General features: G+C 54.9%; 51 protein-coding genes and 1 other RNA gene (2 of these 52 only partly in view). 22 read left to right on the top strand and 30 right to left on the bottom strand.

Annotated elements, in window-relative coordinates; translation table 11 throughout:
- From DZE2538_RS01860 to DZE2538_RS01845, 4 genes are all read left to right on the top strand, one after another.
- Positions 1 to 1,378, top strand: partial view of a carbohydrate porin gene (locus tag DZE2538_RS01860; protein ID WP_023638745.1) — the 3' portion only. 239 nt of this gene lie to the left of the window's left edge; the window shows 1,378 of its 1,617 coding nt (coding positions 240-1,617); the start codon falls outside the window, past its left edge; it ends in the stop codon at positions 1,376 to 1,378.
- Positions 1,379 to 1,462: 84 nt separating this feature from the next.
- Positions 1,463 to 2,833: a sucrose-specific PTS transporter subunit IIBC gene (locus DZE2538_RS01855; protein WP_023638744.1), complete on the top strand. Its 1,371-nt coding sequence runs from the start codon at positions 1,463 to 1,465 to the stop codon at positions 2,831 to 2,833.
- On the top strand, positions 2,833 to 4,245 hold the full coding sequence (locus DZE2538_RS01850; RefSeq protein ID WP_023638743.1) for a glycoside hydrolase family 32 protein: 1,413 nt from the start codon (positions 2,833 to 2,835) through the stop codon (positions 4,243 to 4,245). Before DZE2538_RS01855 ends, DZE2538_RS01850 begins: the two co-directional genes overlap by 1 nt.
- A gap of 48 nt (positions 4,246 to 4,293) precedes the next feature.
- Complete coding sequence (locus DZE2538_RS01845) at positions 4,294 to 5,313, top strand: substrate-binding domain-containing protein (protein WP_038917085.1); 1,020 nt, start codon at positions 4,294 to 4,296, stop codon at positions 5,311 to 5,313.
- Positions 5,314 to 5,437: 124 nt separating this feature from the next.
- Here DZE2538_RS01845 and exbD read toward each other — a convergent pair whose 3' ends face one another.
- Positions 5,438 to 5,857 carry a TonB system transport protein ExbD gene (exbD, locus tag DZE2538_RS01840; RefSeq protein ID WP_012883090.1) on the bottom strand — a complete coding sequence of 140 codons (420 nt, stop codon included), beginning with the start codon at positions 5,855 to 5,857 and terminating at the stop codon, positions 5,438 to 5,440.
- 4 nt (positions 5,858 to 5,861) lie between these two features.
- The gene (exbB, locus tag DZE2538_RS01835; protein WP_026357778.1) at positions 5,862 to 6,581 is read right to left on the bottom strand and encodes a tol-pal system-associated acyl-CoA thioesterase; all 720 of its coding nucleotides are present in this window, start codon (positions 6,579 to 6,581) and stop codon (positions 5,862 to 5,864) included.
- A 468-nt stretch (positions 6,582 to 7,049) separates the two neighbouring features.
- Between exbB and metC the strand changes: the two genes are divergently transcribed.
- On the top strand, positions 7,050 to 8,243 hold the full coding sequence (gene metC, locus DZE2538_RS01830; RefSeq protein ID WP_019843602.1) for a cystathionine beta-lyase: 1,194 nt from the start codon (positions 7,050 to 7,052) through the stop codon (positions 8,241 to 8,243).
- A gap of 184 nt (positions 8,244 to 8,427) precedes the next feature.
- Positions 8,428 to 9,087 carry a DedA family protein gene (locus tag DZE2538_RS01825; protein ID WP_019843600.1) on the top strand — a complete coding sequence of 220 codons (660 nt, stop codon included), beginning with the start codon at positions 8,428 to 8,430 and terminating at the stop codon, positions 9,085 to 9,087.
- 65 nt (positions 9,088 to 9,152) lie between these two features.
- On the opposite strand, the gene DZE2538_RS01820 is transcribed toward DZE2538_RS01825, so the two are convergent.
- Complete coding sequence (locus tag DZE2538_RS01820; RefSeq protein WP_038915435.1) at positions 9,153 to 10,067, bottom strand: AraC family transcriptional regulator; 915 nt, start codon at positions 10,065 to 10,067, stop codon at positions 9,153 to 9,155.
- 218 nt (positions 10,068 to 10,285) lie between these two features.
- Between DZE2538_RS01820 and DZE2538_RS01815 the strand changes: the two genes are divergently transcribed.
- The 3 genes from DZE2538_RS01815 (at position 10,286) to dkgA (ending at position 13,315) form a co-directional block, all read left to right on the top strand.
- The gene (locus tag DZE2538_RS01815) at positions 10,286 to 11,026 is read left to right on the top strand and encodes an NADPH-dependent oxidoreductase (RefSeq protein ID WP_038915434.1); all 741 of its coding nucleotides are present in this window, start codon (positions 10,286 to 10,288) and stop codon (positions 11,024 to 11,026) included.
- A 72-nt stretch (positions 11,027 to 11,098) separates the two neighbouring features.
- On the top strand, positions 11,099 to 12,262 hold the full coding sequence (yqhD, locus tag DZE2538_RS01810; protein WP_038915433.1) for an alcohol dehydrogenase: 1,164 nt from the start codon (positions 11,099 to 11,101) through the stop codon (positions 12,260 to 12,262).
- A gap of 207 nt (positions 12,263 to 12,469) precedes the next feature.
- Positions 12,470 to 13,315, top strand: coding sequence for a 2,5-didehydrogluconate reductase DkgA (gene dkgA, locus DZE2538_RS01805; RefSeq protein ID WP_023638736.1), 846 nt, complete (start codon positions 12,470 to 12,472; stop codon positions 13,313 to 13,315).
- Positions 13,316 to 13,355: 40 nt separating this feature from the next.
- On the opposite strand, the gene ftsP is transcribed toward dkgA, so the two are convergent.
- The 3 genes from ftsP to parC form a co-directional block, all read right to left on the bottom strand.
- The gene (gene ftsP, locus DZE2538_RS01800) at positions 13,356 to 14,765 is read right to left on the bottom strand and encodes a cell division protein FtsP (RefSeq protein WP_023638735.1); all 1,410 of its coding nucleotides are present in this window, start codon (positions 14,763 to 14,765) and stop codon (positions 13,356 to 13,358) included.
- Between the two features lie 86 nt (positions 14,766 to 14,851).
- Positions 14,852 to 15,589, bottom strand: a complete 738-nt coding sequence (locus DZE2538_RS01795; protein ID WP_019843595.1) for a 1-acylglycerol-3-phosphate O-acyltransferase — start codon at positions 15,587 to 15,589, stop codon at positions 14,852 to 14,854.
- Positions 15,590 to 15,855: 266 nt separating this feature from the next.
- Positions 15,856 to 18,132: a DNA topoisomerase IV subunit A gene (gene parC, locus DZE2538_RS01790; protein ID WP_038915431.1), complete on the bottom strand. Its 2,277-nt coding sequence runs from the start codon at positions 18,130 to 18,132 to the stop codon at positions 15,856 to 15,858.
- 283 nt (positions 18,133 to 18,415) lie between these two features.
- Here parC and DZE2538_RS01785 point away from each other — a divergent pair, with 283 nt between their 5' ends.
- The gene (locus tag DZE2538_RS01785) at positions 18,416 to 18,997 is read left to right on the top strand and encodes an NAD(P)H-dependent oxidoreductase (RefSeq protein ID WP_038915430.1); all 582 of its coding nucleotides are present in this window, start codon (positions 18,416 to 18,418) and stop codon (positions 18,995 to 18,997) included.
- A 45-nt stretch (positions 18,998 to 19,042) separates the two neighbouring features.
- On the opposite strand, the gene DZE2538_RS01780 is transcribed toward DZE2538_RS01785, so the two are convergent.
- The 6 genes from DZE2538_RS01780 to nudF all read right to left on the bottom strand — a co-directional run bounded on the left by DZE2538_RS01780 (position 19,043) and on the right by nudF (position 24,623).
- Positions 19,043 to 19,939, bottom strand: a complete 897-nt coding sequence (locus DZE2538_RS01780; RefSeq protein WP_019843592.1) for a LysR family transcriptional regulator — start codon at positions 19,937 to 19,939, stop codon at positions 19,043 to 19,045.
- Between the two features lie 12 nt (positions 19,940 to 19,951).
- A complete protein-coding gene (gene parE, locus DZE2538_RS01775) occupies positions 19,952 to 21,847 on the bottom strand; it encodes a DNA topoisomerase IV subunit B (protein ID WP_016943068.1) in 1,896 nt (631 codons plus the stop codon).
- A 201-nt stretch (positions 21,848 to 22,048) separates the two neighbouring features.
- On the bottom strand, positions 22,049 to 22,630 hold the full coding sequence (gene yqiA / locus DZE2538_RS01765; protein ID WP_012883076.1) for an esterase YqiA: 582 nt from the start codon (positions 22,628 to 22,630) through the stop codon (positions 22,049 to 22,051).
- On the bottom strand, positions 22,630 to 23,457 hold the full coding sequence (gene cpdA, locus DZE2538_RS01760) for a 3',5'-cyclic-AMP phosphodiesterase (protein WP_038915429.1): 828 nt from the start codon (positions 23,455 to 23,457) through the stop codon (positions 22,630 to 22,632). Before cpdA ends, yqiA begins: the two co-directional genes overlap by 1 nt.
- A 108-nt stretch (positions 23,458 to 23,565) precedes the next feature.
- Positions 23,566 to 23,988 (bottom strand): DUF1249 family protein, encoded by a 423-nt coding sequence (locus DZE2538_RS01755; protein ID WP_019843590.1) that lies wholly within the window; start codon positions 23,986 to 23,988, stop codon positions 23,566 to 23,568.
- The gene (nudF, locus tag DZE2538_RS01750; protein WP_019843589.1) at positions 23,985 to 24,623 is read right to left on the bottom strand and encodes an ADP-ribose diphosphatase; all 639 of its coding nucleotides are present in this window, start codon (positions 24,621 to 24,623) and stop codon (positions 23,985 to 23,987) included. The genes DZE2538_RS01755 and nudF overlap by 4 nt, the downstream gene beginning before the upstream one ends.
- 402 nt (positions 24,624 to 25,025) lie before the next feature.
- Here nudF and tolC point away from each other — a divergent pair, with 402 nt between their 5' ends.
- The 3 genes from tolC (at position 25,026) to DZE2538_RS01735 (ending at position 28,512) form a co-directional block, all read left to right on the top strand.
- Positions 25,026 to 26,438 (top strand): outer membrane channel protein TolC, encoded by a 1,413-nt coding sequence (gene tolC / locus DZE2538_RS01745; protein WP_038912932.1) that lies wholly within the window; start codon positions 25,026 to 25,028, stop codon positions 26,436 to 26,438.
- A gap of 173 nt (positions 26,439 to 26,611) precedes the next feature.
- Positions 26,612 to 27,340, top strand: a complete 729-nt coding sequence (locus tag DZE2538_RS01740; RefSeq protein ID WP_038915428.1) for a DUF1190 family protein — start codon at positions 26,612 to 26,614, stop codon at positions 27,338 to 27,340.
- Positions 27,341 to 27,351: 11 nt separating this feature from the next.
- On the top strand, positions 27,352 to 28,512 hold the full coding sequence (locus tag DZE2538_RS01735; RefSeq protein WP_038912929.1) for a glutathionylspermidine synthase family protein: 1,161 nt from the start codon (positions 27,352 to 27,354) through the stop codon (positions 28,510 to 28,512).
- Between the two features lie 67 nt (positions 28,513 to 28,579).
- On the opposite strand, the gene ygiD is transcribed toward DZE2538_RS01735, so the two are convergent.
- From ygiD to rsmI, 3 genes are all read right to left on the bottom strand, one after another.
- A complete protein-coding gene (ygiD, locus tag DZE2538_RS01730; protein WP_019843585.1) occupies positions 28,580 to 29,368 on the bottom strand; it encodes a 4,5-DOPA-extradiol-dioxygenase in 789 nt (262 codons plus the stop codon).
- A gap of 176 nt (positions 29,369 to 29,544) precedes the next feature.
- Positions 29,545 to 29,923, bottom strand: an RNA gene (gene rnpB / locus DZE2538_RS20050) — RNase P RNA component class A.
- Between the two features lie 25 nt (positions 29,924 to 29,948).
- Positions 29,949 to 30,836 carry a 16S rRNA (cytidine(1402)-2'-O)-methyltransferase gene (gene rsmI / locus DZE2538_RS01725; RefSeq protein ID WP_038915427.1) on the bottom strand — a complete coding sequence of 296 codons (888 nt, stop codon included), beginning with the start codon at positions 30,834 to 30,836 and terminating at the stop codon, positions 29,949 to 29,951.
- Positions 30,837 to 30,895: 59 nt separating this feature from the next.
- On the opposite strand from rsmI, the gene DZE2538_RS01720 reads away from it, so the two are divergent.
- From DZE2538_RS01720 to dolP, 4 genes are all read left to right on the top strand, one after another.
- A complete protein-coding gene (locus DZE2538_RS01720) occupies positions 30,896 to 32,962 on the top strand; it encodes a penicillin-binding protein activator (protein WP_038915425.1) in 2,067 nt (688 codons plus the stop codon).
- Positions 32,959 to 33,315, top strand: a complete 357-nt coding sequence (locus DZE2538_RS01715; protein ID WP_023638728.1) for a YraN family protein — start codon at positions 32,959 to 32,961, stop codon at positions 33,313 to 33,315. The genes DZE2538_RS01720 and DZE2538_RS01715 overlap by 4 nt, the downstream gene beginning before the upstream one ends.
- A gap of 95 nt (positions 33,316 to 33,410) precedes the next feature.
- Positions 33,411 to 34,001 (top strand): DnaA initiator-associating protein DiaA, encoded by a 591-nt coding sequence (gene diaA / locus DZE2538_RS01710; RefSeq protein WP_013316039.1) that lies wholly within the window; start codon positions 33,411 to 33,413, stop codon positions 33,999 to 34,001.
- A gap of 10 nt (positions 34,002 to 34,011) precedes the next feature.
- A complete protein-coding gene (gene dolP / locus DZE2538_RS01705; RefSeq protein ID WP_012883064.1) occupies positions 34,012 to 34,587 on the top strand; it encodes a division/outer membrane stress-associated lipid-binding lipoprotein in 576 nt (191 codons plus the stop codon).
- A gap of 114 nt (positions 34,588 to 34,701) precedes the next feature.
- On the opposite strand, the gene DZE2538_RS01700 is transcribed toward dolP, so the two are convergent.
- From DZE2538_RS01700 to mnmL, 5 genes are all read right to left on the bottom strand, one after another.
- Positions 34,702 to 36,021 (bottom strand): alginate lyase family protein, encoded by a 1,320-nt coding sequence (locus DZE2538_RS01700; protein WP_038915423.1) that lies wholly within the window; start codon positions 36,019 to 36,021, stop codon positions 34,702 to 34,704.
- Positions 36,022 to 36,113: 92 nt separating this feature from the next.
- Positions 36,114 to 36,821: a monofunctional biosynthetic peptidoglycan transglycosylase gene (gene mtgA, locus DZE2538_RS01695; protein ID WP_413444872.1), complete on the bottom strand. Its 708-nt coding sequence runs from the start codon at positions 36,819 to 36,821 to the stop codon at positions 36,114 to 36,116.
- A 38-nt stretch (positions 36,822 to 36,859) separates the two neighbouring features.
- Positions 36,860 to 37,513: an isoprenoid biosynthesis glyoxalase ElbB gene (gene elbB, locus DZE2538_RS01690; RefSeq protein WP_019843579.1), complete on the bottom strand. Its 654-nt coding sequence runs from the start codon at positions 37,511 to 37,513 to the stop codon at positions 36,860 to 36,862.
- Between the two features lie 236 nt (positions 37,514 to 37,749).
- On the bottom strand, positions 37,750 to 40,089 hold the full coding sequence (gene arcB / locus DZE2538_RS01685) for an aerobic respiration two-component sensor histidine kinase ArcB (protein ID WP_019843578.1): 2,340 nt from the start codon (positions 40,087 to 40,089) through the stop codon (positions 37,750 to 37,752).
- A gap of 138 nt (positions 40,090 to 40,227) precedes the next feature.
- A complete protein-coding gene (gene mnmL, locus DZE2538_RS01680; protein ID WP_023638722.1) occupies positions 40,228 to 41,157 on the bottom strand; it encodes a tRNA modification radical SAM protein MnmL/YtqA in 930 nt (309 codons plus the stop codon).
- A gap of 715 nt (positions 41,158 to 41,872) precedes the next feature.
- Between mnmL and gltB the strand changes: the two genes are divergently transcribed.
- Positions 41,873 to 46,333 carry a glutamate synthase large subunit gene (gene gltB, locus DZE2538_RS01675; protein ID WP_019843576.1) on the top strand — a complete coding sequence of 1,487 codons (4,461 nt, stop codon included), beginning with the start codon at positions 41,873 to 41,875 and terminating at the stop codon, positions 46,331 to 46,333.
- A 9-nt stretch (positions 46,334 to 46,342) separates the two neighbouring features.
- Positions 46,343 to 47,761 carry a glutamate synthase small subunit gene (locus tag DZE2538_RS01670; protein ID WP_038915421.1) on the top strand — a complete coding sequence of 473 codons (1,419 nt, stop codon included), beginning with the start codon at positions 46,343 to 46,345 and terminating at the stop codon, positions 47,759 to 47,761.
- Positions 47,762 to 47,843: 82 nt separating this feature from the next.
- Here the strand turns inward: DZE2538_RS01670 and DZE2538_RS01665 are convergent, their stop codons facing one another.
- The 6 genes from DZE2538_RS01665 to zapE all read right to left on the bottom strand — a co-directional run bounded on the left by DZE2538_RS01665 (position 47,844) and on the right by zapE (position 52,098).
- Positions 47,844 to 48,254, bottom strand: a complete 411-nt coding sequence (locus DZE2538_RS01665; protein ID WP_038915419.1) for a GFA family protein — start codon at positions 48,252 to 48,254, stop codon at positions 47,844 to 47,846.
- Between the two features lie 145 nt (positions 48,255 to 48,399).
- The gene (sspB, locus tag DZE2538_RS01660) at positions 48,400 to 48,906 is read right to left on the bottom strand and encodes a ClpXP protease specificity-enhancing factor (RefSeq protein ID WP_012883055.1); all 507 of its coding nucleotides are present in this window, start codon (positions 48,904 to 48,906) and stop codon (positions 48,400 to 48,402) included.
- Between the two features lie 4 nt (positions 48,907 to 48,910).
- Positions 48,911 to 49,552 (bottom strand): stringent starvation protein SspA, encoded by a 642-nt coding sequence (gene sspA / locus DZE2538_RS01655; RefSeq protein WP_012883054.1) that lies wholly within the window; start codon positions 49,550 to 49,552, stop codon positions 48,911 to 48,913.
- 322 nt (positions 49,553 to 49,874) lie between these two features.
- A complete protein-coding gene (gene rpsI / locus DZE2538_RS01650) occupies positions 49,875 to 50,267 on the bottom strand; it encodes a 30S ribosomal protein S9 (RefSeq protein ID WP_012883053.1) in 393 nt (130 codons plus the stop codon).
- A 15-nt stretch (positions 50,268 to 50,282) separates the two neighbouring features.
- Positions 50,283 to 50,711, bottom strand: a complete 429-nt coding sequence (gene rplM / locus DZE2538_RS01645; protein WP_012883052.1) for a 50S ribosomal protein L13 — start codon at positions 50,709 to 50,711, stop codon at positions 50,283 to 50,285.
- A gap of 256 nt (positions 50,712 to 50,967) precedes the next feature.
- Positions 50,968 to 52,098 (bottom strand): cell division protein ZapE, encoded by a 1,131-nt coding sequence (gene zapE / locus DZE2538_RS01640; protein ID WP_038915418.1) that lies wholly within the window; start codon positions 52,096 to 52,098, stop codon positions 50,968 to 50,970.
- A 213-nt stretch (positions 52,099 to 52,311) separates the two neighbouring features.
- Between zapE and zapG the strand changes: the two genes are divergently transcribed.
- The 3 genes from zapG (at position 52,312) to degS (ending at position 55,487) form a co-directional block, all read left to right on the top strand.
- Positions 52,312 to 52,716 carry a Z-ring associated protein ZapG gene (gene zapG / locus DZE2538_RS01635; protein ID WP_012883050.1) on the top strand — a complete coding sequence of 135 codons (405 nt, stop codon included), beginning with the start codon at positions 52,312 to 52,314 and terminating at the stop codon, positions 52,714 to 52,716.
- Between the two features lie 245 nt (positions 52,717 to 52,961).
- A complete protein-coding gene (gene degQ / locus DZE2538_RS01630) occupies positions 52,962 to 54,332 on the top strand; it encodes a serine endoprotease DegQ (RefSeq protein ID WP_012883049.1) in 1,371 nt (456 codons plus the stop codon).
- An 87-nt stretch (positions 54,333 to 54,419) separates the two neighbouring features.
- Complete coding sequence (gene degS, locus DZE2538_RS01625; protein ID WP_023638716.1) at positions 54,420 to 55,487, top strand: outer membrane-stress sensor serine endopeptidase DegS; 1,068 nt, start codon at positions 54,420 to 54,422, stop codon at positions 55,485 to 55,487.
- An 80-nt stretch (positions 55,488 to 55,567) separates the two neighbouring features.
- Here degS and murA read toward each other — a convergent pair whose 3' ends face one another.
- The 4 genes from murA to mlaC all read right to left on the bottom strand — a co-directional run.
- Positions 55,568 to 56,830, bottom strand: a complete 1,263-nt coding sequence (murA, locus tag DZE2538_RS01620; protein ID WP_023638715.1) for a UDP-N-acetylglucosamine 1-carboxyvinyltransferase — start codon at positions 56,828 to 56,830, stop codon at positions 55,568 to 55,570.
- A 53-nt stretch (positions 56,831 to 56,883) separates the two neighbouring features.
- Positions 56,884 to 57,138 (bottom strand): BolA family iron metabolism protein IbaG, encoded by a 255-nt coding sequence (gene ibaG / locus DZE2538_RS01615; protein ID WP_012883046.1) that lies wholly within the window; start codon positions 57,136 to 57,138, stop codon positions 56,884 to 56,886.
- Positions 57,139 to 57,281: 143 nt separating this feature from the next.
- Positions 57,282 to 57,575, bottom strand: a complete 294-nt coding sequence (gene mlaB / locus DZE2538_RS01610) for a lipid asymmetry maintenance protein MlaB (RefSeq protein ID WP_038915417.1) — start codon at positions 57,573 to 57,575, stop codon at positions 57,282 to 57,284.
- A protein-coding gene (gene mlaC, locus DZE2538_RS01605; RefSeq protein WP_012883044.1) for a phospholipid-binding protein MlaC crosses the window boundary here: on the bottom strand, positions 57,568 to 57,671 show its final stretch. The gene runs 529 nt beyond the window's last position; the window shows 104 of its 633 coding nt (coding positions 530-633); its start codon lies beyond the right edge, outside the window — the gene reads right to left on this strand; the stop codon is at positions 57,568 to 57,570. The genes mlaB and mlaC overlap by 8 nt, the downstream gene beginning before the upstream one ends.

Here is a 57,671-nt window from a genome sequence, read left to right as displayed (position 1 = left end):
CACCCAGCAGGTCGCTCAGCAGACTCAACAGGTGGCGGCACGTGCCACTCAAAATGAGCAGCAGACCCAGCAGGTGGTGCAAAAAACCGATGCGCTGGCGAATAAACGCAGTGTTGCCGATGGGTTTGAATTCCACGCTTATGCCCGTTCCGGTCTGGCCATCCATAACTCCACCACCAGTTCGAAAGCCGATATCGGGCCGAGCATGACGCCCGCGGGTGAAACCGGCGGGAACGTTGGTCGTCTGGGTAACGAAGATGACACCTATCTGGAGCTAAAACTGGAGCATCGAACCAAGCTGGACAACGGTGCCACCACCCGCTTCAAAGTGATGATGGCAGACGGTCAGCGTAGCTATAACGACTGGACCGCCGCCACCAGCCAGTTCAATGTGCGTGAGGCCTTTGTGGAACTGGGGTCGTTGCCAACGTTCACCGGCGCGTTCAAAGACACCACGTTGTGGGCGGGTAAACGCTTCGACCGCGATAATTTCGATATCCACTGGATCGATTCTGACGTGGTATTTCTGGCAGGTACCGGTGGTGGTATCTACGATGTAAAACCGGTCGACGGCTGGAAAACCAATCTCTCTTTGTATGGCCGCAGCCTCGGCGAAATCACCGCGCTGGATAACGAAATTCAGAACTATATCGTCACCAGCAATAACTTTGTCGGCCCGTTCCAGTTCATGCTAAGCGGCCTGCGCGCACGCAACAACGACGTGAAGGAAAATACCGGGCTCAATAACAGCAACCATGTCACCAATACCAACGCCGGTGACAGTGGCTATCACGCGCTGGCCGCCTGGCACGGCGATAGCTTCTATGGCTTGCGTGACGGCACATCCAAAGTGGCGCTGCTCTACGGTCACGGCCTCGGCGGTGAAGTGAAAGCCATCGGCTCCGACGGCAACCTGACCCAAAACGCCAATACCTGGCGTCTGGCAACCTACGGCACCACCGCGCTGAATCACACCTGGAGCTTCGCGCCGTCGATTTTGGCACAAAGCAGTAAAGATCGTTACGTTCAGGGCGATGACTACCGTTGGGTGACCTTTAATGCGCGCTTCATTCAGGAAATCACCGAAAATTTCGCGTTGGCGTATGAAGGAAGCTATCAATATATGAATCTGGATCCTCAGGGATACTTATCGCGTAATCAGGTAAGCGGCGGATTTTACAAGCTGACGTTCGCCCCGACGTTCAAAGTGGGTGATATCGCCAATTTATTAAGCCGTCCGGAACTGCGCGTCTACGCCAGTTACATGGACTGGGATAAACGACTGGATCGTTACAGTAGCGACGATGCGTTCGGCTCCACCGGTTTCAAAGCCGGTGGCGAATGGACCTTCGGCGTTCAGATGGAAACCTGGTTCTGACAGTGAAGGCTACCGTCACTGACATGATGCATGAAAGTCGGTGACGGTCAGACGCCTGCCTGTTATTGATAAATGAGGAATATTATGGATATTCGTGCCATTGCGGTATCACTACTCCCTTTGCTGGGCGGCAGGGAAAATATCGCCAGCGCCGCGCACTGCGCTACCCGCCTGCGGCTGGTGCTTAACGACGACAGTCTGGCGGATAAAGCGGCCATTGAACGCGTCGAGGGTGTTAAAGGCTGCTTTCAAAACGCCGGTCAGATGCAGGTCATCTTTGGCTCCGGGCTGGTGAACAAGGTTTACGCCGAATTCATCACTGTCGCCGGTATCAGCGAAGCCAGCACCAGCGAAGCGGCCACGCTGGCGGCGCAAAAACTCAATCCACTGCAACGTCTGGCCCGGTTGCTGTCGAATATTTTCGTCCCGATTATCCCGGCGATTGTCGCCTCCGGCCTGCTGATGGGCCTGCTCGGTATGATCAAGACCTATGGCTGGGTGGATGCCGGTAGCGCCATTTTCGTGATGCTGGACATGTTCAGTTCCGCCGCGTTCATCATTCTGCCAATCCTGATCGGCTTTACCGCCGCACGCGAATTCGGCGGCAATCCTTATCTGGGCGCGACGCTGGGCGGTATTCTCACCCACCCGGCACTGACCAACGCCTGGGGTGTGGCAGGCGGCTTCAAGACCATGCATTTGTTCGGTCTGGAATTCGCGATGATCGGCTATCAGGGCACCGTATTCCCGGTGTTGCTGGCGGTATGGTTCATGAGCCTGGTGGAAAAGCGCCTGCGTAAAGTGGTGCCAAACGCGCTGGATATCATCGTCACGCCGTTCCTGACCGTGATCATCTCTGGTTTCGTCGCCATGCTGATTATCGGCCCGGCGGGCCGCATGTTAGGTGACGGCATTTCCTTCGTGCTGAGTACGCTGATTACCCATGCAGGCTGGCTAGCCGGGCTGCTGTTCGGCGGGCTTTATTCCGCCATCGTCATTACCGGCGTTCACCACAGCTTCCACGCTATCGAAGCCGGGTTGTTGGGCAACCCTGCCATTGGCGTCAATTTCCTGTTGCCTATCTGGGCAATGGCGAACGTGGCGCAGGGGGGGGCCTGTCTGGCGGTGTATTTCAAAACCCGCGACGCCAAAATTCGGGCCATCGCCGTACCGTCGGCGTTGTCCTGCCTGCTCGGTATTACCGAAGCGGCGATCTTCGGGATTAACCTGCGCTTCATCAAACCGTTTCTGGCCGGACTGTCGGGTGGCGCGTTAGGAGGAGCCTGGGTCGTCGCCAATCACGTCAACATGACGGCCGTCGGGCTGACTGGTATCCCAGGACTGGCTATCGTGCAGGCAGGATCTATCCTGAACTATTTGATCGGTATGGTGATAGCCTTTGGCGCCGCCTTCCTCATTTCCCTGTTGCTGAAATACAAAACGGATAACGCATAATGAAGGAAATCCATCTGGTAAAACGCATGGCTTGCGCACTGATGTCTGCCTCTGCCAAACAGACTTATGATCCGCACCGACCGCAGTGGCATCTGTCGCCTTCCGTAGGCTTGCTGAATGACCCCAATGGGTTCATCCAGCATAAAGGGCGTTACCATTTGTTTTATCAGTGGAATCCACTTGCCTGTGCTCACGGTGCCAAATTCTGGGGGCACTGGAGCTCGGCGGACCTGGTGCACTGGCGTCATGAGCCGGTGGCGCTGGTACCGGCTGAAAGCTATGAAAGTCATGGCTGTTACTCCGGCTCTGCCGTGGCAGACAACGATACCCTGACGCTTATCTACACTGGCAATGTGAAATACGATAACGGCACACGCACGGCGTACCAATGTCTGGCGCGCGCTAACGAAGAGGGCGAATTCGACAAACTCGGCCCGGTGCTGACATTACCGGACGGGTACACCGGCCATGTGCGCGACCCGAAGGTCTGGCGCTATCAGGACAGCTGGTACATGGTGCTGGGCGCGCAGGATCTGGACTTGCAAGGCAAAGTGCTGTTGTACCGGTCGCCTGACCTGCTGCAATGGCAGGCGCTGGGCGAAATCGCCGGTTCTCGCCTCAACGGGCTGGGCGACTTCGGTTACATGTGGGAATGCCCGGATCTGTTCACGCTGGAAAACCGTGAGGTGTTGATCTGCTGTCCGCAGGGGCTGCCTGCCGAAGAAGAGCGCTATCTGAACACCTATCAGTCTGGCTATGTCGTCGGCTCGCTCGATTATGACAACGCCCGTTTCCCTCATCAGGCGTTCCATGAGCTGGATCTGGGCTTCGAGTTTTACGCGCCGCAGACCACGCAAAGCGAAGATGGTCGCCGGTTGCTGTTCGGCTGGATGGGCGTACCGGATCAGAACGAGTTTTTCCAGCCAACACTCACCCACGGCTGGATCCACACCATGACCTGTCCGCGTGAACTGACGCTCTGCGATGACCGGGTGTATCAACAACCCGCACGTGAGCTGCAAAGCCTGCGTCATCTGGAACACCTGTGGCAGGGCGTCGCCGACTATGCCCCCGCCTTACCCGCCAGTAGCGCAGAGCTGATGCTGGACACACAAGGCGAATTTCAGATCAATTTCGCCGACATCTTAGTGCTATGTTGGGACGGCGAACGCCTGACCTTAAGCCGCCGTAATCGTCGCACCAACGAGCCAGAACACCGTTACTGGCATGAAGGCAAGCTGCACCACCTGCAAATTCTGTGCGACCGCTCCAGCGTGGAAATCTTTATCAACCACGGTCAGGCGGTGATGTCATCACGCTACTTCCCCACCAGCGACGCCATGGTACGTTTTAGTGGCTCCGGGCGCATCACGTTGCGGCACTGGTTGTTGGCGACGTGCGTGATAGAATGAGTTTCCTTTTCATGCCGTTAGCGGCCATTGCGTTCTAAAGATATTACGGTGAAACCAACCAAACGCGTCACAATCAGCGACATCGCGCGACTGGCAGGGGTATCAAAATCCACTGCCAGTCTGGTTCTCAATGGCCGCAGCAAAGAGTTCCGTGTTTCGGACGAAACCCGTGATCGGGTGCTGGCGCTGGCGCAACAGCAGCGCTATCAACCGAGCATTCATGCTCGCTCGTTACGCTCGAGCCGCAGCAACACGCTGGGGTTGGTGGTGCCGGAAATGACCAACTACGGTTTCGCGGTGATTTCCCGCGAGCTGGAGTGCCTGTGCCGGGAAGCCGGGTTGCAGCTTCTGATCGCCTGTACCGATGAAAACGCCAGTCAGGAAATGATGGCGGTCAACAGCCTGATTCAGCGTCAGGTGGATGGCCTCATCGTCGCGTCCAGTATGCTGAGCGACGCCGAATACCAGAAGATTAACCAACAGTTACCGGTATTGCAGTTCGACCGGGTGATTGGTGATTCCACCCTGCCGATGGTGGTGTCTGAAGCGGTGGAATCCACTGCTGCGCTAGTGGAAAACATCGCCCGTCAGCATCAGGATGAGTTCTACTTTATTGGTGGCCAGCCGCGCATATCACCGACCCGCGATCGGCTGGCCGGTTTCCAGCTTGGGCTGGAGCGCGCTGGTGTGACGTGCAACCCAGAGTGGATTATCCACGGTCATTACCATTCCAGCTCAGGTTACGAAATGTTCGCACAATTGTGCGCCCGTCTGGGTCGCCCCCCACGGGCTTTATTTACTGCGGCCTGTGGCCTGCTGGAAGGGGTGCTACGTTACCTGAATCAACACAACCTGATGGACTGCGATATGCGGTTGTGCAGCTTTGACGATCACTACCTGTTCGACTGCCTGCCGATGAAAATCGATACCGTGGCGCAGGATTGCGAAACGCTGGCGCGCAACAGCTTTGAGATGATCAACGCGCTGATTGAAGGGCAACCGCTCGCGGAAAGCCGCGTGTATGTGCCGACCCGGCTACACTGGCGTCATCCCGACTCTCGCACCTGAATACGGCATCGACCATCACGCCCTGTGAGGTATTTCGCCACTAAAAAACCTTTCACCAATAAAAAACCACCGTTTACGCGGTGGTTCTTTTACTGGTGGTTCGATGCTGTCAGTACCCCGTTTATCAGCGTACTTTCTCCGCACCCACCAAGCCGATTTTGAGATATCCCGCGTCACGGAGCGAGTCCATCACCCGCATCAGGGTTTCATAATCCACGCTCTTATCTGCCTGGAAAAAGACAGTGGTGTCTTTATTACCCTGTGTTTTGATTTCCAGCGCCTGCGCCAGCGTCGCTTCGGTTACCGCATCATCACCCAAATACAGCTGTTTATCCGCCTTCACCGTCAAAAATACCGGCTTTTGCGGGCGCGGCTGCGGCGTAGCGCTGGACGCAGGCAGGTTGACGCGCACGTCTACTGTCGCCAGCGGTGCCGCCACCATAAAGATGATTAACAACACCAACATGACATCGATAAACGGCGTCACGTTGATGTCATGCATTTCACCGTTTTCACTCTGCCCGTCGTTCAGATGCATCGCCATTGACTTACCCTACCCGCAGTTGGTGCGCCGGTGAAGGAGAAGGCTTGCCGACGCTGGCGGCAATATCCAGATCGCGGCTTTGAAGCAACAGAATCTGCGCGGCCACATCGCCAACCATCGCCTTGTAGCTGGCTGTCCAGCGTGCAAACACGTTGTAAATCACCACCGCAGGGATCGCCGCCACCAACCCGATAGCGGTCGCCAGCAGTGCTTCGGCGATACCGGGTGCCACGACTGCCAGATTGGTCGTCTGCGATTGGGCAATACCAATAAAGCTATTCATGATGCCCCATACCGTACCAAACAGACCGATAAACGGTGCGATAGCCCCGACCGTCGCCAGATAACCGGTTCCGCGTCCCATTTGACGCCCGGTTGCGGCAACTCGGCGTTCAAAGCGAAACGCGGTACGTTCCTTGATGCCACCGTTGTCGTCAGAGCGTTCAGACAGCACCTGCTCATTGCGGGCATCCGTCAGCAGTTGCAGCGACACGCTACCCGGTTTGAACACCGCCGCGATATCCGCCGCATCATCCAGAGTGCGGGCGTCTTCCAGTGCTTGATACTCACCACGGATGCGCTTTTTCGCTCCCATCAGGCTCGCGCTCTTACTGAAAAAAATCGCCCAGGTGACCACGGATGCCAGTAACAAGCCAATCATTACCGTTTTTACCACGACATCAGCGTGCTGATACATGCCCAGAACGGACAAGTCAGTATTCATCAGGCCACTGGCAGCACCCGTCGGCGGCAGTACCGACGGCGTAGCGGCAACCGGTGCCGGTGCTGCCAGCGCGCGCCCCGTCATTCCCAACAACGCAAACGCCATCAGGCGATACATCACGCCCCCGCACACCCCGACGGACTTATGCCAGACCGATGACGCCCGTAGGTCACTTTTATTCTCAGCCGTATACACGCTGTGCCTCCACCCTCATTCTCATACCACTGTAATCTGGCGAAAATGATACCAAACCTAAAATTAATTGATAGTCGTTCTCATTATTATTTGCGTGTTACAGGCCATCACTGTTCGAGGTATCCCTTATCCTGACCCGCTGCTGTGCCATGTTTTCCCCGAGTCATCCTGAGACATCTTCATCCAGATAAGAAAAGCCGCCCCCCTGTCCCCCCAGCCGTGATAACGTACATGGATAGACGCAAGGAATGTTTGAGCTACAGGTAACGCCGAATGACGAGTAAAAAAATCGCCACCACGCTGGTGGCCGCCGGACGCAGCAAACGCGTCACCCAGGGTGCGGTAAACCCGGTCATCCAACGTGCTTCTTCATTGATATTCGATAGCGTGCAAGAGAAACATCATGCCGCCGTTAACCGGGCCAAAGGCGCCTTGTTTTATGGCCGCCGCGGCACGCTGACCCATTTCGCGTTGCAGGATGCGATGACCGAACTCGAAGGCGGCGCAGGTTGCGCGCTCTACCCCTGTGGTGCGGCTGCGATAGCCAACGCCATTACCTCGTTTGTCTCAGCAGGCGATCACCTCCTGGTGACCGGCTCAGCCTATGAACCAACGCAGGATTTTTGTAACAAAGTGCTGAGTCGAATGAACATCAGTACGACCTTTTTTGATCCCATGGTGGGCAGTGATATCGCCAGCCTGATCCAACCCAACACCCGTGTGGTCTTTCTGGAATCGCCCGGCTCCATCACCATGGAAGTGCATGACGTGCCAGCGATTGTCGCGGCGGTTCGTCGCGTTAACCCGGATATTGTCATCATGATCGACAACACCTGGGCTGCCGGAGTGTTGTTCCGTCCGCTTGAGCTTGGTGTGGATATTTCGATTCAGTCCGGCACCAAATATATCGTCGGCCATTCCGATGCCATGATCGGTACCGCCGTTGCCAATGCACGTTGCTGGGATCAATTGCGCGAACAATCCTACCTGATGGGACAGATGGCCGACGCAGACAGTGCTTATCTGGCCAGTCGTGGTCTGCGCACACTCGGCGTCAGATTGCAGCAACATCAGGAAAATGGCCTGCGCGTGGCGCGCTGGCTGGCGCAACGCCCGGAAGTCGCAACAGTCAATCACCCTGCGCTGCCCAGCTGTAAAGGACATGAATTTTTCGTGCGGGATTTTAGCGGCAGTAACGGCCTGTTTTCGTTTGTGTTAAAAGACACTCTCAGCCGCGAACAGCTGGCCCATTATCTTGATCATTTCAGCCACTTCCGTATGGCTTATTCCTGGGGTGGCTTTGAATCGCTGATTCTGGCGAACCAACCGCAAGAACTGGCGGCGATTCGTCCGGCAGGCGGCGTCGATGTGACCGGTACGCTGGTTCGATTGCACATCGGTCTGGAAGATTGCGATGACCTGGAAGCTGATTTGGATGCCGGCTTTAGGAGATTGCAGGAAATGTGACGCCATTATCCCTCTGGCCCCTTGAAGCTGCTGTGGTAAGTCAGGCAAAGCGTATATGATGAGCAGTTACAACGATGACAAAACGTTTACCTTTTTTACCCTATCCTGATGCTCTTATTTTGAAGCTCAGCGCAGTGTATTTACGCGGCCACGGGGTTTATAGCAAAACCAGACAGGATGCAATATGAGTGTTGTTCATGAAATAATACGGGCGCTGTGGCAGCAGGACTTCAGCGTCCTGTCCGATCCACAGGTGATATGGCTGATTTATGGCATGCTGTTTACCACTCTGTTTCTGGAAAATGGCCTGCTCCCCGCATCCTTTCTGCCAGGTGATAGCCTGTTATTGCTGACTGGCGCACTGGTCGCCAGAGGCGTGATGAACTTCCTTCCTGCCGCGGTGTTATTGACGATAGCGGCAAGCCTTGGCTGCTGGTTAAGCTACCTGCAAGGGCGTTGGCTGGGCGACACCCAGTTGGTGAAGAAATGGCTGCATCAGTTACCCGCTCACTACCATCAGCGCACTCACAATTTGTTCCACCAGCATGGGCTGTCCGCACTGCTGGTAGGCCGTTTTCTGGCGTTTGTCCGCACCCTGCTACCCACCATCGCTGGGATTTCCGGGTTCAGCAGCACCCGCTTTCAGATTTTCAACTGGCTCAGCGGTTTTCTGTGGGTCTCCGGTATCATCGCAATGGGTTACGCGCTCAACCAGATTCCGCTGGTCAAACGTTATGAAGATCAGTTCATGGCCGTATTGTGTATCCTGCCGCTGGTGCTGCTGGTGAGTGGGTTGGTAGGAATGCTGTTGGTATTGTGGCGTAAAAGACGGGCTATGGCCTGAAACTCACCAGAAATCTTATCTATCCCATCAATTCCCTGAGTAGGCGGGCAGACCGCCCACTCGGTTTAATTGCTCTCAACCACCTCAGCCCCTGAACGCAAGCGAGCCACCTCATCACCCGGTGTCGTACCAAAGAAACGCTTAAATTCCCGACTGAACTGAGAAGGGCTTTCGTACCCGACCCGCATTGATGCTACATTCGCTTTCAACCCATCATGCACCATCAGCAAACGCGCCTTATGCAACCGATAAGACTTCAGATACTGTACCGGTGACGTATTGGTGACAGTTTTGAAGTTATGGTGAAACGCCGATACGCTCATGTTCACTTCCATGGCCAGCCGCTCTACGCTCAGATTATCCGCGTAATGGTTTTCGATATAGCGCAGCGCACGGGCAATCTGGCTGAAATGACTATAGCGATTCATCAATGCCTGTAGAGAATCACCGCGCGGCCCGCACAGCACGTGATAAAGAATTTCGCGTACAATCCACGGCCCCAATACCCTCGCGTCGCGGGCATTCGCCATCGTTTCCAGCAACCGCTCCGTCGCACACAGGATGGCCTCGTTGAGCGGTACGCTGTTAATACCCGCGGCTTCAGGCCGCCGTTTATCGCCAGCATTGTCATCGCCCATCTCAATCAGCAGATCTTGCAGCATTGGGATATCCACCCGAATGGAAATCCCCACCAACGGGTTTTCCGGGCTGGCAAAATTTTCGCACTCGAACGGCATCGGCACCGTCATCAGCAGGTAATTGTCCGGGTCATACTGGAAGACTTTGTCCCCCACATACCCCACTTTATGCCCCTGAAAAATGATAACGATACAAGGGTCGTACAACACCGGAGCCCGCGCCGTATGGCGATCGGCATAAATCACCCTCACCTGCGCAATCGGCGTCTGACTGACGCCGCTGCCGCGGGTGTGTGGCATCGCCAGTTTGACCAGACGCTGGCGTGAATCGAGATTCTGCATAATATTTATCTCTTACTGACAACGGAAATAAAGTGACATAGATAGGCAGCAGAATCACCCTTTTCTCCTGACTTTTGCAGAAACAGGCAATACACAGCGAGAAATGAGCATTGCTGGAGTACCGGGAGAAGCCGAGAATGACAGCCATCGCCACACCATCGTAGTCAACCCATGACTGTCCTGCTGCAATGGGCAATCATGGGCAATAAGGAATCCGCATGAATCACACTATTGAGCTACTTAAACAACACCGTAGCGAGCGCAGTTACCTGGATAAACCTATCCCGGAAGAGGTGCTATCCGCCATTATCGACAGTGCACATCTGGCACCTACCTCAGTGAATTCACAGCAGGTTTCCATCGTCGTCGTCCGCGATCCGGCACGCCGCGCTCGCATCGCTGAACTGGCGGGTGGGCAGTCCTGGATTGCGCAGGCACCGGTATTCCTCACGCTGGTGCTGGATATGCACAAGAGCGCAACAGGCATTGCCATGAGCGGCAATACCCAACATGCACACGAAAGTGTTGAAAGCATTATTTCCGGCGCGACCGATGTAGGCATCGCGCTGGGTACGTTGATCGCCGCGGCGCATTCCTTTGGTCTGGGCATCGTGCCGATAGGCGGTGTACGCCGTAACCCGCAGGCGATGATCGACCTGCTGGAACTGCCAGCGCTGACGTTTCCAGTAGCAGGGCTGGTCTTGGGTTATGTCGACCGGCCTGCGCACCAGAAACCACGCCTGCCGCTGGAAACTTTCCGCCATGAAGAGTTTTACCACACCGAACCGCTGGCGGCTGCGATCGAACAATACAACTACACTCTGATTAACCACTGGAAGCAAACGGGACGCAGCGATGGTGAGGCCTGGGGGAGTAATACCGCCAGCTACTATCAACACGTCTATTTCCCCCATGTCCTGCCTGCGCTGTTACAGCAAGGTTTTAAACTGGATCAGTAACATGTATCCGGGTCCGTTATCCGTGCTAGTGACACCACGGCGACCCGGCAACCCTCTATCAAGGAACGCACCATGCAGAACTTTACGCTTCACACCCCGACTAAAATCCTGTTCGGCGAAGGGCAAATCGCTGCTCTGGCCGACCAGATCCCGGCTGACGCCCGCATTCTTATCACTTACGGCGGCGGCAGCATCAAGAAAAACGGCGTATTCGACCAGGTCATCAACGCGCTGAAAGGCCGCAACGTTGTGGAGTTCTCGGGCATTGAGCCTAACCCCACCTACGAAACGCTCATGAAAGCGGTTGAGATCGTACGCAAGGAAAACATCGACTTTCTGCTGGCGGTCGGCGGTGGTTCGGTTGCCGATGGCACCAAATTCATCGCGGCAGCGGTGAACTACAAGGCAGCCGAAGACCCGTGGCATATTCTGCAAACCTGGGGAGCACACGTAGAAAGCGCCATCCCGCTGGGTGTGGTGCTGACGCTGCCAGCGACCGGTTCCGAATCCAACAGCGGCGCAGTGATTACCCGCAAGAGCACCGGCGACAAACAGGCGTTCATGAACCCATTGGTATGCCCGCGTTTTGCCGTGCTTGACCCGGTCGTAACCTATACGCTGCCTGAACGTCAGATTGCCAACGGCGTGGTCGATGCCTTCGTCCATACCGTCGAGCAGTATCTGACCTACCCGGTTGACGCCAAAGTGCAGGACCGCTTCGCCGAAGGGCTGTTACTGACGTTGATCGAAGAAGGCCCGCGCGCCCTCAAAGAGCAGCATAACTACAATGTTCGTGCCAACGTGATGTGGAGTGCCACCATGGCGCTCAATGGCCTGATTGGCGCAGGGGTGCCGCAAGACTGGTCAACCCATATGCTGGGCCACGAAATCACGGCAATGCACGGACTGGACCATGCGCAGACACTGGCTATCGTACTCCCGGCGATGCTCAACGAACGTCGTGTTCAGAAACGTGAGAAACTGCTGCAATACGCCGAACGCGTCTGGAATCTGCGTGACGGTTCAGACGACCAACGCATTGATGGTGCGATCGCCGCCACCCGCGCTTTCTTCGAACAAATGGGCGTACCGACCCGCCTGTCAGACTACCAGTTGGACGGCAGTTCTATTCCGGCGCTGGTCGCGAAGCTCGAAGAGCACGGTATGACAGCGTTGGGCGAAAACAAAGACATCACGCTGGACATCAGCAAACGCGTGTACGAAGCAGCCCGCTAATCCCGCCAGACTGACTTTTCGACTACACTAAAGACAGTGCCGCGACAGGCGTGCAGGCACTGTCTGAGGTGAAAGATCATTTTGGTGTGAAAAACAGTTCCGATACGCCGCCATTCTGGCGGCGTTGTCGTCTCATCGCCACCTTGCCGCCATGCCGCCAGAACCCTCCACGGCCGGGCGCTAAAGGCGTACAACAAGGAGAATGACATGACGATGCAACCTCTGGTCAAACTGGCTGACGGCACTATCATGCCCCAACTGGGGCTTGGCGTCTGGCAGGCCAGTAATGAACAAGCCACCGCCGCAGTAACCGAAGCGCTCAATGTCGGCTACCGCTCCATTGATACTGCCGCTATCTACAAAAACGAAGTGGGCGTCGGCAAAGCCTTGCAGGAAACCGCCATCCCGCGTAGTGATATCTTCATCACCACCAAGCTATGGAACAGCGATCAGGCGCATCCACGTCAGGCGCTGGAAGAAAGCCTGCGAAAGCTGCAACTGGAGTACGTTGACCTGTATCTGATCCATTGGCCGCTGCCGGAACAGAATACCTACGTTGAAGCCTGGCGTGGGTTACTCAATCTCAGGGAGCAGGGGCTGGCGAAAAGCGTCGGTGTGTGCAACTTCAACCCACACCATCTGCAACGCCTGAAAGAAGAAACCGGGGTAATGCCGGTCATCAATCAGGTGGAATTACACCCGCTTTTCCAGCAGCGCATGCTGCAAACCTGGAATACCACCCATCATATCCAGACCGAATCCTGGAGCCCGCTGGCACAAGGGGGCGAAGGCGTCTTCGACCACCCGGTTATTCATGCACTGGCGAAAAAATACGGCAAGACACCGGCACAGATCGTGATTCGCTGGCATCTGGACAGTGGTTTGGTGGTGATCCCCAAATCCGTTACGCCAGCGCGTATTCGGGAAAATTTTGCGGTGTTTGATTTTAGGCTGGAAAAAGAGGAACTGAGCGACATCGCCACGCTGGATTGCGGCAAGCGGCTGGGGCCAGACCCTGACCAACCGCGTACCGACGCGCCGCGCAAAGACTAACCCTTACCGCACTCGACTCCCCGCGCTCTCGGCGCGGGGGTCAGGGCTGCACCACCAATTGGGCGGTAGAACCGCGATCCGCCATTTCCAGCGTCTGACTGTAATACAGGAACGGAAATTGTGGCGTGGAGAACTGGCCGAAATACACCAGCAGTTCCACATCATTTTCCACCCACACCGTGTCTTTCCAGCCGCTGTCCTCCGGCGGCGTCAGGCCACCGTTCACGCTGCGCACCAGAAATGCCGCCCCTTGAATATGAAAGGGCTGCGCTTGATCGGCATGCACTATCCAGCGCTCATAGCGCCCGACCTGCGTTTGCACATCCACACGGTTCATATCCCACATGGCGCCATTGATACCGGGCAAGCTATCACCGAGGCGGAATTCACGCGTCCGGCTGACCGCGCCGTCAATAAGATTGTCGCTTAAAAGTCGCATTGGCAGGGTATTGGTCACCAGCGGCAACAAACCGGTGGGGCGCAGGGTTAACACTGCCGATGACACCAAAATCGTCGACGGCTCGAACAAGCCGCGCAACCGCTGCATAAGCGTCGCAGACTCCCCTGCGGTTAGCGTCGCTTCGTTGCCCTGCGACATATCAACCAGCACCTCACGGCGTTCGCCGGGTGCCAGTGAAAGCTGATTCAATGCCATCGGCGCAGGCAGGAAACCCTGATCGTTGGCGATAAGATGCAACGGGCGACCATCACTCATGCGCATGACGTAGCGACGGGCGTTGGACGCGTTAAGCAGACGCAAACGCACCCAACCGCGCGACACTTCCACATACGGGTTTTGTGCACCATTCACCAGCAACGTATCCCCGACGAACCCCCCGCTGCTCGGTGGGCTGTACAGCGGCGCGCCGAAGCTATCCAGCCGTTTATCCTGAATAATCAGCGGGAAATCATCCACACCATAATGGTTAGGGATCGGCAGCGATTTGCTGAGGCTATCTTCTATCAGCCACATGCCAGCCAACCCATTATAGACGTGCGGTGCCATACGATTGGGCGTATTGGCGTGGTACCAACAGGTCGCTGCCGCCTGCCGCATCGGCAACACCGGCGACCAGTCCATATTCGGCTGAATCATGCGGCCCGCGCCGCCCATCAGCGACCCTGGCACCTGCAAGCCGCTCACGGTCATCGACACCGGCTCACTAAGACGGTTGCTGTAGACCAGCTTCACGTCATCATCACTGAACACCCGCACAGTCGGGCCAAGATAACGGCCATTAAATCCCCAGACCGGGTTTTTACGCTCACCAGAAAACGCCCAGTGCGCCCGCTGCATGGTCAGAAAAACCGGCTGTCCACGACGAGACTCCAACAGCGGCGGCACAGGCAGCGGGGTTTTCCCACTATCGGCTCTGGCCGTCAATGGCATTGCACCCGCACAGAGCGCAACCCCCGAGGCCTGAAGAAACTGACGCCGACTCAATGACATAACGACTCCGAAAACCGATTCAATCCTTTACTCCCTCGGGTCGTATCGCCACCCGGAAGGTCACACAGCGCATCCTGGCGCTGACGTTAGCGCTTTTCCGCCGCTTCGCGTTGTGCAACTTCGGCATCCAGTTGGGCGATTTTCTCCGCCATCAGGTCATGGCAATAGGTAGCCAGTTCACGCACCTGATCCTTGCCATAACCGCTGCAGTCGATCGGCGGCAACACTTCAACAATCACATGACCATTGTTCCAGCGGTTCAGCTTCACTTTATTATGCGTGCTGGAGACACAGATCGGGACGACTGGCACCCCAGCAGCAATCGCGGCATGGAACGCACCGGTTTTGAACGGCAACAGACCGCGCCCGCGGCTGCGCGTCCCTTCCGGAAACATCCACACCGAAATGTTGCGTTTTTTAATGTGATCCACCACCTGTGAGATGGTGCTATGGGCCTTCGCTTTATTATCCCGGTCAATCAACAGATTCCCCGCCAGCCAGTACAGCGGGCCGAAAAACGGGATCCACACCAGACTCTTCTTGCCGACCGTGACAGTACCCGGCATCACCACTTTAGCCGCCGTCACCATATCGTAGTTGTTCTGATGGTTGGCGATATAGATACAGTTGCCCTCAAAATGGGACGCCTGGGGATAGCGAATGTCCACCTTAAGACCAAACACCACCGATAAACGGCCAAACAGACGACCGAACCGGGCAACATGGCGAGGGTCTTTCGGGCTAAACAGGCAGTACACGAAGCCAACCAGAGACACCACGACAGAAAAGATGATCACCACCAAAAAGCGGAGAATGAATAACATAGCAACCTCATTAGCCAACAGCCGCCGCTAGTATAGCGGCTTCGCGTTAAAACACACGGCGAACCTTGCCGCAGCAAACCGTACAGCCCCACCCAAAAGCGGCCATCGGACGTACAGGAAAAAATGACGAAAGAGAATCGTGTCGGGGATGACGCTTATCCGCCCCATCCCCGACAAGGCAGGGACCGCGTTGACGACCCGCACCACACAACGGCGGGCCGTCAGCCTTCACTAAAGGCACTCTTCTTCGCAACGCTTCTTCACGACTACTCTTCGCTGCTACCAACGTTTGCGATACCGGCAGGCACATCCACCTCAATGCGATCGACCCGTTGCAAACCGCGCGGCAACGATGTGCCTTTACAGCCACGGCTGGCCTGATACTTCTGCAGTTCTTCCGGACGCAAGGAGTACTTGCGCTTACCGGCATATAGCGTGACGGAAGATTGCGGCGCAATCGCCATCAGCCACAGTATCCGATCGTCGCCGCTAGCCAGTTGCGCCGCCGGAATCGAGACTATCTTATTGCCCTTGCCTTTCGACAAGGCTGGCAGGTCAGCAACCGGGAACAACAACATGCGTCCTGCTGCGGTGATTGTGAGCAACAAGTCATCGTCACGCTGCAACTCCAGCGGAGGCAACACACGCGCGTTATCTGGCAGGGTTAGCACTGCTTTCCCCACCCGGTTACGGGCAACCAAATCGGCAAAGGTACAGATAAAACCGTAACCGGCGTCAGAGGCCAGTAGTAGCCGCTGGTTATCTGACGCCATCAACACCTGTTCAATGGAAGCCCCTGGCGGCAAGGTCAATTTACCGGTCAACGGTTCACCTTGCCCACGCGCCGACGGCAGCGTGAGTGGATCGAGCGCATAGCTGCGCCCGGTAGAATCCATGAACACCACCGGCTGGTTGCTCTTACCACGGGCAGCGGCGCGATACGCATCACCTGCCTTGTAACTCAGGCCAGACGGGTCAATGTCGTGCCCTTTGGCACTACGTACCCAGCCCATTTCCGACAGCACGATGGTCACGGGTTCAGACGGCGACAGATCATGCTCGCTCATGGCTTTCGCTTCACCGCGTTCATGCAGCGGCGAACGGCGATCATCGCCATAGGCTTTGGCGTCTTCCTGAATCTCTTTCTTCAGCAGGGTGTTCATCTTGCGCTCTGAGGCCAGCAACGCCTGAATCTGATCGCGCTCTTTGGCCAGATCGTCCTGCTCGCCACGGATCTTCATCTCTTCCAGCTTGGCCAGATGACGCAGTTTCAGTTCCAGAATGGCTTCAGCCTGGGTATCGCTCAGGCCGAACTTCGCCATCAGTACCGGCTTCGGTTCATCTTCGTTGCGGATGATGTGGATGACTTCATCAATATTCAGGAACGCAATCAGCAAGCCTTCCAGAATATGCAGGCGCTTGAGGACCTTATCCAGCCGGAAGTTCAACCGACGGCGCACCGTGTCGCGGCGAAACGCCAGCCATTCGGTCAGGATTTCCCGTAGCCCTTTTACCGCAGGGCGACCATCCAGACCGATCATGTTCATGTTGATGCGGTAGCTCTTTTCCAGATCGGTGGTGGCGAACAAATGGTTCATCACCTGATCCAGATCGATACGGTTGGAACGCGGCACCAGTACCAGCCGGGTCGGGTTCTCATGGTCAGACTCATCACGCAGGTCGTCGATCATCGGTAACTTTTTAGCCCGCATCTGGCTGGCAATCTGCTCCAGCACGCGCGCCCCCGAGACCTGATGCGGCAATGCGGTGATCACCACGCTGCCATCTTCTTTCTTCCACACCGCGCGCATACGCACCGAGCCACGACCGCTTTCGTACATTTTGCGGATCTCATCACGCGGGGTGATGATCTCGGCTTCGGTCGGGAAATCCGGCCCCTGCACGTAACGCAGCAATGCTTCCAGCGGCGTGTCCGGCTCATCGATCAACGCCATGGCCGCTGTGGCCACTTCCCGCACGTTGTGCGGCGGAATATCCGTCGCCATACCGACTGCGATGCCGGTGGTGCCGTTAAGCAGGATGTTAGGCAGGCGGGCAGGCAGCATCTTCGGCTCCTGCAATGTGCCGTCAAAGTTCGGCACATAATCCACCGTGCCTTGCCCCAGTTCGCCCAGCAGCACTTCGGCATACTTCGACAAACGGGACTCGGTATAACGCATGGCGGCGAACGATTTGGGATCATCCGGTGCCCCCCAGTTCCCCTGACCGTCTACCAACGGGTAGCGGTAGGAGAAAGGCTGCGCCATCAGTACCATTGCCTCGTAGCAGGCGCTGTCACCGTGCGGATGATATTTACCCAGCACGTCACCCACCGTACGGGCGGATTTTTTGAATTTGGCGCTGGCGCTCAGCCCCAGTTCGGACATCGCATACACGATACGACGCTGAACCGGCTTGAGGCCATCGCCAATAAAGGGAAGCGCCCGGTCCATGATGACGTACATGGAATAGTTGAGGTAGGCGTTCTCAGTAAATGTGTGCAGCGCAAGACGCTCTGCGCCGTCATGAGTCATGTCACTCATTGATAATCCTTAAACCGTGGCGTATCGCCATGTTCAAAAAACTCGCTTATTGTTGCGCGATGAACCACAACGTGGCAAACCGACCGGACAACACTGACCGGATAGTAACGCAAGTTGTGTCTCTCTTCACGGCATCCTGCTAGCGCAGTGCATTGTTCGATCCTAAACCCGCGATTATTGACTACTCAGCAACAGTGTTGTGCGTCACAGCACGTTTTTCCCCATCGCGCTATCAGCTAGACTGACTTTCAACGCCTGTTTATACCATTTGAGGTCATCAGCCATGCAAAACGTACTCATCATCAATGCTGGAAAAGCCTTCGGCCATTCCAAAGGGGAACTCAACCGTACCCTGACGGATGTCGCCGCCACATTCCTGCGTGACAAAGGCCGCCAGGTCCGCGTCACCACTGTCGATGAGGGTTATGACATCGAACAGGAAGTGCAGAATATCCTGTGGGCCGACACCATCATCTACCAAATGCCAGGCTGGTGGATGGGTGCCCCCTGGACCCTGAAAAAATACATCGACGACGTCTTCACCGCCGGACACGGCTCTCTGTACGACAGCGATGGCCGCACCCGCGCGGACGCCAGCAAGAAATACGGTTCTGGCGGCTTATTACAGGGCAAACACTACCTGCTGTCGCTGACCTGGAACGCCCCGCTGGAGGCCTTCACCGACCCGGACCAGTTCTTCCATGGTGTCGGCGTAGACGGCGTTTACCTGCCGTTTCACAAGGCCAACCAGTTCATCGGTCTGTCACCGCTGCCAACCTTCATCTGCAACGATGTCATCAAACAACCGGACGTAGAGCGGGACATTGCCCGCTACCGCGCTCATCTTGATCAGGTTTTCGCCTGATTCACGGTTTATTACCCTCGGCGCAGCATTCCATGCACTTCACCACTACAGTGGATGCTGCGCTACTTTCTCGCTAAGAAAATCCAGAAAACAGACAATCCGGCTGGCCAGTTCCGTATTGCGGTAGTACACCGCGTTCACTGGCAGACGCCGGTCTAACGTCTCTTCTGCGAGCACCTGCACCAACCGACCCGCCGCCACATCGTCCCGGGTCATAAAATCCGACAGCCGGACAATCCCCTCCCCACTCAACGCCAACTGGCGCAGCATTTCACCATTGGATGCCGCGATCGTCGGCGAAATAGGGTAATCATCGCCAAATGCACTACGCAGCGGCCAGAGATTTAACGACTCGGACTGGGTAAACCCCAGCAAAGTGTGGCCCGCCAGCGCGTCCACACTCAGTGGCGTGCCGTGACGGTTCAGGTAGGCAGGACTTGCCAGAAGACGCAGCCGGGTGGCCCCCAGCGGCCGGGCATGGATGCTGGAGTCACGCAATTCACCGATACGAATCGCGATATCGGTTTGCTGTTCCAGCAAATCGATAATCAGATCATCGCTATTTAATTCCAGCAAAATGCAGGGATAACGGCGGCGAAACTCCGGAATTATCGGCACGATCACATGCTGCATAAACGAGGCGGCGGCGTTAATGCGTAGCCGGCCACAGGGTTTACTGCGACGCAGCGCCATTTGTTCTTCCGCCAGCTCGACGGCATACAACGCGTCCCGCGCATGTTGCAAAAAGATCTGCCCTTCTTCCGACAACGCCAGCCGACGGGTAGTACGGTGCATCAGCGTCATGCCGAGCTTATTTTCCAGACGACTCAACGCCCGGCTGATCCCCGAGGTGGTTTGCCCCAGTTGCCCAGCCGCAGCGGTGACAGACCCACAGTCCACCACCACCACGAATGCCTGCATCTCTTCCAGCGTGACTTTCATCGTACCCAGGCGTCAGACGTCAAGCTCAGCCTTGTCGCCCTTCTCCTGCAACCAGTTGCGGCGATCTTCGGAACGTTTCTTCGCCAGCAACATATCCATGGTCGCCATAGTCTGCTCAATGTCCTGCTCACTCACCGTAAGCTGTACCAGACGGCGGGTATTGGGATCCAACGTGGTTTCACGCAGTTGCATCGGGTTCATTTCACCCAATCCTTTGAAACGCTGCACGTTAGGCTTGCCTTTCTTACGTTTTAACTGTTCGAGGATACCGGCTTTCTCTTCTTCATCCAGTGCGTAGTACACCTCTTTTCCGAGGTCGATGCGGTATAGCGGCGGCATGGCGACATACACATGACCACCCTGCACCAGTGCGCGGAAATGACGCACAAACAGCGCACACAACAGCGTGGCAATGTGCAACCCGTCGGAATCCGCATCCGCCAGAATACAGATCTTGCCGTAACGCAACTGGCTCAGGTCGTCACTGTCCGGATCGATACCGATCGCCACCGAAATATCGTGGACTTCCTGCGATGCCAGCACTTCGTCCGAGGAGACTTCCCAGGTGTTGAGGATCTTACCCTTGAGCGGCATGATCGCCTGATACTCACGATCGCGCGCCTGTTTAGCCGAGCCGCCCGCCGAATCCCCTTCCACCAGGAACAGTTCGGTTTTGCTCAAATCTTGCGAGGTACAGTCCGCCAGCTTACCGGGCAGCGCCGGACCACTGGTCAGTTTCTTGCGCACCACTTTCTTGGCCGCGCGCATACGACGCTGGGCGCTGGAGATAGCCATCTCCGCCAGTTGCTCCGCCGCCTGTACGTTCTGATTCAGCCACAAGCTGAACGCATCTTTGACCACACCGGAAACGAATGCCGCCGACTGACGTGACGACAGCCGCTCCTTCGTCTGACCAGCAAATTGGGGGTCCTGCATCTTCAGCGATAACACATAAGCGCAACGCTCCCAGATGTCTTCGGCACTGAGCTTAACGCCACGCGGCAATATATTGCGGAATTCGCAGAATTCGCGCATCGCATCCAGCAACCCTTGCCGCAAGCCGTTGACGTGAGTACCGCCTTGCATGGTCGGGATCAGGTTAACGTAACTTTCGGTCAGCAGTTCGCCGCCTTCCGGCAACCACAGCAGCGCCCACTCCACCGCTTCGGTATCGCCGGGAATAGCGCCAACGAACGGTTTTTCCGGCAATGTTGGCAGGCCGTTGACCGCTTCGCACAGGTAATCGCTCAGACCGCCCTGATAACACCAGCGCTGCTCGGTATCGTTCACGCCGTCTTTAAAGACAATTTCCACGCCGGGGCACAACACGGCCTTGGCTTTCAGCAGGTGCGTCAGGGATAACACGGAAAAACGCGGGCTGTCGAAGAACGTCACATCAGGCCAGAAGCGTACCCGGGTGCCGGTGTTACGGCGACCACAAGTACCGGTCACCGTCAAATCCTGTACTTTATCGCCGTTTTCAAACGCGATGTCGTAGACCTGGCCGTCGCGGCGTACCGTCACTTCCACCCTTGTTGACAGCGCGTTTACTACGGAAATACCCACGCCATGCAAACCGCCGGAAAACTGGTAATTCTTGTTGGAAAATTTCCCCCCGGCATGCAGACGGCAGAGGATCAGCTCGACAGCGGGAACCCCCTCTTCCGGGTGGATATCCACCGGCATCCCACGCCCATCGTCAATCACCTCTAGCGACTGATCAGGATGCAGGATCACATCGATACGACGGGCGTGGCCAGCCAACGCTTCATCGACGCTGTTGTCTATCACCTCTTGTCCCAGATGGTTGGGACGGGTGGTATCGGTGTACATCCCCGGACGGCGGCGCACCGGCTCCAGCCCGCTGAGGACTTCAATCGCATCAGCGTTATAACTTGATTGCGTCATGGTTAGAATGCATGTTGTCGTTGTTTGAAAGTCAGAGTTTGAAAGTCAGACGGTATCCCGCGATTATACGTGGCGCAGGCACCACGCCAAGCGTTGATTATCAGGATGAAAAGCCCCGTCAACACGGGTTTGACCAACCTGACAAACGGGATAGGGGTGATGAGGGGCGCCAGCCGTTCATCGCGGCGACGCCAGGATGAGTCAGTCCACCGTTAATCCAAGAAAATCGATCATCGGCGCAAAATAGTGCTCAAACCCTACAAACGCATGATTACCGCCGGACTCCACCGTCTGGCGACAGGCCGTGTAGTAAGCGACGGCCTGGCGGTAATCCAGCACCTCATCCCCGGTCTGCAGCAGGCACCACAGTAAATCCGGAGACTCCAGCGGTTCGACCTGCATCACCTTGAGATCGTAAATGTGCCGAGACTCTAACACATATTGCTCGCCGGTGTAGGGGTTCTGCTGTTCACCCAGGAAATCGAGCAGCAATTCGTAGGGCCGTACCGCGGGGTTGACCACCACCGCAGGCAGGCGAAAACACTGTGACAGCCAGGTTGCGTAATAGCCGCCCAGCGATGAACCAACCAGACCGAGCGGGCGTCCGGCACGATCCATGACCAGTTGTTCTATCATTTCCGCCGCTTGTGCCGGGTAAGGCGGCAATTGCGGCACCAGCATATCAATCTGGGGATGGTGCTGCGCCAGCCACTGCTGCAACGCCGTGGCTTTCGCCGACAACGGCGAACTATTGAAACCGTGAAGATAAAGCAGGGTGGGCATCAGTAACCTTCCGAATCCATATCTGGCAGGAATTCATTTCCTTCAAGGCGACAGACCCGGGTTTCCACTCCGCCATCCGGCAACAGTTCCAGATAGCGCCAGCCGGGCGCGACATTATCAATGGTAAAATTAGTGCAGTGCGGCTTGAATTGCACGCAGGTCGATGGCGTCGCCAGCAGGCGGCGGCCGTTCCAGTCCAGATCCATTTCCTGATGGATATGGCCGCATAATACGGTACGCACTCGCGGGAAACGGGACAACAAGGCATCCAAACTGTGGGCATTACGCAGGCTATGTTGGTCCAACCAGGTACAACCCGACGATAACGGATGATGATGCAACATCAATAATGTATGACGTTCCGGCTGGCTTTGCAGGCTGCGATCCAGCCACTCCAGTTGGTATTCGCTCAGTTCGCCATGCGGTACGCCAAATACCTGACTATCCAGCAAAATAACCTGCCAGTGCTCGCCCAGCAGCACATGTTTGGATGGTGCAATACCCGAACGGGCCAGCACATCGACCATCGCGGGCTGAAAGTCATGGTTGCCGGGTAACCAGACGCAAGGTGCGCCAAGACGACGAATACCCGTGGCAAAATGCATGTACGCGTCCTGCGTATGGTCCTGCGCCAAATCTCCGGTAGCGGTAATCAGATCGACATTCATTTGCTGAGCTGCGATAGCATTCAGCACCGCCTGATAGCTGCGGTTAGTATTCACGCCGAGCAGGGTCCCCTGCTCGTCGGCAAAAAGGTGGGTATCTGTTATTTGTAAAATCCTGACTCTGGCCCCACTCGCCACAGGAAGTGTCAACAGGCTTTCCAAATAGTGTCCTTGGGTCTTTGCAATCTGCCTAACTAATCGATCCACACCCTTAAATAGCCCGGGTTGCAGCAAGGCGGCTCACGCCCTGCAATCTAAAGGTGGATATGTCTAACACACGGGAACCGACATTGAACCACACGCCAGGCAATATCTTAGCCAGTCGGCAAGAAACTGATTAATCTGATGCTTTTCGTCACGTTGATGTAACTTCTTGTTCGGATAATCATAACGTGCCTTAAAGCGGAAGATCTGCTGACTGGAACACACTTCCGCAACCATCGCATCGTAGTAGAGCCGTACCGCCAGCGTCGGCAGGCTCCAGTAGCTGACCGACGGAGCAATCTGCTGGATCTCCACCAGCGCCGTATACCGCGTAGACTCCAGAATAGTTAAACGGTAACTGGCGTTATGAACCTGATACACCACCGCCGCGCCCACTTCTTCATTGCGAGGCAGCAGACGGCGTAACTGTGCGAAGTTCATTTCGTTAAGCCGCATCATTTCCGGGAAATCCGGGGTATAGCGCTTCATTGTCCGTCCACCCAGGCTTTTTTTAATGTCTCATGGTGCAATGCCAACCATTGCAAGGCAATGACAGAAGCGGCGTTATCAATAATCCCTTGTTCTACCCACTGGTAACTCTGTTCACGGCTGACGACATGCACGCGGATATCTTCGTTTTCTTCCGCTAAGCCATGAATACCGCTGGCGGCGCTGGCATCCACCTCGCCAACCCAAATCGCCAGACGCTCACTGGTGCCGCCGGGGCTTGCCAGATAACTGAGCGCCGGAATACAGCGCTGTACAACCAGCCCAGCTTCTTCCTCCGCTTCCCGGCGCGCGACCTCTTCCTGACTTTCACCGGGTTCGATCATGCCGGCTACCAGTTCGAACAACCACGGTGACGGGCTGGTGTCATAAGCGGCGATGCGAATTTGTTCTATCAACACCACTTCGTCGCGTACCGGGTCATAAGGCAGCAACACAACGGCATGGCCACGTTCCAGAATCTCCCGGCTCACTTCATCACTCATACCGCCATTAAACAGGCGATGGCGGAAGCGGTAGCGTTGCAGTGAAAAAAAACCCTTGTAGAGCGTTTCACGTGCAATAATTTCTACATCATCTTTGGCAAAAGTACCGGGATGTGTATCTGAGGACGCCATAAACTCAACTCCTGTGGACAACACGGCGGGTCAGCCATTTTTGTGTGGCGAAAACGTGGACAGGCGCTCACCGTTTTGTGCAATATTCATCGTGCAATCGTGCCAACCCGATACGGATAATCAGGTGCGGAAAGTCTACCAGCAAGAATGAGGCGTTCCAGGTCTTAGCGCAATGTCTTTGCGCCCCCTGAAACGGCAATCCTGCCGGGGCAGTCTCTGACACGCTGCCGGGCATTGTGCCCAAACCCAAACTGCTAAGTAAAATAGGCTTTTGGGATAACCGCAAGGAAAAGATGGCACATTCAGCCACCTAATTCGATTAGCCGATTCTGATAGAATCGACAGGTATATCGTCTCAAGATGGCGCAACCAAAAAACTTTGCTGCACAACAAGGAATGCAAATGAAGAAACTGCTACCACTTCTCGTCAGTCTGGGTCTGATTGGCTTTAGTGCCGCAAGCCAGGCCGAAGACCTGTTACAGGTTTATCAGCAGGCTAAAACAACCAATCCGGATTTACGCAGCGCTGCCGCCAACCGAGACGCGGCTTTCGAGAAAATTAATGAAGCTCGTTCGTCCTTGCTGCCCCAGTTGGGTTTAGGCGCGGACTATACCTACAGCAGCGGATATCGCGACCGCAGAAACATCAATAGCAATGCGACCAGCGGGTCGCTGCAGTTAACCCAGTCCATCTTCAATATGTCGCTGTGGCGTGCACTGACTCTGCAGGAAAAACAAGCCGGTATTCAGGATGTGAGCTACCAGACGTCCCAGCAAACCTTGCTGCTCAATACCGCCACCGCCTACTTCAACGTACTGCGCGCCATTGACTCGCTGTCTTACGTTAGCGCCCAGAAACAGGCTATCTACCGCGAACTGGACCAGACCACTCAGCGTTTCAATGTCGGCCTGGTTGCCATCACCGACGTGCAAAACGCCCGCGCTCAATACGACAGCGTACTGGCGAGCGAAGTGACCGCACGCAACAATCTGGATAACGCGATGGAAACCCTGCGTCAGGTGACCGGGCAATTCTATCCGCAGCTCGCCGGGCTGAATATCGATCGCTTCGCGCCACAGCAGCCTGGTGCCGTGAACGGCCTGCTGAAAGAAGCGGAAAACCGCAACCTCAGTTTGTTGTCTGCCCGTTTGAGCCAGGATCTGGCCCGTGAGCAGATCCGCTCTGCGGAAAGCGGCCACCTGCCTACGCTTAGTCTGACCGCCTCCACCGGCGTCACCAATACCAACTATTCTGGTTCTAATGCGGTTGGAAGTAACTTCACCGACACCTATGTGGGGCAGAATCAGGTTGGCCTGAGCTTCTCGTTGCCGATTTACAGCGGCGGCGGTACCTCATCCAAAGTGAAACAGGCGCAATATAGCTTTGTGGCGTCCAGTGAGAGCATGGAAAGCGCACACCGTTCGGTCATCCAGACGCTGCGCTCCGCCTATAACAATATTTCCGCCTCGATCAGTAGCGTCAACGCTTACAAACAAGCGGTGGTATCAGCGCAAAGCTCGTTGGATGCCATGGAAGCCGGTTATCAGGTGGGTACCCGTACCATCGTTGATGTGTTGAGCGCCACCAGTACCCTGTACAGCGCTAAACAGCAGTTGTCCGGTGCACGTTATGATTACCTGGTCAACCAGCTGAACCTCAAGCAAGCGCTCGGTACGTTAAATGAAGACGACCTGCGCACACTGAACGCCATGTTGGGCAAACCGGTCTCCACCTCAGCGAACGTCAGCGAAGACATTCCGCCTGCGGTTTCCACGCCGGTAGCCGCTAAAACCACCACCAAAGCCAGACCGTAATCACATCACCAGGGGAACCAGAACGGCTCCCCTGGTTTTACTCCTTAGGGCACGTACCCGCCCCTGATGCTTTACAAGCCATTCCCCCTTCTCCTATGCTTAAGCGCGTCTTATATCTGCATACTTATTATTAACATGATGGGCATGATGCCCTGTTCCTCTGGGATTAACCGATGAAAAGAACGTCAGACATTAACCACGCGCGTTTTCGTAAACGCTGGGGTTACCGTATTGCTCCAATCGCACTGGCTGTCAGCGCCACATTTATTCTTTCTGGTTGCGAGAAAACCGACGAAACCGTTTCGCTCTACCAGAACGCAGATGATTGCTCTCGTGCCAACCCGTCCATGAAAGACCAGTGCACCACCACTTATAACAATGCGCTGAAAGAGGCGGAAAGAACCGCGCCCAAATTCGCGACCCGTGAAGAATGCGTGGCGGCGTTCGGCGAAAGCCAGTGCGCTCAGTCAAGCACAGGGACAACGACGGCCAGCGCAGCGCCACAGCAAAGCGGCAGTTTCTGGATGCCGCTCATGGCGGGATTCATGATGGGTAAGCTGATGGGCGGCAATAGTTTTGCTCAACAGCCGGTGTTTCGCCCGAATACCCCCAATAATCCGGCCAACGGCAGCTATGTGGATGCCAACGGTAAGAATTACGGGTCCACCGCCGGGCGCACCATCACCGTTCCGAAAGACGCCATGACGCCCAAACCGACGTCCAGCATCACCACCACCCGTGGCGGCTTTGGCGATACCGTGAACCGACTCAACAACGCACCGGCGGCTAACATGACGGACAACCGTGATAAATCCAGTAGCACGGCGGGCTATGCGACAGGTACCGGTACACGCTCAAGTGGCGGCAGTGAAACCCCGATTCGCCGCTCCTTCGGGGGATAAGGTCGCCAGCCATGAAACGTATTGCGATTAACGAACGCCCGAACTGGCGGGAAAAAGCGGCCGAATATGGTTTTCAGTTCCATACCCTGTATGGCGAACCCTACTGGTGTGAAGATGCTTACTACCAGTTTACGCTGGCGCAAATTGAAGAGCTGGAAGAGACCACCGCCGAGCTAAACCAGATGTGTTTGCAGGTCGTCGATAAAGTAGTCAACAGTGAGGCGCTGTTGACCAAATTTCGAATTCCCCGCCATACCTGGGACTTCGTGCGCAGTTCATGGCTATCGCGTCAGCCAGCGCTCTATGCGCGTCTCGATCTGGCTTACGACGGCAAAAGCCCCGCCCGGTTGCTGGAAAACAATGCGGATACCCCGACGTCATTGTACGAATCCGCCTTCTTTCAGTGGATCTGGCTGGAAGATCAGATCCAGGCCGGCCTGCTGCCACCGCACGCGGACCAGTACAATAGCTTGCAGGAAAAGCTGATCGAACGTTTTGAATACCTGCGAACCCACCACGGTTTCGGTGCACTGTATTTCACCTGCTGCCGGGATACGGAAGAAGATCGGGGAACGGTGCAGTATTTGCAGGATTGTGCACAGGAAGCGGGGATCCCGAATCAATTCCTGTATATCGATGAGATCGGTTTAGGGGATCGTGGGCAATTTACCGATTTGCAGGACAACACCATCGGTAACCTGTTCAAACTCTATCCGTGGGAGTTCATGCTACGCGAAACCTTCTCCACCAAACTGGCGGATGCGGGGGTACGCTGGCTGGAACCGGGCTGGAAAAGCGTGCTTTCCAACAAGGCGCTGTTGCCGATGTTATGGCACATGTTTCCTAACCATCCCAATCTGCTGCCAGCCTATTTCACTGAAGACAATCCACCGGCTATGAGTGACTATGTGGTCAAGCCGCTGTTTTCGCGCGAAGGTGCCAACATCCAGATTTACCGGCAGGGTCAGCAAGTCGCTGCCGTAGATGGCCCCTATGGCGAAGAAGGCTCTATCGTGCAGCAATTCCACCCACTACCGCGATTCAATGATAGCTATACGCTTATCGGCAGTTGGCTGGTGGGCGATAGTCCTTGCGGCATCGGGCTACGGGAAGACCGGGAACTGATCACTCAGGATTTATCCCGCTTCTATCCGCATATCATTCTGGATTAACGCCAGAGCGCTGCTGCACAACCACAGGTATCGCGCTGACACGCGATACCTGTTTTCGGCCGGTGACTCACCCTACCTGCACGGACATCATGCTGAGCGAGCCCATCACAATGCCGTCCGTCGGTGTCGATATCGGCTCCTGACCATTCCAACTGCCCAGAACATACAGCAATGGCAGAAAATGATCCGGCGTCGGGTTAGATAGCGCGGCGTCATTGTGTTGCATGAAATTCACCAGTGGGTGTTCCGCGCCATCCCCCTGCCAGCTCAGGTTACTGCGAACAAAATCGTTAAACGAGGTAGCCCAGCTATAAGGAGAACCGTCACCGCTCCACTTGATCATCCGCAGATTGTGCACCACGTTGCCGCTGGCGACGATCATGATGCCTTCATCACGCAACGCGGCCAGTTTACGACCCAACTCATAGTGGTAAGCCGGTGGCTTAGTACCATCGACGCTGAGCTGTACAACCGGGATATCCGCTTGTGGATACACCTTAATCAGTACCCCCCAGGTGCCATGGTCCAAACCCCACTCCTGATGATCCGCGTAAACCTCAACGGGCGACAGGACCTCCTGCACCCGTTTAGCCACGTCAGGGGCTCCGGGAGCAGGGTAGCGGGTATCGAACAATGCCTGCGGGAAGCCACCGAAATCATGAATCGTTCGCGGCTGGCTCATTGCCGTCACCGCGGTGACGCGGGTATACCAGTGTGCGGATACCGCTACAATTGCTTTCGGACGTGGCAGGGTTTCGCCCAGTTTACGCCAGGCCCGTGTGTATTCATTGTCTTCCAGCGCATTCATCGGGCTCCCGTGGCCCAGAAACAGTGCCGGCATCCGGGAAATGCTCATAACGATATCCTTAGTAATAGTGTGGGTAGCGAGTACCGATAGTGACTACTTTACCCCTCCTGTTTCGTCGATACAGTCGGATAACCATGATGATGATTGTCAATAAATTTGACGATTTAGTCGTATCACCGGAGAAAGACATAAAAAAAACCCCGCCGATTGGCGGGGTTCTGAAAGAGTGAAGTTGACCGATAAGCCGGGTTCTGTCGTGGACAGTCATTCATCTAGGCCAGAGCTCGCGCGCTGGCTCAAGCAGCCTACCCGGGTTCAGTACGGGCCGTACCATGTGAACCCCTATTTGGCCTTGCTCCGGGTGGAGTTTACCGTGCCACGGACTGTTACCAGCCGCGCGGTGCGCTCTTACCGCACCCTTTCACCCTTACCTGATCCCGCTTGCGCGGGCCATCGGCGGTTTGCTCTCTGTTGCACTGGTCGTGGGTTTCCCCCCCAGGCGTTACCTGGCACCCTGCCCTATGGAGCCCGGACTTTCCTCCCCTCCGCCCGTCTCCCCCTAACGGAGGACGACGACGAAGCGGCGACTGTCTGGTCAACTTCGGCGCGGATAATAGGACAAATTGTCCTACTTGTCATCTTCCGATGCACCTTCACCGTTTTCTTGTTCCAACCCATAACGGTAAAGTGCGTTCTTTTTCACACCGTGAATCTCTGCCGCCAGCGCCGCCGCTTTTTTCAGCGGCAATTCTGCCCGCAACAATTGCAGGGTGCGCAACACCGCCGCAGGCAACGCGTCTTCATCAGGCTGATGCCCTTCCACAATCAAGACCATCTCGCCTTTACGGCGGTTCTCATCTTCCCGTACCCAGGCCAGCAATTCCCCCACCGGCGCGCCGTACAGCGATTCCCAGGTTTTGGTCAGTTCCCGAGCCAGTACCACGTAGCGATCCGCCCCCCACACCTCAACCATATCCTGCAGGCTATCCAGCAGCCGGTGGGTTGATTCGTAGAAAATCAGCGTACGCGCCTCTTCCTGCAAATCACGCAAAGTGTCTTTACGCGCTTTAGTTTTTGCTGGCAGGAAACCTTCATAACAAAAACGGTCCGATGGCAAACCAGCGGCAGACAACGCCGTGATCGCTGCACACGGCCCCGGCAACGGCACGACACGCACGCCAGCCTCACGGCATCGACGAACCAAGTGGTAACCGGGGTCGTTAATCAACGGTGTACCCGCATCCGACACCAGTGCGATACTCATGCCTTGCTGCAGTCTGTCCAGCAATTGTTCTGCCTTTTGCTGCTCATTGTGGTCATGGAGTGCGAACAAGCGCGCATTAATGGCGAAATGTTGTAACAATAAACCAGTATGCCGGGTATCTTCTGCTGCAATAAGATCAACCTGTTGCAGTACCGTCAACGCTCGCTGCGTGATATCCGCCAGATTGCCGATAGGCGTGGGAACAATGTACAGCGTGGAGGCGGAAATCTGAGCTTGTTGGTCTTGATTCATTGTTTCATCCGGTTTGCCGATTTAATATTGAGCATCGTTAAAACATCACTGGATACAGTATGCTTCCGTTAAATTCTGTCCGTACCCATGCAGGTCGTCTGGTTCCTGTTATGCTGGCGGCTCTGTTTCTCGCTGGCTGTCCCAGCCAGGCCCCACAAGGCACCGCGCCCCAACAACGCGTGGAGAGCAAAGCCGGCGCATCTTCCGACTACTACCTGCAGCAGATGCAGCAAAGTGGTGATGATAGCAAGGCTGACTGGCAATTACTTGCGATTCATGCCCTGATTCAGGAAGGCAAACTCCCGCAAGCGGGCAACCAGTTAAGCGCATTGCCGTCGCAGCTCAGTGACAAACAGCGCCAGGAGCAACGTCTGCTGACAGCTGAACTGGCCGTCGCGCAGAACGACATGAACGCGGCGAACACCACGCTGGCACAGCTGGACGTGAAATCGCTCTCTCCTCAACTACAGGAACGCTACTACCAGACAGAGATCAACGCCGCTCAGGGTCACTCATCTCTGACGCTGATTCGTGCCTATATCGGGCTGGAACCGCTGCTACAAGGGGATGCGCATCAGCGCAATATAGACCAGACCTGGACGGCATTGACCCAGCTAACCCAGCAGGATCTCGGTTCGATGGTCATCAATGTCGATGAATATACCCTGCAAGGCTGGCTGGATCTGCTGAATCTCTGGCAGACCAAAGCGCAAGTCCCGGCGGATCTGCAAGCCGCCATCGCAGACTGGAAAAAACGTTATCCACGCCACCCGGCGGCTAAACAACTGCCGTCACAGTTAGGCGGTACCCCGCCGGCAGCGACAACAACACCTGCCGGCGAAACTGCCCCTGCGGGCAGTAACGCTATCGCGCTGCTGCTGCCGTTAAACGGGCAGGCACAGGTCTTCGCGAATGCGATTCAGCAAGGTTTTAGCGCGGCCAGAAGCGGCCAGGCATCGCTGGCAATGCCGGCACAACCCGCCCAGATAGCGCAAGCGGCGAATATCGCCACTGCTGGAGCGTCAGCCACCGCGACCCCCAATAGCACGATGCCGTCTATCCCGGCAATCTCTGCGCCAGCGCCAGCACCAGCACCTGCTCCTACCGCCACGGCAACCGCTATACCGATGGCAACGGCGGCGTCAGCCAGCACGATTCCGGTGAAAGTCTATGACACCTCCAATCAGCCGCTAGCCAACGTGATAGCCCAGGCGCAAAAAGACGGTGCCACGACTATCGTCGGCCCGCTGCTTAAAAACGAAGTGGAACAGCTACCGAGACTCAACCCATCACTGAATGTGTTGGCGCTTAACCAGCCGGAGCAGGTCCAGCCGAATGCCAACATTTGTTATTTCGCGCTGTCACCGGAAGACGAAGCGGCCGATGCCGCCGAGTTCATCCACAAACAGGGCAAACAACACCCACTGATTCTGGCCCCACGCGGTAATCTGGGTGATAGAGTAGTGGCTGCCTTCGCCAAATCCTGGCAACAGCAGTCAGGCGGTGTGGTCCTGCAACAGCGCACCGGCGGCGTGTATGACCTGAAACAGGCGATCAATAGCGGCGCTGGCCTTGCGCTCAATGGACAACCGGTGATAACCGCAACGTCGGCGCCGTCATCGTCTACCACCGTTGGCGGTCTGACTATCCCGAATCAGGCACCGCCAATAGCCAACGTCACCAGCGATGGTAACGTGGATGCGGTTTACATCATCGCCACGCCTGATGAACTCACCCTGATCAAGCCGATGATCGACATGCGTAACAAAGGCGCGCTGCACCCAGCACTCTACGCCAGTTCACGCAGCTTTCAGGCAGGTCTGGGACCAGACTTCCGGTTTGAAATGGAAGGGCTGCAGTTTAGCGATATTCCGTTGCTGACCGGAGCAAGCCCTGCGTTGATGCAACAAGTCAGCACACAGTTCCGTAACGACTATTCTCTGGTACGGCTGTTCGCCATGGGGATGGATGCCTGGAAACTGGCCAGCAACTTTGCACAGTTGCACCAGCCGGGAAGTTCGATTTCCGGCGCGACCGGTATACTGAGTACCACGCCGGATTGTGTCGTCAAACGTAAACTCACCTGGCTGCAGTTCCGTCAGGGACAACTGGTGCCCGCCTCCTGAATCGGCGTAACACCGGCGATCGCTACGAACAATTAGCCCGACGCCATCTCGAACGCGCCGGGCTGATTTTTGTCGCCGCCAACGTGACGGTGCGAGGCGGCGAACTGGATTTGATCATGCGCGATGGCAACAGCTGGGTATTTGTCGAGGTGCGTTACCGCCGTAACAGCGATTTTGGCGGCGCGGCGGCCAGTATCACCCGGCAAAAACAGCGATCGTTGCTGCACGCCGCGTCAGTCTGGCTGGCCCGTCAGGGTGCCAGTCTCGACGCCACCGATTGCCGCTTTGATGTTCTGGCAATAACCGGCTCACAGGTGGAATGGTTGCCGAATGCGTTTGGGCAACCGGATTAACACCTTGAATATTCGACACACGATGTATGAATGTTCAACACACTATGAATGTTCAACACACCACGATTTTCAACTTCAAAACAGGTTAACTGAACGTGCTGGAGAGAATTAAAGTCTGTTTCACGGAAAGCATTCAAACCCAGATTGCTGCGGCAGAAGCACTGCCGGACGCCATTTCGCGCGCAGCGCTGGCCATGGTGCAATCACTGCTCAATGGCAACAAAATCCTGTGCTGTGGTAACGGCACCTCTGCCGCCAACGCACAGCATTTTGCCGCCAGTATGATTAATCGTTTTGAAACCGAACGGCCTAGTCTGCCTGCGATTGCACTTAATGCTGATAACGTGGTCTTAACCGCTATCGCCAACGATCGCTTGCATGAAGAGGTCTATGCCAAGCAGGTACGGGCGCTGGGTCAGGCTGGCGATGTCTTGCTGGCGATATCTACACGCGGCAACAGCCGCGATATCGTCAAAGCGGTAGAAGCCGCCGTTACGCGTGACATGACTATTGTAGCGCTGACCGGCTACGATGGTGGTGAGCTGGCGGGTTTACTGGGGCAGCAGGATGTGGAAATTCGTATCCCGTCGCACCGTAGCGCCCGTATTCAGGAAATGCATATGCTAACGGTCAATTGTTTGTGCGATTTGATTGATAACACGCTTTTTCCACACCAGAACGATTAAGGAGCACCCCATGAGGATCTACCCTTGTATTGCCCTGCTGTCTGCTTGTCTGATGCTGCAAGGCTGTATTGGTGCTGTCGCGATTGGTAGCGCGGCGGTTGCAACCAAATCCGCGACCGACCCTCGGACTGTCGGCACCCAGGTCGACGATGGAACGCTGGAAGTCAGGGTATCTAACGCGCTGAGTAAGGATGCACAATTAGGCAAAGAAGCACGAGTCTCTGTCACCGCTTATCAGGGCAAGGTTCTGTTGACCGGCCAGGCCCCTAATACAGAGCTGGCAAGCAGGGCGAAACAGATAGCGATGGGCGTGGAAGGCACTACCGAAGTGTATAACGAAATTCGCAAAGGCACGCCGATTTCACTGGGTACCGCCTCCATGGATACCTGGATAACCACCAAAGTGCGCTCTCAGTTGCTGACCAGCGACCTGGTGAAATCATCCAATGTGAAGGTCACCACCGAAAATGGCGAAGTCTTTTTGCTGGGTATGGTGACTCGCCGCGAAGCGACGTCAGCCGCCCAGATAGCCAGCAAGGTCGGTGGCGTCAAACATGTAACGACCGCGTTCAGCTATCTCGACTAACCCCAACGCTTTACATGGCGGCCACGTACTGGCCGCCATAACCATTCGATATAAAACCCTCACGGTAAACACCGGGTGCAATAGCCTGCCGACAGCACGTTCTTGCTTACTTTCTTACTTAATGATGACGTCGTTGCCTGTTCCCCCAAAGGGTGGCGTCGACAACAACCAGATACTTCGCCGGGCATCCACACTGGCTGGGGCGTCATTTTTCCCCTGCGCTTCCCCGGTCAGCAACGACGTAAACCCGGCCTGTCGGATAACAGCCCGATAACGGGGAGCGCCGATAGCCCGTTCAGCCTGCAGCATCAGTGGAATTAACGGACTACCGTCGCGACGTTCACGCCCTATCGTCTTATAAGGCCAGGGCCTGGACGCATCCAGATAAGGGGCAACGAAATCGAGCGCCGACAACAGGCTTTCCCCTTGAGGTGTCTGATACCGCCACAGATTCTCGCCATACTTCTCGGCGAGGGTCTCCATCCAACTGACAGCCTGCAAATTGAAAACGCTATAATGGAACGACCGGGTTCTCGCCAGTTCCTCTGGTTGCGCGCCACCAGCCGCCAGTTGATGGTCGAGTTTCTGGCGCTGCAATGCCACCATGGCCTTTACCGTTTCCGTCTGCCCCAGATAGGCCGCAATACCCGCCACCTGTACTGCATACCAGCTACCGTGATTATTCTTCGCCGCCGCTTCCTGCTTGCCGTTATGGCTTGTCAGCAGCCAGTGCAGGTACTCCGTCATCCACTGACGCATCTGCTTATCGTCATTGGCAGTCCACCCCGGTGCCTGCTGCACGATGGCTAACGCATCCACAATACGGGTAGCGAAAAAACGCCCATCAAGGACACCCGCGCCGCGCCCCTCATTCCTGCCCGGAATCGCTTGTGCATAATTCAGGTTAGGGTTCATCCGCGTGTCAGGCGTGATAAACCAGGTACGAATCATGGAAATGGCTTTATTGGCATATTCAGGCCGTTCAGAGAAGTACCAGGCCAGCGCCAGCACATGTACCCTATCGGTAAACGTCGCCAGACGGACAGCATCGGTCTGTTCACCCTTGGTCGCCGGATTTACCTTACCGTCATGTCGCACCCAAGGCAGGCCGTCCTTTTGCTGTGGAGAAGGCCACCAGTATGCCGCCAGACTCAGATAGTCGTGACGGTCGCCCCCCGGCGGTATTGAAAGTTTTTGAGTAACCGTCAGGTCAGGTTTTTTCATCGCACTGTCTGCAGCCCGCAGCAATTGCTGATAAGCGAGTTGCCGCTGTGCAGGTACAGCCTGATTACGCAATTGCTGTTTTACCTGAGCAAGACTATCCGCATGCAAAAATACATAAGCAGAATTGTCTGTTTTGACAGAAGCCGCGTCGGCAGACACCATCAGTCCACACAGTAGCAGCGATATTAAAAAAGCCATGCCATACGGCATCTTCTATCTCCATTCAGGCTGTTATAATTTCCGAACAGGCCCCTGAAAACGGAAACGGCCTGAGAAAAACACCTGCCGGTTAATCAGGTTTGTTAATAGAGTCTATTCGCTTCCAGAAAATGCTCTCCGCCGATCTGCCTCATCTGACGCAAGATCCATTGCTGACGTCGTATGACATAACCTGTGGGTTTATTGACGTGGTAACGGATAGGATTCGGCAACACCGCCGCCAACAACGCCGCTTCTGATGCCGTCAACCGGCTCGCCGGTTTATTAAAAAACTGGCGAGAGGCCGCTTCAATACCAAAAATTCCAGGCCCGAATTCCGCAATATTCAGGTAAACCGTCAGGATACGACGCTTAGTCCACACCAGCTCAACCGCAACCGTCAAACCAGCTTCAAGACCTTTACGCAACCAACTGCGACCATCCCATAACAAGAGATTTTTTACTGTCTGCTGCGACAGCGTCGATGCGCCGCGAATACGGTTTTCATACTGCTCGTTATGTTTGAGTGCCGCCGAAATCGCATCGAAATCGAACCCCCAATGCTGGGGAAATTTCTGATCTTCTGCGGCAATTACGGCCAGAGGTGCGACAGCAGCAATGTCATCCATCGATACCCAATCAGAATGGGCCACATAGCTGAAATCACCACTCAACCAGGCGCTAAGTTGCCTGTCGATCATCACGGCGGAAAAAGGAACCGGCAGAAACGCAAACAGCAGGATTGCCGCCAGCCATATGGCGACGACACCCAGTAAGATACGCCACACCCAGCGACGTATCGAAACAGCCATGCGCGCCAGTCCCCCTTTCCCAGGACGCCCGCCTGGCCTCATTCAGCCAGTTCCAAAACACGCGCCACCAGTTTCTCAATTCCGCTGGCCGCTTCGCTAATCGAGTTAGCCAGCATATAGGCCGGCGTCGTCACAACCTTATGTGCAACGTCAACAACAATGTCATCCACTGGGCATTCAACATGTACACCACCCATCGCTTCTATCGCCTGAGCGGTTCCCATATCGTTACCAATTGTAAGCCGCACAGAGGTATCGAGCAGTTTTGGCAACATGGCCGGCGCGATGCAAATGAAGCCAATTGGTTTATTTTTCTTATGAATTTCACGTGTCAGTATTTTCAGTTCTTTATCAATCTCGCAGTCCGCCCCACGGGTGGCAAAATCACTCAAATTTTTTGCTGCACCGAATCCGCCAGGCACAATCAGCGCATCAAGCTGTTGGGGATCGGCACTGGATAATGGCTGGATTTTTCCACGGGTAATACGCGCCGACTCCGCTAAAACATTGCGTTTCTCACCTGTCACCTCACCGTTCAAGTGATTAATAACATGCAGCTGTTCTTTATCCGGCGCAAAGCAGACGGCTTCAGCCCCTGCGCGATCGATTGCAAGCAGAGTCAAGACAACTTCGTGAATTTCTGAACCATCATAAACACCACACCCACAGAGTACGACGCCCACTTTTTTCATCAATTATCCCTCATTTCATTACATCAACTAATTGATTTTTTGATTGACAAACACTAATCTACATCACACATTTTAATGATTCTTGTAACAAACAGCGCCATATTTGCTATGGTGTGTGTTGCCAGATGATGGGATTTCAAAAACGCTTGCGTACCAATGACATCTGAGAGCGAACGCAGGTGTACCACTTTCCCTGGTGTTGGCGCATAATTCGCGCACCCCGGCTTCGGTCGGGGTCATTTTTTTTCAGCCTCCGAAACCCAGTCTTTCAATACCTGCACATCCTGCTGCCAGTCGTGTTTCAACTCGTCAATCCACTCCTGTACGTTGTCCCACCATGCCGGTAATGTCGTGGTCTGAATCTGTTGCGCAACCTGTTGCAGATGTTTAAGCCCGACCGAACCCGCCGCCCCTTTGATTTTGTGCCCTTCTTCGGCGATGCCGTTCTGGTCACGGGCAGTCATGTTGGAGTCCAGAATCGCCAGATAACCGGGCATCATCTGTTCGAACATGGCCAGGCTCTGGTGAATCAGTTTCGGTCCCACCAGCGTCAGGTACTGCTCCAGCATCGGCACATCCAGAATACGATCATGCAACGACCCGGTATCCACCGCCACGGCTTCCTGTTCCGGTTGTGCATGATGATCCCAGTATTGCTGAATAACGGCGGTCAGCGCCGGTACCGCCAGCGGTTTGCTCAGTACGTCGTCCATGCCCGCATCCAGATACTCTTTTTTATCCTTGAGTACGTTTGCCGTCAGCGCGACCAGCGGCGGCATCGACTGTCCGGCATAGCGCTCACGCAGACGGCGTGCCACATCAAGCCCGGTCATGTCCGGCAACTGGATATCCAACAACACCAAATCGAACTCATCAGGATCAAACATGTCGAGCGCAGCCTGCCCGGTCATCGCCACCTCGACGCTGCTACCCAATTTTTCCAGTACCGAACGCGCCACGACGACGTTCAGCTCAATATCTTCCACCAACAGCACATGCAGCGCGGGCAGCGGCAGTTCATCCTGCTCATCGTCATCGGATTCATCACTATCGCCCACAGGTGCCGTTACCGTCAGCGTAAAGCAGGAACCTTTACCCAACTCACTGGTGACGTGGATATCCCCGCCCATGCTCTGTGCCAGGCGCTTAGAAACCGCCAGCCCGATACCGGTACCGGTCGCCGGTTTGCCGCCATGTTGGTCTTTGACCTGATAGTACATGGAGAAGATTTTTTCGAGCTCGTCGGCTGGGATCCCCATACCGGAATCCTCCACCTCAAAGCGCAGGCGATTGCCTTGCTCGTGCCAGACCCGGACCACCACTCGGCCTTCTCGCGTGAATTTCACCGCGTTGCTAAGCAGATTCCACAGGATCTGACGCAGCCGGGTGCCGTCAGTAATGATGGTCTTCGGCAACGGCTGGTGGAGTTCCATCTCAAGTTGCAGGCCTTTCGGCTGGGCCAGCAATCCACCGAGGTTTTCCAGATCCACCACGAAACCGACAAAATCCACCGGCTGATTATCCAGTTGGACCTTACGTCGCTCCTGTTTATCCATTTCGATGATGTCGTTGAAGATATTGCCAAGCGTAATGGCGCTGACGTGGATGGTTTTCAGGTATTTCTGCTGCTCAGTATCCAAATGGGTATCGAGCAGGATACGACTCAGACCGACAATGCCGTTAAGCGGCGTACGCAGCTCGTGGCTGATTGTAGAGATGAAGGTGGTCTTTTCCCTGCTGGCGTTCTCCAACGCGTCCTGATAGCGCTTACGCTCCGTAATATCGCGACCAAACCCCATGAGCCCATGCCGTTTTCCCATTCGGTCGTAAAACGGCACCTTACGCAGTTCAAAACAGGCTTTGCGCCCATCCGGATAAACCAGCCACTGTTCATAGGTCAATGAAACGTTGTGACGAAACACCTTCTCATCGGTTTCCATGACTTTTTCAGCAATATCGGGGGGGTAAACATCTTTCGGCGTCAGGCCAATCAGTTGCTTCTGGCTTTTGCCGAGCAGCAGTTCCATCGCCCGGTTACAGCCGGAAAACTCTTTATTTTCATTGCGGTAGTAGACCAGATCTGGCGAGGCATCAAGAAAAGAGCGCAGCAGCGCCGATTGCTGCTCCAGTTCAACCTGTGCCTGCTCACGACGCGCCATTTCTTCGCGCAACTTGGAAACCATCAGCAATCGGGCTTCTTCCGCCTTAATACGATCGCTAATCTCCTGATTGAGCTGGCTGATGTTACCCTGTAGCTGTTCGTTCAGTTCCTGATCGCGCTGGCGCATTTCTTCCAGTTTGGCCACCAGCCGGGACAGGCGCTGACGAGACTCTTCAAGCTGCTCGACCACCACCGACAAAAAATAAACCGCCCAAGGCGTAATCAATAAACCGAAGAAAATAGAGCGTACTACGTCGATATTTTCCACCTTGCCGGTGAGCAATAGCGTCACCGCCATTTGTACCACCAGCGCCAGCAAAACCAGCGCCGACGCCAGTAGCAGGGAAAACCGGACCAACCCCAGTTTGACCATTAAATCAACGTAATACTGCGCCAACAGCCTGATTTGCCTCATAACAGTGTTCCTTAGTCGTCAACACGCAAATCATACCGTAAAAAAATCATGTGCGTGGTAAATGAGCGGTCGATTTGCGAGCCGCCACGAAGATGAGTGTGTCGGGTAATGAGAATGTCGGTAATGCGTGTGTCGAATTTAGCGTGTCGAATAATGAAACGGCTGCCCCAACGCGGAACCTTGCGTCCCATGCTGTTGCAGGTAATCGTGAATGCCGACCATGCCTGTCCAACGGTTTTCGCACCACAATGGCGCCAGCAGCGTCGGACGTCGGGCGCTGGCAGAAATACGGTGGTAAACAATATCGGGCGGGGTGTGACGAATCATCTCACTGGCAATCGACACATAGTGCTCCAACGGCAGTGCCGCCAGTCGGCCCGCTTGCCAGGCTTTCGCCATCACGCTGCCGGTCACAATATGCAGCGGATGCAATTTAATCCCCTCGACACCGGCTTCAACAACGCGCTGCAACGTCGACAGACAATGTTCATCGCGCTCACCGGGCAAGCCGACAATCAGGTGGCTGCATACTTTCAGCCCTCTGGCACGAGCTCGCTGCACCGTCTGTTGGTAGCAGGCGAAATCATGCCCGCGATTGATACGCCGTAGTGTCCGATCATGGGCGCTTTGCAATCCCAGCTCCAGCCAGACTTCATACCCCTGCTCATGGTAGTCAGCCAGCAAGTCCAGCACTGTGTCCGGTACACAATCCGGTCGGGTGCCGACGCATAACCCCACAATGTCAGCCTGCGCCAGCGCCTGCCGGTACATGGACGCCAATACCTGCACTTCGGCATAAGTGCTGGTATACGCCTGAAAATAGGCCAGATAGCGGCTTGCGCGGTTGACCTTGCCAGCCTGTGCCGCTAATTGTTCAGCGATACTGCGCTGTTGCATCTGTTCATCCGCAAATGACGCCACATTGCAGAAAGTACAACCGCCCCGCCCCAGCGTACCGTCGCGGTTTGGGCAGCTAAATCCCCCGTGCAACGTCAGTTTATGGATTTTTTCTCCATAACGACGCTGAAGATCCCCACCAAACATATTGATTAATTTTTGCAATTGCATATTCTGATTCTTCATTTCACAAAAAATCAGCCTACCTTTCTCGCCCATTAACGGCGATGACCCCGATCAATACGCCCCAGTTTATGCAGCTGCATGTTTATTCGTTTTTAATGAAAATAAAATCACATTATTCCTGATTAATTTTTCTTATCCGCGAGGTTAATTCCATTAAAAGATGACCGTAAAATGAAAACAGTGTCATAAAGTAAAAAAAAGGCGCGAAACAGAATAAGATGCCACAAATTAAGACTATATCAGCATGCAGCCATAAAAACCCGCTATTAGCATAGTGATACAGCTCACAGTTCAACCTATCCCCTGCTCCTGCCAACATCTTCTTTTTATTAATTAAATCCTTTTATTTCATAAACATAAGCAAATATTATCCCTAAAGTGCCTGCTCGTCATGGGTATTTGACCTGAACAGGGTTTCTCGCTAATTTGGGAATCCGCTGGAAGATTTCCTGACGAGTGAACGTCTCGTCATATTTATGCAGTAAGAAGAAGACTCCCTCATCAAGCAAGTCACATCACTTGTGATACCTTACGAGAGGCCAGATAAAAGAGAGCGGCGCACACCACTGATGCCTTATTGGCGCAGTGAAGGGGTCGCTCGCGGTTAGCGTGCGGTTAACGCGTTATTTACGCAGCCGATTCTGGCAGTGAGGTTGTCGATTGAGGACGTCATACAGAGCCTGGGGAGGTTCACTGAGATATGTTGTACGATGCATCCCATGAAAGAGACAACTGTGGTTTCGGATTGATCGCCCATATAGAAGGTGAACCGAGCCATAAAGTCGTGCGCACGGCGATCCACGCCCTGGCACGCATGCAGCACCGTGGTGCGATTCTTGCCGATGGCAAGACCGGCGACGGATGCGGTTTATTACTCCAGAAACCCGATCGTTTCTTCCGTCTGGTTGCCGAAGAGCACGGCTGGCGGTTAGCGAACAATTATGCGGTCGGTATGCTGTTCCTCAGCCGGGATGAAGAGAAAGCCCGTGCCACGCGTCGAATTGTAGAAGAAGAACTGCAAAACGAGACCTTATCCGTACTGGGCTGGCGTGAAGTCCCGACCAATCCGGACGTGCTGGGTGAAATCGCCCTGTCTTCCCTGCCGTGCATCGAACAGATTTTTGTTAACGCCCCGGCCGGCTGGCGTCCACGTGATATGGAACGCCGCCTGTTTATGGCGCGTCGCCGCATTGAGAAACGCGTTCAGGATAAAGACTTTTACGTTTGCAGCCTGTCCAACCTGGTGAACATCTATAAAGGTCTGTGCATGCCCACAGACTTGCCACGGTTTTATCTGGATCTGGCGGACTTGCGTATGGAATCAGCAATTTGTCTGTTCCATCAGCGCTTCTCCACCAACACGGTGCCACGCTGGCGTCTGGCCCAACCGTTCCGCTATCTGGCGCACAATGGTGAAATCAACACCATCACCGGTAACCGTCAGTGGGCTCGTGCTCGCGCCTACAAATTTAAAACTCCGCTGATCCCTGACCTGTTGGATGCCGCACCGTTCGTTGACGAAAGCGGGTCAGACTCCATGTCGCTGGATAACATGTTGGAACTGTTCCTCGCCGGTGGGATGGACATCGTACGTGCGATGCGTCTGCTGGTGCCACCCGCCTGGCAGAACAACCCGAACATGGATCCGGAGCTGCGCGCTTTCTTCGACTTTAACTCCATGCATATGGAGCCGTGGGACGGCCCAGCCGGTCTGGTGCTGTCTGACGGACGTTACGCCGCCTGTAACCTTGACCGTAACGGCCTGCGCCCGGCGCGCTATGTCATCACCAAAGATAAGCTGATCACCTGTGCCTCCGAAGTGGGTATCTGGGATTACCAGCCTGACGAAGTGGTGGAAAAAGGCCGCGTCGGCCCGGGCGAACTGATGGTTATCGATACCCGTACCGGCCGAATTCTGCATTCAACCGAAACCGACGACGACCTGAAAAGCCGCCATCCCTACAAAGAGTGGATGGAGAAAAACGTTAAACGGTTGGTGCCGTTCGAAGAACTGCCAGACGATCAGGTCGGTAGCCGGGAACTGGACAACGCGCTGCTGGAAACCTACCAGAAGCAGTTTGGTTACAGCTTTGAAGAGTTGGATCAGGTCATTCGCGTACTGGGCGAAAACGGTCAGGAAGCAACCGGCTCGATGGGGGATGATACCCCGTTCGCCGTGCTGTCGAGCCGCCCGCGCATCATTTACGATTATTTCCGCCAGCAGTTTGCGCAGGTGACCAACCCGCCAATCGACCCGCTGCGCGAATCGCATGTGATGTCGCTCGCTACCTGTATCGGTCGCGAAATGAATGTATTCTGCGAAGCGGAAGGACAGGCACACCGCCTGAGCTTCAAATCGCCGATCCTGCTCTACTCCGACTTCATTCAATTGATCAACCAGGATCCTGAGCATTACCGCGCCGAGAAGATCGATATCACTTTCGATCCTAAGCAGCGTTCGTTGCAGGAGACCGTGGAAAAACTGTGTGACGAAGCGGAATACAAGGTTCGTGCTGGCGCAGTATTGCTGGTGCTGACCGACCGTGGTATCGCACAAGACCGTCTGCCAGTGCCAGCCCCCATGGCAGTGGGCGCGATTCAGGCTCGCCTGGTGGAGAAAAGCCTGCGCTGCGATGCCAACATCATTGTTGAAACTGGTAGCGCCCGCGATCCGCACCACTTTGCCGTATTACTCGGCTTCGGTGCGACGGCGGTTTACCCGTATCTGGCCTATGAGACACTGGCAGGTCTGGTTGATAACCACACCATCGACAAACCGTACCGTACCGTGATGCAGAACTACCGTAACGGCATCAACAAAGGTCTGTACAAGATCATGTCCAAGATGGGGATCTCCACTATCGCCTCTTACCGCTGTTCGAAGCTGTTCGAAGCGGTGGGTCTGCATCAGGATGTGTCGTCCCGTTGCTTCCAGGGTGTGGTAAGCCGTATTGGCGGTGCCAGTTTCAGCGATTTTGAGCAGGACCTGCAAAACCTATCCAAACGCGCCTGGCTCAAGCGCCAAAAACTCGATCAGGGTGGTCTGCTCAAGTTCGTTTATGGCGGTGAATACCACGCCTACAACCCTGATGTGGTGAAAACACTGCAAACCGCGGTTCACAGCGGCAACTATCAGGATTACCAGCAGTACGCCAAACTGGTTAACGAGCGTCCGGCATCGATGCTGCGTGACCTGCTGGCGGTGCAACCGCAGGCAGGCGCAGCCATCCCGCTGGAACAGGTTGAGCCAGACTCAGAGCTGTTTAAACGCTTTGACACCGCCGCCATGTCTATCGGTGCCCTGAGCCCTGAAGCGCATGAATCGCTGGCAGAAGCCATGAACAGTCTGGGCGGTTTTTCCAACTCCGGTGAAGGCGGCGAAGACCCGGCGCGCTACGGTACCAATAAAGTGTCCCGTATCAAGCAGGTGGCTTCCGGTCGCTTTGGTGTGACCCCAGCCTATCTGGTCAATGCCGACGTTATTCAGATCAAAGTGGCGCAAGGTGCTAAACCGGGTGAAGGCGGTCAGTTACCGGGCGATAAAGTTACCCCGTATATCGCACGTCTGCGTTATTCCGTGCCGGGTGTGACCCTGATTTCGCCACCGCCACACCATGATATTTATTCTATCGAAGATCTGGCGCAGTTGATTTTCGACCTGAAACAGGTCAACCCGAAGGCGATGATTTCAGTCAAGCTGGTATCAGAACCGGGCGTCGGCACCATCGCTACCGGTGTGGCTAAAGCCTATGCTGACCTTATCACTATCGCTGGCTATGACGGTGGTACCGGTGCTAGTCCGCTGACGTCGGTGAAATACGCTGGATGTCCGTGGGAACTGGGTCTGGTAGAAACCCAGCAGGCGCTGGTGGCCAACGGCCTGCGCCATAAGATTCGCCTGCAGGTGGATGGTGGTCTGAAAACCGGTCTGGATATCGTGAAAGCAGCGATTCTGGGTGCGGAGAGCTTCGGCTTCGGTACTGGCCCGATGGTGGCGCTGGGTTGTAAATACCTGCGTATCTGTCACCTGAACAACTGCGCTACCGGCGTAGCAACTCAGGATGACAAACTGCGCCGCGACCACTATCACGGCCTGCCAGAACGTGTCGTTAACTACTTCACCTTCATCGCCCGCGAAACCCGCGAGCTGATGGCGGAGCTGGGCGTGAGCCGTCTGGTAGACCTGATCGGCCGTACCGATTTGCTGGTCGAACTGGATGGCATCACCGCCAAGCAGAATAAACTGGATCTGTCGCCGTTGCTGCACACCGTTGCACCGCAACCCGGCAAAGCGCTGTACTGCACCGAAGGCAACCCGTCGTTTGACAAGGGGCTGTTGAACAAAGAGCTGATCGCACAGGCTCAGGCGCATGTCGATGCCAGACAAAGCAAAGCGCTCTACTTCGACATCCGCAATACCGACCGCTCTGTCGGGGCCACCTTGTCCGGCATGATCGCAGAAAAACATGGTGATCAAGGTCTGGCAAGCGACCCGATCAAAGTCCATTTCACCGGTACAGCAGGCCAGAGCTTCGGCGTCTGGAACGCAGGCGGTGTTGAGCTGGCCCTGACCGGCGATGCTAACGACTATGTGGGTAAAGGGATGGCCGGTGGTGTTATCTCCGTGCGTCCGCCGGTGGGTTCCGCCTTCCGCAGTCACGAAGCCAGCATTATCGGTAACACCTGCCTGTACGGCGCAACCGGCGGCAAACTGTTCGCTGCTGGCCGTGCTGGCGAGCGCTTCGCCGTGCGTAACTCCGGTGCCATCACCGTGGTGGAAGGTATCGGTGATAACGGCTGCGAATACATGACTGGCGGTATCGTCTGCATCCTCGGTCGTACCGGCGTCAACTTTGGCGCAGGCATGACCGGCGGCTTCGCCTATGTCCTGGACGAAGACGGCGAATTCCGTAAGCGCGTTAACCCTGAACTGGTTGAAGTGCTGGATGTGGAAAACCTGGCGATTCACGAAGAGCACCTGCGCGGGCTGATTACCGAGCACGTCCAGCACACCGGTTCGCAGCGTGGTGAGGAAATTCTTGCCAACTGGCCGACCTGGGCTTCGAAATTTTCGTTGGTCAAACCGAAGTCAAGTGATGTGAAAGCGTTGTTGGGTCATCGTAGTCGTTCCGCAGCGGAGCTGCGGGTACAGGCGCAGTAAGAGGTCATCATGAGTCAGAATGTTTATCAGTTTATCGACTTACAGCGCGTTGATCCGCCCAAGAAACCGCTGAAGATTCGTAAAATCGAGTTTGTTGAAATTTACGAGCCATTCTCGGAAAGCCAGTCCAAAGCCCAGGCAGATCGCTGCCTGGCTTGCGGCAACCCCTACTGCGAATGGAAATGCCCGGTCCATAACTACATCCCGAACTGGCTGAAGCTGGCGAATGAGGGACGGATTATTGAAGCCGCTGAGCTGTCTCACCAGACGAACAGCCTGCCGGAAGTGTGCGGCCGCGTCTGCCCACAGGACCGCCTGTGTGAAGGCTCTTGCACACTGAATGACGAATTCGGTGCCGTCACTATCGGTAACATCGAGCGCTACATCAACGATAAAGCCATCGAAATGGGCTGGCGTCCGGATGTTTCGTCAGTCGAGCCAACCGGCAAGCGTGTGGCGATTATCGGCGCCGGTCCTGCCGGGCTGGCTTGTGCCGATGTTCTGATCCGTAACGGCGTGAAAGCGGTGGTCTATGACCGCCACCCGGAAATTGGCGGCCTGCTGACCTTCGGTATCCCGGCATTCAAGCTGGAAAAAGAGGTGATGACGAAGCGCCGCGAAATCTTCACGGAGATGGGCATCGACTTTCACCTGAATACGGAAGTCGGCAAAGACGTTCCGTTGAACGACTTACTGGCAGAATATGACGCCGTGTTCCTGGGTGTCGGTACCTATCAGTCAATGAGCGGCGGGCTGGAAAACGAAGACGCGCCAGGCGTATACGATGCTCTGCCGTTCCTGATTGCCAATACCAAGAACCTGATGGGCTTCGAAACCAGCGAGCAGGAACCCTATATCTCGATGCAAGGCAAACGTGTCGTCGTTCTGGGTGGCGGCGATACAGCGATGGACTGTGTGCGTACCTCGATTCGCCAGGGAGCAACGCATGTCACTTGTGCCTACCGTCGTGATGAAGAAAACATGCCGGGCTCCAAGCGCGAAGTGAAAAATGCGCGCGAAGAAGGCGTAGAGTTCCGCTTCAACCTCCAGCCGCTCAGTATTGAAATCAATGGCGCTGGTAAAGTGTGCGGTGTACGCATGATCCGCACTGAACTGGGCGCACCGGATGCTAACGGCCGTCGTCGTCCTGAACCGGTTGAGGGTTCCGAGCATGTGCTGGAAGCCGATGCAGTTATCATGGCGTTTGGTTTCCGTCCGCATAAAATGACGTGGCTGGCGGATCATGGCGTGGAGCTGGATACTCAGGGTCGTATCATCGCCCCGGAACAGAGCAACAGTGCTTTCCAGACGTCAAACCCGAAAATCTTCGCCGGCGGCGATGCGGTACGTGGTTCTGATCTGGTGGTAACCGCGATAGCAGAAGGCCGTAAAGCGGCTGACGGCATCATGAACTATCTGGAAGTGTAATGACTTTCTGACACATCAAAGGCGGCTACGGCCGCCTTTATACTTGCCAATGCAGGTTGTTTTCCCTCATCAGGAATCCGTATTACTTTTTATATAAATCAATGATGTCCTGTTCGGTCATCGTTGGGGTTTGCTGTACGAAATCGTAATAATCAGGCTTGTTATCAATGTAGACCTGCGAAGCCAGTTTTTGCGGGACATTGGGGAATAGCCCGGCGGAAATTGAATAGATTTCCGGTTTAAGCAGCCGATAAAACAGGTGGGTTCCGCAGGTGCGGCAGAACGCACGTTCCGCCCAGTCTGAAGAACGATACCGTCCGATATGTTCTTCCCCCTCAAGTACCACCCCTTGCTGAGTTTCAATCGCCATCAACGGCCCACCTCCCCATGTACGACACATACCGCAATGGCAGACATACACATCATGCGTGCATGACTCAGGGACCGTTATCGTTACTGCACCGCATAAACAGCGGCCTTGACTGGTTTTCATCACATTCTCCTTCGATTAAACACGAGACTGACAATGGATAAACTCGTTACCAGACAGCAAAGACATTATGGACCTTATCGGCTTTATGAACCTTTCATTCGGGCAATAAAAAAGGCACGTTACCGTGCCTTTTTTATCAGTGCGATTATTTGACCACCCGCAGGGAAGGCCGACCACCTCTTGGTGGCGAGGGCGGCTCGTCATCTGGCTGCGGCTCGCTCTCAGCGGCAGGAGAAGAAGGTTCATTGTCCACTACCGACATCAGTGTTGGTCTGGATTCTTCTTCAGAATGGGGCTGTACGCCAAACTCTTCGACAATTTCGTAAGCGGGCTCAGGCTCAAACATCGTACCCGCGCCATTTTCACGCGCATAGATAGCCATCACCGACGCCATCGGGACAAACACCTGGCGGGGAACACCGCCAAAACGCGCATTAAAGCGCACGCTGTCATCAGCCAGTTCGAGATTGCCTACCGCACGCGGCGCAATATTCAGGACAATCTGCCCATCACGGGCAAACTCCATCGGCACTTGCACTCCGGGAACAGTCACATCCACAACCAGATGCGGCGTTAATTGGTTGTCCAGCAACCAGTCATAAAAAGCCCGTAATAAATAGGGACGGCGTGGAGAGAGCTGAGACAACGTCATGCCATTACCCTCTGGACTGCAACCGAATTTCGCGCTCCACTTCAGTCAACGAAGCGAGGAAGGCATCACGTTCGAACACACGGGTCATATAACCCTTCAGTTCTTTAGCACCAGAACCACTCAACTCAATACCCAGCAGCGGCAGACGCCACAACAATGGTGCCAGATAGCAATCCACCAGGCTGAACTCTTCACTCATGAAATAGGGTGCTTCGTTGAAAACTGGGGCGATAGCCAGCAGTTCTTCACGCAGCTGCTTGCGTGCCGCTTCCGCATCCTGAGCATTGCCAGTCTGGATGGTTTTCATCAGCGAATACCAGTCCTGCTCAATGCGATGCATCATCAGACGGCTATTACCACGCGCCACCGGATAAACCGGCATCAGCGGCGGGTGTGGGAAACGCTCATCCAGGTATTCCATGATGATACGTGATTCATACAACGTCAGTTCACGGTCAACCAGTGTCGGCACCGAGCCGTAAGGATTAAGGTCGATAAGATCCTGCGGCAGATTATCCATGTCCACCTGTTCAATCTCGACACTTACCCCTTTCTCGGCCAGTACAATGCGGACCTGATGGCTAAAAATGTCGGACAGACCAGAAAACAGCGTCATCACCGAACGTTTGTTGGCAGCGACAGCCATGAAAACCTCCAAGTTATCGAAAAAATACGGCGAACAACCGATCGAATATGATCCTGCTGGCCTTGCCGCGTTTAGGCTTCCCCAAAGGGGAGAAAGCGGACGACATCTGTCGTTCTGTTAAAATCACTTGCTGGCGAACAGGCACAAAACCGGCCAATAGTGTATCAGATTCTGTTTGTTTTGTGGGGGGATAAGCGTGTTTTCATGACTAACCCACGGTAATCACAGCAGATTTTTTCCACAGGTGAGTTCAGGAAGAAAAAAAACCCGGTGACAGGCACCGGGTTTTTCTGCGTTGATTTCGCTGCCAGGCAGACAGAAATTAACGTTTGGAGTACTGCGGACGACGACGTGCTTTGCGCAGACCCACTTTCTTACGTTCAACCTGACGAGCGTCACGAGTAACGAAGCCAGCTTTACGCAGTTCAGAACGCAGGGATTCGTCGTATTCCATCAGAGCGCGGGTGATACCATGACGGATAGCACCGGCCTGACCGGAAATACCACCACCTTTAACGGTGATGTACAGATCCAGTTTACCAACCATATCGACCAGTTCCAGCGGCTGGCGAACGACCATGCGCGCGGTTTCGCGGCCAAAGTACTGTTCCAGTGTACGCTGGTTGATAACGATGTTGCCACTGCCCGGTTTGATAAATACACGAGCGGCGGAGCTTTTGCGGCGACCAGTGCCGTAGTATTGATTTTCAGCCATTGCCTATAATCCCGATTAAATGTCCAGAACTTGCGGTTGCTGTGCCGCGTGATTGTGCTCGTTACCCGCGTAAACTTTCAGTTTACGGTACATAGCACGACCCAGCGGGCCCTTCGGCAGCATGCCTTTAACCGCGATTTCAATTACGCGCTCAGGACGGCGGGCAATCATCTCTTCAAAGGTCGCTTCTTTGATACCACCGATGTGGCCGGTGTGATGGTAGTACATCTTGTCAGAACGTTTGTTGCCAGTTACAGCAACTTTTTCTGCGTTCAGAACGATGATGTAGTCACCGGTATCAACGTGCGGAGTGTATTCCGCTTTGTGCTTGCCGCGCAGACGACGAGCCAGTTCAGTAGCAAGACGGCCAAGAGTTTTGCCGCTCGCGTCAACAACGTACCAGTCGCGTTTTACGGTTTCTGGTTTAGCTGTAAAAGTTTTCATTAAAAGCTTACCCAATTTAAGTTACACGTTGGTGAACACCCAAACGCTTAAATAAATAGTGTTGAGGTTCACACGGCTATCTAGTCCAGCAAACCTACCCCTTCGAATAGCTATTGCCAGCGCGATTAAAGTTTCGGGAAAAAAACTTTGTTGTAACGTGGGGTCGCAGGATTATAGAGAAGTCGATCCCAAAGGTCGACTTTTTTCTCTCATAATTTCCTGCACAGCATAATGTGTTTGCCACCGTCAATCACGGCTACGGCAAATGCGGCTGGCGCAGGTACTCCTCGCTTTGCATTTCCTGTAAACGCGACAGACAGCGCTGATATTCGAACTTCAGGTGCTCACCCTGATAAATCTCAAACATCGGCGCCTGGGCGGAGATAATCAGCTTCACCCGACGCTCATAGAATTCATCCACCAACGCCAGAAAACGACGCGCTGCGTTCTCATCTTTTACCGCCATCACCGGCACATGGTGCAATAACACCGTGTGGTACAACCGCGATAAGGCGATGTAATCGTTCTGACTGCGCGCCTCAAGACACAACGTGGCAAAATCCACCGCCAGCACGCCATCCCCCGCGCTCAGTGTTGCCAACGGACGATGATTCACCTCCAGTACCGGGCCTGGTTGGCTACCATCCCGCCCAGACAGACGACGGAACATCGCCTGCATGTCAGCCTCTGTCTCGTCATTGATAGGCGTAAGGTACAGATGAGCCTGGGTCAACGTACGCAGCCGGTAATCAATACCCGCATCCACATTAAGCACATCACAATAACGCTTGATAAGCTCAATAGCGGGCAGGAAGCGCGCACGCTGCAACCCATTGCGATACAACTCGTCAGGTGGAATATTAGACGTCGCAACCAGCGCAATCCCTCTCGAGAATAACGCCCGCAACAGTTCCGCCAGCAACATGGCGTCGGTAATATCCGAAACGAAAAACTCATCGAAACACAGAATGTCGGTCTGTGCCTTAAAGCCGTCCGCCACCTTTTCCAGCGGATTTTCCTGCCCTTGCAACTGGTTCAGTTCTTCATGCACCCGCAGCATAAAACGGTGGAAATGCAGCCGAAGTTTCCGCTCCGAAGGCAGGCTGTGGAAAAACAGGTCCATCAGCCAGGTTTTACCCCGCCCGACACCGCCCCACATGTACAGACCTTGCACCGGTGTCGGCGTTTTTTCTTTCTGACCCAACCAACTACGCCATTTCGATAGCAGTCCCGGTGTGCCGTTTTCGGGTTGTATCCATACCTGATCTGTCAGCGTTTGATGGATAGCGTTCAAACGGACAACCGTCTGATGCTGCACCTCATCCGGCTGATAGGTCTGTGCCATCAAAGCCTGCTGATAAAGTGCCAAAGGGGTTGTTCTCTGCATAGCACAAAATCCCTGAGAAAAATTTCGTTGTATTTTATCGTGCGTTAACGCCGGTTCAGCCCGTGATCGTGAGCGTTACCGCTTCGCAGTACCCACCTACCCGATCAGACCAGATATACAAGGGCTCCACTCCAGCGAGGTTAGCGGTTATAGTGACTATTATTAAGTGAAAAAACCCTACGGGACAACGAAGTCAAAAATAGGAGTCGTTTTATGACCTGGGAGTCTGCGCTGATTGGATTTGTTATCGGTGTCATCATTGGCGCTGTCGCGATGCGGTTCGGTAACCGTAAACTGCGCCAGCAGCAGGTACTGCAAAACGAACTGGAGAAAAACAAAACCGAACTGGAAGAATACCGTCAGGAATTGGTCAGCCATTTTGCCCACAGTGCAGAACTGCTCGACAATATGGCGCGCGATTATCGTCAGCTTTATCAGCATATGGTGAAAAGCTCCAACAACCTGCTGCCGGATGTTCCGATGCAGGATAACCCGTTTCGTTATCGCCTGACCGAAGCCGAATCGGACAACGACCAGGCACCGGTGGATATGCCGCCACGCGACTATTCCGGCAGTGCCTCCGGCCTGCTGCGTGGCACTCACCCGACAGGCAAATAAGCGGCTATTTTTAGCCAACGTTGCCGCGGTTATCCGCCCTGACGGCACTCAATTTGTCGTCAGGGCATTTCTTGTCGGTCATGCTGACCCTCTCCACTTTATCCATGACACGGTCGGTCGTTACATTTTGCTGACGAAATATCAGCGAACTTTACACACAGCTCCGGGTCTGAGTATTCACCGCAAGTTTGAGTTTATATATCATCGTTTTATTCATCAGCAGGTCGTGAGAGAGTTAACAATCAATGAAAAAAACATCGTTGTTATATAGCGCACTGGCACTCGGTATTGGACTGTCGTTGTCTTCAGTGCCCCCAGCCAACGCCGCGCTGCCTGCCGTTGTAGAAGGTCAGGCGCTGCCCAGTCTGGCCCCCATGCTGGAAAAAGTGCTGCCTGCGGTCGTCAGCGTGCATGTGGAAGGCACACAGGTGCAGCGCCAGCGCATTCCGGAAGAGTTCAAATTCTTCTTTGGCCCGAACACCCCGTCGGAAAAACAGAATTCACGTCCGTTCGAAGGGTTGGGCTCTGGCGTGATCATCAATGCCGAAAAAGGCTATGTGCTAACCAACAATCACGTCGTCAACAATGCGGATAAAATTCAGGTGCAGTTGAATGACGGCCGTGAATATGACGCCAAGCTGATCGGCCGCGATGAACAAACCGATATCGCGTTGTTGCAGTTGAATGACGCCAAAAATCTCACCGAAATCAAAATGGCAGACTCCGATCAGTTGCGGGTCGGCGACTTTGCTGTTGCCGTTGGCAACCCATTCGGGCTTGGCCAAACGGCGACATCCGGTATTATTTCCGCCCTGGGTCGTAGTGGCCTGAATCTGGAAGGGCTGGAAAACTTCATCCAGACCGATGCTTCCATCAACCGTGGTAACTCCGGCGGGGCGCTGGTTAACCTGCGCGGCGAACTTATCGGTATCAACACCGCGATTCTGGCACCGAGCGGCGGTAACGTGGGTATTGGTTTTGCGATCCCCAGTAACATGGCGCAAAACCTGGCTCAGCAATTGGTGGAATTTGGCGAGGTAAAACGCGGTCTGCTGGGTATCAAAGGCAGCGAAATGACCTCCGAGATAGCGAAAGCCTTCAAGGTGGACGCCCAGCGTGGCGCTTTCGTGAGCGAAGTGATTCCTAAATCTGCCGCCGCCAAAGCCGGTATTAAAGCCGGTGACGTACTGGTTTCACTGGATGGCAAGCCTATCAGCAGCTTCGCTGAACTGCGCGCCAAAATCGGTACGACCGCACCGGGTAAAACCGTGCGCATTGGCCTGCTGCGTGACGGTAAACAACAGGAAGTCTCGGTGGTACTGGATAATAGCGCCAACGTGACGACCAATGCCGACACACTCACTCCGGCCCTGCAGGGGGCGACCCTCAATAACGGGCAGTTGAAGGATGGCAGCAAAGGCGTCGCTATCGATAACGTAGCCAAAGACAGCGCTGCCGCTAAAGTCGGTCTGCAAAAAGGCGATATCATCGTCGGCGTGAACCGCGAACGAGTGGAAAACATCACCCAATTGCGCAAGATTCTGGAAGCCAAGCCTTCGGTACTGGCACTGAATATTGTCCGTGGCGATGAAAGTATCTACCTTCTGTTGCGCTAAGCTATGAAAAAGTGGACACCGCGCGATGCGGTGTCCACCCTTCTCTGATATTCTGCGATTCAACCTTCTTTTACACCCAAAACGCTCATGCTAACCAAACTGTTACGTTCGGCGCTGTTCGGTGTCATCGTCGCCGGTATTCTGTTATTGGCTATTCCGACGCTACGCTCCAGTCAGGGATGGCGGCTCCAGTCCAATAGCGATAGTAGCCAGGAAACTCCGGTCAGCTATTATCAGGGGGTGCGCCGTGCGGCTCCCGCCGTGGTGAACGTATACAATCAGGGCAACGATCCTGCTGCCAAAAACGAATTAAATATCCGCACGCTGGGATCTGGCGTTCTCATGAACAGCAAAGGATATATTCTCACCAACAAGCATGTGATCAACAATGCCGAACAAATTGTGGTCACCTTGCAGGATGGCCGCATTTTCGAAGCGCTGCTGGTAGGTTCAGATAGCCTGACTGACCTCGCCGTACTAAAAATCGAAGGCGCGAATCTGCCTGAAATCCCCATCAACCCGAAACGGGTATTCCATGTCGGCGATGTCGTCATGGCGATTGGCAATCCCTACAACCTTGGTCAGACGGTGACTCAGGGGATTATCAGTGCTACCGGTCGGGTAGGATTAAGCGCGTCCGGCCGACAGAATTTTCTGCAAACTGACGCTTCTATCAACCACGGCAACTCAGGTGGCGCGCTGGTTAATACACTCGGCGAGCTGGTTGGCATCAATACCTTGTCATTTGATAAAAGCGACGATGGCGGCACACCAGAAGGTATCGGTTTTGCTATTCCCGTCGCGCTGGCGACCAAGATCATGAATAAACTTATCCGCGATGGACGCGTGATTCGGGGTTATTTCGGTATCCGGGGGGCACAACGCGAACGGCTGGGCAATCAAGTCACTGGCCTTGAGCGGTTGCAAGGTATCGTCGTCAACGAGGTCGATGCGGGTGGACCAGCGGACAAAGCAGGGATTAAAAAAGGTGACTTACTGCTGGAAGTGAACAACAAACCCGCACGTTCCGTAATAGAAACCATGGATCAGGTGGCGGAGATTCGGCCCGGTTCGGTGATTCCTGTCGTTATTTCCCGTGATAATCAGGAAATAAAACTGAATATCACGATTCAGGAACATCCACCCAGCGATTAAATCGCGCCGGGTACGCCTGATGTAATAACCGTGGATGCAATAACCGGGTGATGCGATCGCAGAGCACCCGGCTATAACGATTAGTCGTTAGCGCTCACGCGCTCAATATTGGCACCCAACGCACGCAACTTATCTTCGATACGCTCATAGCCGCGATCAATATGATAGATGCGGTCTACCAGCGTCGTGCCTTGTGCAAGACACCCCGCCAGCACCAGACTGGCTGACGCTCGCAGGTCAGTTGCCATCACCTGTGCACCGGAGAGGTGGCTGACGCCATGACAAATCACGGTGTTGCTCTCGATTTCCGCCTGTGCTCCCATACGAATCAGTTCAGGGATGTGCATAAAGCGGTTTTCGAAAATGGTTTCGGTGATAACGCCAGTACCTTCCGCCACCAGATTCAACAGGCTGAACTGCGCCTGCATATCGGTCGGGAACCCCGGATGCGGAGCGGTACGCACATTCACGGCTTTCGGCCGACGGCCATGCATATCCAGGCTGATCCAGTCGTCGCCAATTTCGATGTCAGCACCCGCTTCACGCAGTTTGGACAACACCGCATCCAGCGTATCCGGACGGGTGTGACGGCATACGACCTTGCCGCCGGAGACCGCCGCCGCGACCAAAAACGTGCCGGTCTCAATACGGTCTGGCAGTACGCGGTATACCCCGCCGCCCAGACGATCCACACCGTCGATCACGATCTTATCGCTACCCGCGCCACTGATTTTGGCACCCAGCGTATTCAGGAAGTTCGCCGTATCGACAATCTCAGGCTCGCGCGCGGCGTTCTCAATGATAGTTTTACCCACCGCCAGTGTGGCAGCGCTCATGATGGTCACCGTCGCACCAACGCTGACTTTGTCCATCACGATGTGTGCACCTTTCAGCCGACCATCAACCGTCGCCTTCACATACCCTTCTTCCAGCGTGATGTGCGCGCCAAGCTGCTCCAGGCCATTAATGTGCAAATCGACCGGACGGGCACCAATAGCACAACCACCCGGCAGCGACACTTGCCCTTGCCCAAAACGTGCCACCAGCGGGCCCAATGCCCAGATAGAAGCACGCATGGTTTTCACCAGGTCATACGGCGCACAGAACACATTCACCGAACTGGCATCGACATGCACAGAACCATTGCGCTCAACACGAGCGCCTAATTGGCTCAGTAACTTCATGGTGGTGTCGATATCACGCAGTTTGGGAACGTTTTGAATTTCTACCGGCTCTTCAGCCAGCAGGGCAGCGAACAGGATAGGCAGGGCGGCGTTTTTTGCGCCGGAAATAGTAACTTCACCAGCGAGCCGGGTTGGCCCCTGCACACGAAATTTATCCATAGTGACGATTTCTCAATATTCAGACTCAATAGCATGGCCGGATGGCCGCTAACTTACAGACCGCTTAGTTTACGGTCGCGTTGCCACTCTTCAGGGGTATAAGCCTTGATCGACAACGCATGAATGCGATTATCCGCGATGTATTCCATCAGCGGCGCATAGACCGCCTGCTGCTGTTTTACGCGGCTCATACCCTTGAACAACTCACCTATCACAATGACCTGGAAGTGGCTGCCGTCGCCAGACACATGCGCATCTTCAAGCGCCAGCGCTTTCATCAGCACGTCTTTAATTTCGTCGTTTTCCATTGCTCTCGATTCTACGTCAGGGGGATGATAAACAGGGTGGTATCTTAGATGAATCTGTCGCTATCTTAAACAAAAGAAATCCCCCTTGCGCACAGGCGACAAGGGGGAACCTTAATCATAAAAACTCACGGCGACAGGTCGACTCAATGGACTGGAATGATTTCATTCAGGTTATACAGTTGAATCAACGTACGCAGTCGCTCACTGGCACCGGTAATCGTCATCGGCGTTCCCTGCTGCTCCTGCTGGTGATAAAAATGCACCAACAGGGCCAGTCCCGCAGAATCCACACGCTCAACCTGGCCGACATCCAGCACACGGCTACCTGCCAGTAACGCATCCCGCTGTTGCCAGAGCGGCAGTAAACTGTTCCGATCCAAGCAGCCTTCCAGATACAGTGTGCCGTCAGCCTGCCGCCACTGCAGTGCATCAGCCATTTTTCTGATCCAACGTAATCGGCTGCTGAGCCGCCGCTTGCAGTTGCTTCGTCAACCCATCAACGCCACTCTGGCGCAACGTGGAAGCCCATTCGT

Source organism: Dickeya zeae NCPPB 2538, from assembly GCF_000406165.1.
Taxonomy (GTDB): Bacteria; Pseudomonadota; Gammaproteobacteria; order Enterobacterales; family Enterobacteriaceae; genus Dickeya; species Dickeya zeae.
The sequence above is the reverse complement of the archived record's forward strand: the minus strand, read 5'-3'. Positions and strand labels throughout refer to the sequence as shown.

Coding starts and splice junctions, on each gene's coding strand:
- DZE2538_RS01855 (WP_023638744.1), top strand. CDS start 1,463: ATGGATATTCGTGCCATTGCGGTATCACTACTCCCTTTGCTGGGCGGC.
- DZE2538_RS01850 (WP_023638743.1), top strand. CDS start 2,833: ATGAAGGAAATCCATCTGGTAAAACGCATGGCTTGCGCACTGATGTCT.
- exbD (WP_012883090.1), bottom strand. CDS start 5,857: ATGGCGATGCATCTGAACGACGGGCAGAGTGAAAACGGTGAAATGCAT.
- exbB (WP_026357778.1), bottom strand. CDS start 6,581: ATGAATACTGACTTGTCCGTTCTGGGCATGTATCAGCACGCTGATGTC.
- metC (WP_019843602.1), top strand. CDS start 7,050: ATGACGAGTAAAAAAATCGCCACCACGCTGGTGGCCGCCGGACGCAGC.
- DZE2538_RS01825 (WP_019843600.1), top strand. CDS start 8,428: ATGAGTGTTGTTCATGAAATAATACGGGCGCTGTGGCAGCAGGACTTC.
- DZE2538_RS01820 (WP_038915435.1), bottom strand. CDS start 10,067: ATGCAGAATCTCGATTCACGCCAGCGTCTGGTCAAACTGGCGATGCCA.
- DZE2538_RS01815 (WP_038915434.1), top strand. CDS start 10,286: ATGAATCACACTATTGAGCTACTTAAACAACACCGTAGCGAGCGCAGT.
- yqhD (WP_038915433.1), top strand. CDS start 11,099: ATGCAGAACTTTACGCTTCACACCCCGACTAAAATCCTGTTCGGCGAA.
- dkgA (WP_023638736.1), top strand. CDS start 12,470: ATGACGATGCAACCTCTGGTCAAACTGGCTGACGGCACTATCATGCCC.
- ftsP (WP_023638735.1), bottom strand. CDS start 14,765: ATGTCATTGAGTCGGCGTCAGTTTCTTCAGGCCTCGGGGGTTGCGCTC.
- DZE2538_RS01795 (WP_019843595.1), bottom strand. CDS start 15,589: ATGTTATTCATTCTCCGCTTTTTGGTGGTGATCATCTTTTCTGTCGTG.
- parC (WP_038915431.1), bottom strand. CDS start 18,132: ATGAGTGACATGACTCATGACGGCGCAGAGCGTCTTGCGCTGCACACA.
- DZE2538_RS01785 (WP_038915430.1), top strand. CDS start 18,416: ATGCAAAACGTACTCATCATCAATGCTGGAAAAGCCTTCGGCCATTCC.
- DZE2538_RS01780 (WP_019843592.1), bottom strand. CDS start 19,939: ATGAAAGTCACGCTGGAAGAGATGCAGGCATTCGTGGTGGTGGTGGAC.
- parE (WP_016943068.1), bottom strand. CDS start 21,847: ATGACGCAATCAAGTTATAACGCTGATGCGATTGAAGTCCTCAGCGGG.
- yqiA (WP_012883076.1), bottom strand. CDS start 22,630: ATGCCCACCCTGCTTTATCTTCACGGTTTCAATAGTTCGCCGTTGTCG.
- DZE2538_RS01755 (WP_019843590.1), bottom strand. CDS start 23,988: ATGAAGCGCTATACCCCGGATTTCCCGGAAATGATGCGGCTTAACGAA.
- nudF (WP_019843589.1), bottom strand. CDS start 24,623: ATGGCGTCCTCAGATACACATCCCGGTACTTTTGCCAAAGATGATGTA.
- tolC (WP_038912932.1), top strand. CDS start 25,026: ATGAAGAAACTGCTACCACTTCTCGTCAGTCTGGGTCTGATTGGCTTT.
- DZE2538_RS01740 (WP_038915428.1), top strand. CDS start 26,612: ATGAAAAGAACGTCAGACATTAACCACGCGCGTTTTCGTAAACGCTGG.
- DZE2538_RS01735 (WP_038912929.1), top strand. CDS start 27,352: ATGAAACGTATTGCGATTAACGAACGCCCGAACTGGCGGGAAAAAGCG.
- ygiD (WP_019843585.1), bottom strand. CDS start 29,368: ATGAGCATTTCCCGGATGCCGGCACTGTTTCTGGGCCACGGGAGCCCG.
- rsmI (WP_038915427.1), bottom strand. CDS start 30,836: ATGAATCAAGACCAACAAGCTCAGATTTCCGCCTCCACGCTGTACATT.
- DZE2538_RS01720 (WP_038915425.1), top strand. CDS start 30,896: ATGCTTCCGTTAAATTCTGTCCGTACCCATGCAGGTCGTCTGGTTCCT.
- dolP (WP_012883064.1), top strand. CDS start 34,012: ATGAGGATCTACCCTTGTATTGCCCTGCTGTCTGCTTGTCTGATGCTG.
- DZE2538_RS01700 (WP_038915423.1), bottom strand. CDS start 36,021: ATGCCGTATGGCATGGCTTTTTTAATATCGCTGCTACTGTGTGGACTG.
- mtgA (WP_413444872.1), bottom strand. CDS start 36,821: ATGGCTGTTTCGATACGTCGCTGGGTGTGGCGTATCTTACTGGGTGTC.
- elbB (WP_019843579.1), bottom strand. CDS start 37,513: ATGAAAAAAGTGGGCGTCGTACTCTGTGGGTGTGGTGTTTATGATGGT.
- arcB (WP_019843578.1), bottom strand. CDS start 40,089: ATGAGGCAAATCAGGCTGTTGGCGCAGTATTACGTTGATTTAATGGTC.
- mnmL (WP_023638722.1), bottom strand. CDS start 41,157: ATGCAATTGCAAAAATTAATCAATATGTTTGGTGGGGATCTTCAGCGT.
- gltB (WP_019843576.1), top strand. CDS start 41,873: ATGTTGTACGATGCATCCCATGAAAGAGACAACTGTGGTTTCGGATTG.
- DZE2538_RS01670 (WP_038915421.1), top strand. CDS start 46,343: ATGAGTCAGAATGTTTATCAGTTTATCGACTTACAGCGCGTTGATCCG.
- DZE2538_RS01665 (WP_038915419.1), bottom strand. CDS start 48,254: ATGAAAACCAGTCAAGGCCGCTGTTTATGCGGTGCAGTAACGATAACG.
- sspB (WP_012883055.1), bottom strand. CDS start 48,906: ATGACGTTGTCTCAGCTCTCTCCACGCCGTCCCTATTTATTACGGGCT.
- sspA (WP_012883054.1), bottom strand. CDS start 49,552: ATGGCTGTCGCTGCCAACAAACGTTCGGTGATGACGCTGTTTTCTGGT.
- rpsI (WP_012883053.1), bottom strand. CDS start 50,267: ATGGCTGAAAATCAATACTACGGCACTGGTCGCCGCAAAAGCTCCGCC.
- rplM (WP_012883052.1), bottom strand. CDS start 50,711: ATGAAAACTTTTACAGCTAAACCAGAAACCGTAAAACGCGACTGGTAC.
- zapE (WP_038915418.1), bottom strand. CDS start 52,098: ATGCAGAGAACAACCCCTTTGGCACTTTATCAGCAGGCTTTGATGGCA.
- zapG (WP_012883050.1), top strand. CDS start 52,312: ATGACCTGGGAGTCTGCGCTGATTGGATTTGTTATCGGTGTCATCATT.
- degQ (WP_012883049.1), top strand. CDS start 52,962: ATGAAAAAAACATCGTTGTTATATAGCGCACTGGCACTCGGTATTGGA.
- degS (WP_023638716.1), top strand. CDS start 54,420: ATGCTAACCAAACTGTTACGTTCGGCGCTGTTCGGTGTCATCGTCGCC.
- murA (WP_023638715.1), bottom strand. CDS start 56,830: ATGGATAAATTTCGTGTGCAGGGGCCAACCCGGCTCGCTGGTGAAGTT.
- ibaG (WP_012883046.1), bottom strand. CDS start 57,138: ATGGAAAACGACGAAATTAAAGACGTGCTGATGAAAGCGCTGGCGCTT.
- mlaB (WP_038915417.1), bottom strand. CDS start 57,575: ATGGCTGATGCACTGCAGTGGCGGCAGGCTGACGGCACACTGTATCTG.